Annotated in this window: 42 protein-coding genes; 22 read left to right on the forward strand and 20 right to left on the reverse strand. The window is 71.8% G+C overall.

Annotated features, from left to right (window positions below; translation table 11 throughout):
• Positions 1-417 precede the first annotated feature (417 nt).
• Positions 418-1,182, forward strand: coding sequence for an ErmE/ErmH/ErmO/ErmR family 23S rRNA (adenine(2058)-N(6))-methyltransferase (erm, locus tag E1289_RS13780; RefSeq protein ID WP_131979978.1), 765 nt, complete (start codon positions 418-420; stop codon positions 1,180-1,182).
• Between the two features lie 93 nt (positions 1,183-1,275).
• Here erm and pcrA read toward each other — a convergent pair whose 3' ends face one another.
• Positions 1,276-3,579, reverse strand: a complete 2,304-nt coding sequence (gene pcrA / locus E1289_RS13785; protein WP_165970458.1) for a DNA helicase PcrA — start codon at positions 3,577-3,579, stop codon at positions 1,276-1,278.
• Positions 3,580-3,821: 242 nt separating this feature from the next.
• Between pcrA and E1289_RS38190 the strand changes: the two genes are divergently transcribed.
• Positions 3,822-5,327 carry a hypothetical protein gene (locus E1289_RS38190; RefSeq protein ID WP_165970459.1) on the forward strand — a complete coding sequence of 502 codons (1,506 nt, stop codon included), beginning with the start codon at positions 3,822-3,824 and terminating at the stop codon, positions 5,325-5,327.
• 42 nt (positions 5,328-5,369) lie between these two features.
• Positions 5,370-5,675, forward strand: coding sequence for a protealysin inhibitor emfourin (locus E1289_RS13795; RefSeq protein ID WP_131979980.1), 306 nt, complete (start codon positions 5,370-5,372; stop codon positions 5,673-5,675).
• Between the two features lie 23 nt (positions 5,676-5,698).
• On the opposite strand, the gene E1289_RS13800 is transcribed toward E1289_RS13795, so the two are convergent.
• The 3 genes from E1289_RS13800 to dhaK are packed head-to-tail and all read right to left on the reverse strand — an operon-like array spanning position 5,699 to position 7,739.
• Positions 5,699-6,085: a phosphoenolpyruvate--protein phosphotransferase gene (locus E1289_RS13800; protein ID WP_131979982.1), complete on the reverse strand. Its 387-nt coding sequence runs from the start codon at positions 6,083-6,085 to the stop codon at positions 5,699-5,701.
• 5 nt (positions 6,086-6,090) lie between these two features.
• Positions 6,091-6,747, reverse strand: coding sequence for a dihydroxyacetone kinase subunit DhaL (gene dhaL / locus E1289_RS13805; protein WP_243712814.1), 657 nt, complete (start codon positions 6,745-6,747; stop codon positions 6,091-6,093).
• Positions 6,744-7,739, reverse strand: a complete 996-nt coding sequence (gene dhaK / locus E1289_RS13810; RefSeq protein WP_131979984.1) for a dihydroxyacetone kinase subunit DhaK — start codon at positions 7,737-7,739, stop codon at positions 6,744-6,746. The genes dhaL and dhaK overlap by 4 nt, the downstream gene beginning before the upstream one ends.
• A gap of 110 nt (positions 7,740-7,849) precedes the next feature.
• Between dhaK and E1289_RS13815 the strand changes: the two genes are divergently transcribed.
• The 3 genes from E1289_RS13815 (at position 7,850) to E1289_RS13825 (ending at position 10,158) form a co-directional block, all read left to right on the forward strand.
• Positions 7,850-8,806: a nucleoside hydrolase gene (locus tag E1289_RS13815; protein WP_279487339.1), complete on the forward strand. Its 957-nt coding sequence runs from the start codon at positions 7,850-7,852 to the stop codon at positions 8,804-8,806.
• A gap of 121 nt (positions 8,807-8,927) precedes the next feature.
• Positions 8,928-9,608: a PIG-L deacetylase family protein gene (locus E1289_RS13820; RefSeq protein WP_207928953.1), complete on the forward strand. Its 681-nt coding sequence runs from the start codon at positions 8,928-8,930 to the stop codon at positions 9,606-9,608.
• Between the two features lie 94 nt (positions 9,609-9,702).
• The gene (locus tag E1289_RS13825) at positions 9,703-10,158 is read left to right on the forward strand and encodes an SRPBCC family protein (protein ID WP_131979986.1); all 456 of its coding nucleotides are present in this window, start codon (positions 9,703-9,705) and stop codon (positions 10,156-10,158) included.
• A 152-nt stretch (positions 10,159-10,310) separates the two neighbouring features.
• On the opposite strand, the gene E1289_RS13830 is transcribed toward E1289_RS13825, so the two are convergent.
• The 3 genes from E1289_RS13830 to E1289_RS13840 form a co-directional block, all read right to left on the reverse strand.
• Positions 10,311-10,988: a DUF4190 domain-containing protein gene (locus E1289_RS13830; RefSeq protein WP_165970460.1), complete on the reverse strand. Its 678-nt coding sequence runs from the start codon at positions 10,986-10,988 to the stop codon at positions 10,311-10,313.
• A gap of 159 nt (positions 10,989-11,147) precedes the next feature.
• Positions 11,148-11,777 carry a response regulator transcription factor gene (locus tag E1289_RS13835; protein WP_207928954.1) on the reverse strand — a complete coding sequence of 210 codons (630 nt, stop codon included), beginning with the start codon at positions 11,775-11,777 and terminating at the stop codon, positions 11,148-11,150.
• 8 nt (positions 11,778-11,785) lie between these two features.
• The gene (locus tag E1289_RS13840; RefSeq protein WP_131980052.1) at positions 11,786-12,964 is read right to left on the reverse strand and encodes an ATP-binding protein; all 1,179 of its coding nucleotides are present in this window, start codon (positions 12,962-12,964) and stop codon (positions 11,786-11,788) included.
• A 241-nt stretch (positions 12,965-13,205) separates the two neighbouring features.
• Here E1289_RS13840 and E1289_RS13845 point away from each other — a divergent pair, with 241 nt between their 5' ends.
• From E1289_RS13845 to E1289_RS13855, 3 genes are all read left to right on the forward strand, one after another.
• Positions 13,206-14,576 (forward strand): PspC domain-containing protein, encoded by a 1,371-nt coding sequence (locus E1289_RS13845; protein ID WP_131979990.1) that lies wholly within the window; start codon positions 13,206-13,208, stop codon positions 14,574-14,576.
• On the forward strand, positions 14,569-14,838 hold the full coding sequence (locus E1289_RS13850; protein WP_131979992.1) for a hypothetical protein: 270 nt from the start codon (positions 14,569-14,571) through the stop codon (positions 14,836-14,838). The genes E1289_RS13845 and E1289_RS13850 overlap by 8 nt, the downstream gene beginning before the upstream one ends.
• 72 nt (positions 14,839-14,910) lie before the next feature.
• Complete coding sequence (locus E1289_RS13855; protein ID WP_131979994.1) at positions 14,911-15,609, forward strand: TetR/AcrR family transcriptional regulator; 699 nt, start codon at positions 14,911-14,913, stop codon at positions 15,607-15,609.
• Here the strand turns inward: E1289_RS13855 and E1289_RS13860 are convergent.
• Positions 15,591-16,046, reverse strand: a complete 456-nt coding sequence (locus E1289_RS13860) for a cysteine dioxygenase (protein ID WP_165970461.1) — start codon at positions 16,044-16,046, stop codon at positions 15,591-15,593. The genes E1289_RS13855 and E1289_RS13860 overlap by 19 nt on opposite strands.
• A gap of 243 nt (positions 16,047-16,289) precedes the next feature.
• Between E1289_RS13860 and E1289_RS13865 the strand changes: the two genes are divergently transcribed.
• From E1289_RS13865 to E1289_RS13895, 7 genes are all read left to right on the forward strand, one after another.
• Positions 16,290-17,849, forward strand: a complete 1,560-nt coding sequence (locus E1289_RS13865; RefSeq protein WP_207928952.1) for an alkaline phosphatase D family protein — start codon at positions 16,290-16,292, stop codon at positions 17,847-17,849.
• A 21-nt stretch (positions 17,850-17,870) separates the two neighbouring features.
• The gene (locus E1289_RS13870; protein WP_131979998.1) at positions 17,871-18,215 is read left to right on the forward strand and encodes a hypothetical protein; all 345 of its coding nucleotides are present in this window, start codon (positions 17,871-17,873) and stop codon (positions 18,213-18,215) included.
• Positions 18,216-18,626: 411 nt separating this feature from the next.
• Entirely contained in the window at positions 18,627-19,118 is a 492-nt protein-coding gene (locus tag E1289_RS13875; RefSeq protein WP_131980000.1) for a (2Fe-2S)-binding protein, read from the forward strand.
• Positions 19,115-21,538 carry a xanthine dehydrogenase family protein molybdopterin-binding subunit gene (locus E1289_RS13880; protein WP_131980002.1) on the forward strand — a complete coding sequence of 808 codons (2,424 nt, stop codon included), beginning with the start codon at positions 19,115-19,117 and terminating at the stop codon, positions 21,536-21,538. The genes E1289_RS13875 and E1289_RS13880 overlap by 4 nt, the downstream gene beginning before the upstream one ends.
• A complete protein-coding gene (locus E1289_RS13885; protein WP_131980004.1) occupies positions 21,535-22,392 on the forward strand; it encodes a xanthine dehydrogenase family protein subunit M in 858 nt (285 codons plus the stop codon). Before E1289_RS13880 ends, E1289_RS13885 begins: the two co-directional genes overlap by 4 nt.
• A gap of 193 nt (positions 22,393-22,585) precedes the next feature.
• On the forward strand, positions 22,586-23,410 hold the full coding sequence (locus tag E1289_RS13890) for an SRPBCC family protein (RefSeq protein WP_243712815.1): 825 nt from the start codon (positions 22,586-22,588) through the stop codon (positions 23,408-23,410).
• 91 nt (positions 23,411-23,501) lie between these two features.
• On the forward strand, positions 23,502-24,203 hold the full coding sequence (locus E1289_RS13895; protein WP_131980008.1) for a class I SAM-dependent methyltransferase: 702 nt from the start codon (positions 23,502-23,504) through the stop codon (positions 24,201-24,203).
• 21 nt (positions 24,204-24,224) lie between these two features.
• Here the strand turns inward: E1289_RS13895 and E1289_RS13900 are convergent, their stop codons facing one another.
• The 3 genes from E1289_RS13900 to E1289_RS13910 all read right to left on the reverse strand — a co-directional run bounded on the left by E1289_RS13900 (position 24,225) and on the right by E1289_RS13910 (position 32,345).
• Positions 24,225-27,809, reverse strand: a complete 3,585-nt coding sequence (locus E1289_RS13900) for a bifunctional glycosyltransferase family 2 protein/CDP-glycerol:glycerophosphate glycerophosphotransferase (RefSeq protein ID WP_131980010.1) — start codon at positions 27,807-27,809, stop codon at positions 24,225-24,227.
• 21 nt (positions 27,810-27,830) lie between these two features.
• Positions 27,831-31,274: a bifunctional glycosyltransferase family 2 protein/CDP-glycerol:glycerophosphate glycerophosphotransferase gene (locus tag E1289_RS13905; protein ID WP_131980012.1), complete on the reverse strand. Its 3,444-nt coding sequence runs from the start codon at positions 31,272-31,274 to the stop codon at positions 27,831-27,833.
• Positions 31,275-31,418: 144 nt separating this feature from the next.
• On the reverse strand, positions 31,419-32,345 hold the full coding sequence (locus E1289_RS13910) for a hydrogen peroxide-inducible genes activator (protein WP_131980014.1): 927 nt from the start codon (positions 32,343-32,345) through the stop codon (positions 31,419-31,421).
• Between the two features lie 396 nt (positions 32,346-32,741).
• Here E1289_RS13910 and E1289_RS13915 point away from each other — a divergent pair, with 396 nt between their 5' ends.
• Positions 32,742-33,296 (forward strand): peroxiredoxin, encoded by a 555-nt coding sequence (locus tag E1289_RS13915; protein ID WP_131980016.1) that lies wholly within the window; start codon positions 32,742-32,744, stop codon positions 33,294-33,296.
• Between the two features lie 3 nt (positions 33,297-33,299).
• The gene (locus E1289_RS13920) at positions 33,300-33,842 is read left to right on the forward strand and encodes a carboxymuconolactone decarboxylase family protein (protein WP_131980018.1); all 543 of its coding nucleotides are present in this window, start codon (positions 33,300-33,302) and stop codon (positions 33,840-33,842) included.
• A gap of 84 nt (positions 33,843-33,926) precedes the next feature.
• On the opposite strand, the gene guaA is transcribed toward E1289_RS13920, so the two are convergent.
• The gene (gene guaA / locus E1289_RS13925; RefSeq protein WP_131980056.1) at positions 33,927-35,534 is read right to left on the reverse strand and encodes a glutamine-hydrolyzing GMP synthase; all 1,608 of its coding nucleotides are present in this window, start codon (positions 35,532-35,534) and stop codon (positions 33,927-33,929) included.
• 216 nt (positions 35,535-35,750) lie between these two features.
• Here guaA and E1289_RS13930 point away from each other — a divergent pair, with 216 nt between their 5' ends.
• The gene (locus E1289_RS13930; RefSeq protein ID WP_243712816.1) at positions 35,751-36,722 is read left to right on the forward strand and encodes a zinc metalloprotease; all 972 of its coding nucleotides are present in this window, start codon (positions 35,751-35,753) and stop codon (positions 36,720-36,722) included.
• On the opposite strand, the gene E1289_RS13935 is transcribed toward E1289_RS13930, so the two are convergent.
• Together E1289_RS13935 and E1289_RS13940 are read right to left on the reverse strand one after the other, a co-directional pair.
• The gene (locus tag E1289_RS13935; RefSeq protein WP_165970462.1) at positions 36,710-37,441 is read right to left on the reverse strand and encodes a DNA alkylation repair protein; all 732 of its coding nucleotides are present in this window, start codon (positions 37,439-37,441) and stop codon (positions 36,710-36,712) included. The genes E1289_RS13930 and E1289_RS13935 overlap by 13 nt on opposite strands.
• A gap of 83 nt (positions 37,442-37,524) precedes the next feature.
• Positions 37,525-38,586, reverse strand: coding sequence for a DUF2867 domain-containing protein (locus tag E1289_RS13940; protein WP_131980024.1), 1,062 nt, complete (start codon positions 38,584-38,586; stop codon positions 37,525-37,527).
• A 102-nt stretch (positions 38,587-38,688) separates the two neighbouring features.
• On the opposite strand from E1289_RS13940, the gene E1289_RS13945 reads away from it, so the two are divergent.
• Positions 38,689-39,249 carry a TetR/AcrR family transcriptional regulator gene (locus tag E1289_RS13945; protein ID WP_131980026.1) on the forward strand — a complete coding sequence of 187 codons (561 nt, stop codon included), beginning with the start codon at positions 38,689-38,691 and terminating at the stop codon, positions 39,247-39,249.
• Positions 39,250-39,322: 73 nt separating this feature from the next.
• On the opposite strand, the gene E1289_RS13950 is transcribed toward E1289_RS13945, so the two are convergent.
• Positions 39,323-41,074, reverse strand: coding sequence for a GMC family oxidoreductase (locus E1289_RS13950; RefSeq protein ID WP_131980028.1), 1,752 nt, complete (start codon positions 41,072-41,074; stop codon positions 39,323-39,325).
• A 9-nt stretch (positions 41,075-41,083) separates the two neighbouring features.
• Positions 41,084-42,664: a succinic semialdehyde dehydrogenase gene (locus E1289_RS13955; protein WP_131980030.1), complete on the reverse strand. Its 1,581-nt coding sequence runs from the start codon at positions 42,662-42,664 to the stop codon at positions 41,084-41,086.
• Between the two features lie 273 nt (positions 42,665-42,937).
• On the opposite strand from E1289_RS13955, the gene E1289_RS13960 reads away from it, so the two are divergent.
• Positions 42,938-43,555 (forward strand): TetR/AcrR family transcriptional regulator, encoded by a 618-nt coding sequence (locus E1289_RS13960; RefSeq protein WP_131980032.1) that lies wholly within the window; start codon positions 42,938-42,940, stop codon positions 43,553-43,555.
• A 6-nt stretch (positions 43,556-43,561) separates the two neighbouring features.
• Here E1289_RS13960 and E1289_RS13965 read toward each other — a convergent pair whose 3' ends face one another.
• From E1289_RS13965 to guaB, 4 genes are all read right to left on the reverse strand, one after another.
• Positions 43,562-44,695: a serine hydrolase domain-containing protein gene (locus E1289_RS13965; RefSeq protein WP_131980034.1), complete on the reverse strand. Its 1,134-nt coding sequence runs from the start codon at positions 44,693-44,695 to the stop codon at positions 43,562-43,564.
• A gap of 121 nt (positions 44,696-44,816) precedes the next feature.
• Positions 44,817-46,550, reverse strand: coding sequence for a glycerol-3-phosphate dehydrogenase (glpD, locus tag E1289_RS13970; RefSeq protein WP_131980036.1), 1,734 nt, complete (start codon positions 46,548-46,550; stop codon positions 44,817-44,819).
• A 152-nt stretch (positions 46,551-46,702) separates the two neighbouring features.
• Complete coding sequence (locus E1289_RS13975; RefSeq protein ID WP_131980058.1) at positions 46,703-47,818, reverse strand: GuaB3 family IMP dehydrogenase-related protein; 1,116 nt, start codon at positions 47,816-47,818, stop codon at positions 46,703-46,705.
• A 171-nt stretch (positions 47,819-47,989) separates the two neighbouring features.
• Positions 47,990-49,486: an IMP dehydrogenase gene (guaB, locus tag E1289_RS13980; RefSeq protein WP_131980038.1), complete on the reverse strand. Its 1,497-nt coding sequence runs from the start codon at positions 49,484-49,486 to the stop codon at positions 47,990-47,992.
• Positions 49,487-49,717: 231 nt separating this feature from the next.
• Between guaB and E1289_RS13985 the strand changes: the two genes are divergently transcribed.
• The gene (locus E1289_RS13985; RefSeq protein WP_131980040.1) at positions 49,718-50,107 is read left to right on the forward strand and encodes a DUF5319 domain-containing protein; all 390 of its coding nucleotides are present in this window, start codon (positions 49,718-49,720) and stop codon (positions 50,105-50,107) included.
• Positions 50,108-50,275 lie beyond the last annotated feature (168 nt).

The following is a 50,275-nucleotide window of genomic DNA, read 5'->3' on the forward strand; positions in this document are numbered from 1 at the left end:
GCCCTGGAACCGCCCGCCCCGAAAACCCGTTGCGGCGCCGACGAGGCCCGGCCTACGCTTCGTCGCGTCGATCGGTCCCGTCGTCTGGAGGCGCCCATGTGTGCGGTTGCGGCCTCCGGCTGCGCGGCGGTGACCCGCACCGGCCGTACCGGCCACCCGCACCCCGCGTCGTTCGCGGTGCGCCTGCGGCGTGGCCACGGTGCCCCGGCCGGTCGCCGCTGATCCGCGTACCGACGCACGCGCGCTGATTCCTACGCACGCGCTGATTCCTACGCTCACGCGCTGACGCGCCTTCTCCTTCGTGTCCCGGCCGGGGCCCGAGCCGAGTCCGAACGTTCCGTTCGGGCAGGCGACGGCCCTCCTCCGCATGCGACGCGGGACGCCGCCTGCCCGTCCCAGGGAAAGGGACGCAGGCCCGTGGCCCGCACTCCGATCGACCGCGCCCGGCGCGAACTGTCACAGAACTACCTGTCCGCCCGCGCAGCCCGCCGTTTCGCCGCGCACACCGGCGGCCGCCTCGTCTGGGAGGTCGGCGCCGGCCGCGGAGCCGTCACCGCGGCGCTGGCTCCGCGCTGCCGCGAACTCGTCGCCTACGAACTCGACCCCCGCAACGCCGCCGCGCTCCGCGCCCGCTTCCGCGAGGCCGGCAACGTGCGCGTGGTCGCCGGGGACTTCCTCGCGGCGCGGCCGCCCGCCGAGCCGTTCGCGGTGGCGGGGAACGTGCCGTTCGCCCGCACCGCCGACATCGTCGAATGGTGCCTGGCCGCACCGTCGCTGACCACCGCCACACTGATCACCCAGTGGGAGTACGCGCGCAGGCGGACCGGCGACTACGGCCGCTGGACCCTGCGCACGATCCGCACGTGGCCGACGGTCGAGTGGCGGCTGCTCGGCCGGGTGCCGCGGGCGGAGTTCCGGCCCGTCCCGCGGGTGGACGGCGGAGTGCTGCGGCTGGCCCGCCGTCCCGTCCCGCTGCTGCCCGACGACCTCCTCGGCGACTACGCGGCCATGGTCGACGCGGGCTTCGGCGGAAGGGGCGGCAGCCTCCACGCGTCACTGCGCCCGTACACGACGCGGCGCCGCCTCGACGCCGCCTTCCGCGAAGCCGCCCTCGAACGCACGGCCCTGGTCGGCGAGGTCACCCCCGAGCAGTGGCTGGCCCTGGCCCGCGTCCTGCTCTAGACACCGGTCCGGCGGTCACCGCCAGCGCTTTGTTCTCGCCACCGCCGTGCGTGCGCGGCGGGCCGGATCCCCCGGCCCGCCGCGCGGCGCAGGTCAGAGCTTCTCGATGGTGGCGTAGCGGAGGACCAGGGTGCGCACGCCGTACTCGCCGCCGAAGTCGACGCTGGCCTTCTCGCCCCGGTCGTAGACGGAGACGACCGTGCCGAGGCCGAACGCGTCGTGGGTGACCTTGTCGCCCGGGGACAGGGCCGGGACGGGACGGTTGCCCGTGGTGCGGACGCCCGGCCGTGCGGCCATCTGCGACATCGCGGACCCGGACGCCGAGGACGCCTCGCGTTCCCACTCGATGAGGGACTTCGGCACCTCGCCCAGGAAGCGGGACGGCGGATTGACCTGCGGGGCGCCCCACGAGCTGCGCATCGTGGCGCGCGAGAGGTAGAGGCGCTGCCGGGCGCGGGTGATGCCGACGTAGGCGAGGCGGCGTTCCTCTTCGAGTTCCTTCGGGTTGCTCATGGCGCGCAGGTGCGGGAAGACGCCATCCTCCATGCCGGTGAGGAACACGACGGGGAATTCGAGGCCCTTGGCGGTGTGCAGGGTCATGAGGGTGACGACGCCGTCGTCGGTCTCCTCGGGCTGCTCGCCGGGCGGGACGGGGGCGCCCTTGGCGCCGCCGGGGATGGAGTCGGCGTCGGCGACCAGGGCCACCTGTTCGAGGAACTCGGGGAGGCGGCCCTCGGCGGGCTCGCCGTCGAGCCGCTCCTCGAACTCGCGGGCGACGGCTTCGAGCTCGTACAGGTTCTCGACGCGGGTCTCGTCCTGCGGGTCCTTGGACGCCTGGAGCTCGGCGAGGTAGCCGCTGGCCTTGAGGACCTCGGCTACCAGGTCGGCGGGGGTGAGCGTCTCGGCGGCGGCGCGCAGCTCGTCCAGCAGGACGACGAAGTCGCGGACGGCCTTGATCGAGCGGGTCGCCATGCCGGGGACGTCCTCGGGCACCCGGAGCGCCTGCCAGAACGAGATGCGCTCCCGGGACGCGTACGCCTCGACGCACGCCTCGGCGCGGTCGCCGATGCCGCGCTTCGGCACGTTCAGGATGCGGCGCAGGGAGACGGTGTCCTCGGGGTTGGCGAGGCAGCGCAGGTAGGCGAGCAGGTCGCGGATCTCCTTGCGCTCGTAGAAGCGGACGCCGCCGACGACCTTGTAGGGCAGGCCGACGCGGATGAACACCTCTTCGAAGACGCGCGACTGGGCGTTGGTGCGGTAGAAGACGGCGACGTCGCCGGGGCGGGCCGCGTCCTCGTCGGCCAGCCGGTCGACCTCGCGGGCGACGAACGCGGCCTCGTCGTGCTCGTTGTCGGCCACATAACCGGTGATCTTGTGGCCCTCGCCCTGGTCGGACCAGAGCTTCTTCGGCTTGCGGTCGGCGTTGCGCTCGATGACCGCGTTGGCCGCCGACAGGATCGTCTGCGTGGAGCGGTAGTTCTGCTCCAGCAGGATCGTGGTGGCGTCCGGGTAGTCGCGCTCGAACTCCAGGATGTTGCGGATCGTCGCGCCGCGGAACGCGTAGATCGACTGGTCGGCGTCCCCGACCACGCACAGCTCGGCCGCGCCGAGCCCCTCGACGTGTTCCTCCTGGGGGGACGACCCCCCAGACCCCCGGGGAACCGCGATGGGAGCGGTCAGCTCCCGAACCAGCTCGTACTGCGCGTGGTTGGTGTCCTGGTACTCGTCCACGAGGACGTGCCGGAACCGGCGCCGGTAGTGCTCGGCCGCCTCCGGGAACACCTGCAGCAGGTTGACCGTCATCATGATCAGGTCGTCGAAGTCCATGGCGCCGGCCTGCTGGAGCCGCGCCTGGTACATCTCGTACGCCTCGGCGAGCGTCTGCTCCATGTGGGTGGACGCACGGTCCTTGAACGTCTCGTAGTCGATCAGCTCGTTCTTCAGGTTGGACACCTGGGCGCTGAACGACTTCGGCGGGTAGCGCTTGGGGTCGAGGTCGAGCTCGCGGCACACGAGCGCCATGAGCCGGTTCGCGTCGGCCTGGTCGTAGATCGAGAAGCTCGTGGGGAAGCCGAGCCGCTTGGCCTCGCGGCGCAGGATCCGGACGCACGCGGAGTGGAACGTCATCACCCACATGGCGCGCGAGCGGGGCCCGACGAGCGCGTCGACGCGCTCCTTCATCTCGGCGGCGGCCTTGTTGGTGAACGTGATCGCCAGGATCTGGCCGGGGTGCACGCCGCGCTCGCCCAGCAGGTGGGCGACGCGGTGGGTGAGGACCCGGGTCTTGCCCGATCCGGCGCCCGCGACGATCAGCAGGGGGCCGCCGGAGTGCACGACGGCGGCGCGCTGCTGCTCGTTGAGGCCGTCGAGCAGGGGGTGAGCTTCGGTCTTCGACATCACGTGCGAGTCTACGGCGCCGCGGCGACGTTTTCGGCGCTTCCCGCCCGGCCCGCCGTGCGGTGGCGGGCGGGCGGCGGGCGGCAGCATGTGGACAGATGGCATCCCTTTTGGACTCCCCGGGTTGACTGGATCTCCTGACCGGCGGAGCGTTTGCACTGGAAGGACGGGCTCTCCCCGCGTGCCCGGTAACAGGAGCGCAGGGTCAGCAGGACCCGCGCCTGTCAGGGGAGGTGGCGTCGATGACGATCCACCGGCAAGAGATCCGATCGCAGCGGGAGACCGGGACGCAGGTCCCCGCGCAGTGGCCGGGGCGGGGGCCCCAGGCCGCGCCACCGCCCGCGCAGCCCGCGGCCCGCCCGGCGCCGGCACCGAGCCCGGTTCCGGTTCCGCTGCCGCCGAGGACCGGGCACCGCGTCCTCGTGTACAAGCAGGACCCGTCGGTCACCGAGCTGGGCGCCCGGCTCGCCTTCATCCCGACCGTGGTGCTGAACGGCCCGGCGGACGCGCGGGTGCGGATCGAGCTTCCGGGCGTCACACCGGTCGCGCGCAACGTCAGCGGCGACTTCGTGTTCGACACCGGAACCCCGGAGTTCGACTGCGCGCACACGTTCGCGGTCGTCCGGCAGGCGATGGCGATGTTCGAGCGGCACAACGGCGGCGAGCCGATCCCGTTCGCGTGGAACGCCGGCGGCAACACCGACCCCATCTCGGTGTTCCCGCACGCCGCGACGGGAGCGAACGCGTTCTACAGCAGGACGGCCCAGGCCCTGAAGTTCCTGTTCTTCACCCCGGAAGGCGCACCGTCCTCCAGCCCCCACTCACCACCATTCAATGGTGCTCCGCTCGACGCACCGGTCGTGCACACCTGCCGGTCGTTCGACATCGTCGCGCACGAGACGGGGCACGCGCTGCTGGACGGGCTGAAGCCCGGCTGGCTGTCGGCGGGCAACCCGCCGCAGACCGGCGGCCTGCACGAGTCGTTCGGCGACCTGACGGCGATCTTCCTGGCGCTGTCCCAGCCCGACCAGGCGGACGCGCTCGTGGCGCTCACCAAGGGGAACCTGCACGACAGGTCGTTCCTGGCGGACCTCGCCGAGGAGTTCGGCAAGGCGCTCGGGATGCCCGCCGGGCTGCGCAACGCCGACAACGACCTGAAGCTGAGCGAGGTCGGCAACGAGGTCCACGCGATCTCGCAGGTGTTCACCGGCGCGGTCTACGACGTGCTGGCGGACGTCTTCACGTTCGAGATGACCCGGCAGCTGCGCACCAAGGACCCGGCGCTCGTGCTGATCGAGGTCGCGTCCGCGCTGTGCGGGCTGGTGTTCGAGGCGATCGTCGCGTCCCCGGCCAGGGGCGCGCGGTACGTGGACGTCGCGAACGAGATGCTGCGGATCTCCGCGGACCGCGGGGAACCGGCGATCTACCGGACGTTCATCCGGAACCGGTTCGCGGTCCGCGAGATCACGACGGCCGTGACGGCGCTGGACGACCTGATGAGCGGGCAGATGCGGATGACGGACGCCGGCTACACCGGGGACGGCCGGGACGTCACCGAGGTCGGGCCGTTCGACGAGCGGTCGGCGAGCCTGCGGGCCGAGCAGGACAGGTCGCGCTGCTGCGGCACGTTGCAGATGCCCGAGTACGAGCTCGTCGCCCCCGAGAAGCTGGCCGAGCGGGGCACGCTGGAGGATGATGACATCCTCCGGGAGGACCTCGAAGCGCTGCGCCGCGCCTTCAGCAAGTAGTCCCGGCACGGGAACGGGTGCGCGGCGGGAGAGGCGGACGCCATGCGGGTGAAGGTCGAGAGCACCGGCGGGTTCACCGGCCGGGAGGACGTCGTCGCGCTCTACGACACCGCCGCGCTCCCGTCCGGGACGGCCGGCCGCATCCGGGACGCCGTGGCGGCGCTCGACACGGCGCAGGCACGCGGTGACCAGGGGGAGGTCGGCGCCGACCTCCCCGCCTACCGGATCACCGTCTCCGAGGATTCCGGGGTCCGCGAGGAAACGCGCGTCTACGAGGTGCGCGGCGATCCGACCGCGGACGGGTCGCCCGCCCTCCGCACGCTCCTCGCGGGCCCCGACGCGACCTGAGCCGCCGCCCCGGGCGCGGCGGGCTACCGGGTCTTGCGGTGGTCGTAGGCGGACTCGGCCGCGGCGTGGACGGCGGCAAGGTCGGCGCCGGTCGCGGCCATGGACGCCGCGGCGACCGCGCCCTCGACCAGCGGAGCGTCCGCGAGAAGTATGCCGCCACCGGCGGCGTCCTCGATGACCATCTTGGCGGTGAGGACGGAGCTGCCCAGGTCGGCGAGCAGCAGCACGCCGTCGCCGTCGTCCGCCGCGTCGACCGCGCCCTCGACGAGGTCGACGCTCGTCCCGAGCCCGCCTTCGAGGTCCCCTCCGGCGGGTTCCACGACGGCCTTGCCGACCCCCATCGCCCGCGCGACCTCGACGACGCCCTCCGCGAGCGTCCGGCTGTGCGAGATCACCACGATCCCGACCATGCGCCTCACCCTCCCTGTGCCACGACGTCCGCAAGAGCCCGCAGGACGAGCGCGGTGGACGCCGCCCCCGGGTCCAGGTGCCCGACGCTGCGCGGCCCCAGGTAGCTGGCCCGCCCCTTGCGCGCCTGCATCGGGACGGTCGCCTCCGCGCCCCTGTCCGCCGCGTCGGCCGCGGCGCGCACGCAGGCGGCCGGCTCGGCGCCGTCCGCGAGCGCCGCCTCGTACGCCGCGACGGCGGGGGCGAGCGCGTCGACCATCGTCTTGTCGCCCTCGGCGGCTTTCCCGAGTTCCTGGACGCCCTCCAGCGCGGCGCGGAGCGCGGCCCCGAGCGCGGCGGCGTCCACCCCGGCGGTGTCGCCGAGCGCCTTGCCCGCGCGGCGCAGCGCCGTCCCGTAGAGGGGGCCGGACGCGCCGCCGGTCTTGGACACGATCGCGCGCCCGGCGGTGATCAGCACCTTCCCGGGCGGGGCGTCCCCGGGGAGCGTCCCGCCGGAGAGGGCGCCGGTGGCGGCGCGGAAGCCGCGGTCCATGTTGTGGCCGTGGTCGCCGTCGCCGATGGCCGCGTCCAGCCGGGTGAGCCGGTCGGCGTCGGCGGCGACGAGTTCCGCGGCGCGCCGGATCCAGGACGCGAAATCGGCCGTGTCCAGTTTCCCCGCGTTCACCGGCCCCACCGCAGTCCCGGGGTCTCGACGGGGGCGTCCCACAGCCGCGTCAGCTCGGGCGTCACCCGGCAGACGCTGATCATGCAGCCGGCCATCTCCAGGCTCGTGACGTACGGGCCGACGAGGGGCCGGACGACGGTCGCGCCGTGCCCGTCCAGCCACCGCGCGACCTCCGCGTACGCGAGGTACTGCTCGATCAGCGGGGTGCCGCCCATGCCGTTCACCAGCACCAGCACCTCCGACCCGGACAGCGGCATGTCGGCGTCGATGGCGCGCAGCGACGCGTCCACGATCTCCGCCGCGGTGCCGGTCCTGACGCGCTCGCGGCCGGGCTCGCCGTGGATGCCGATGCCGAGCTCCATCTCGTCCTCGCCCAGCTCGAACGTCGGTGTCCCGGCCGCGGGGACCGTGCACGACGACAGCGCGACCCCGAACGACCGGCTGCGCTCGTTCACCTCGCGCGCCACCGCGGCGACCGCGTCGGCAGGAGCGCCCTCCTCGGCGAGCGCCCCGGCGATCTTCTCGGCGAACAGCGTGGCGCCGGTGCCGCGCCGCCCGGCCGTGAACGTGCTGTCCTCGACGGCGACGTCGTCGTCGATGACGACGGAGGTGACCTCGATGTCCTCGTCCTCGGCCAGCTCGGCGGCCAGCTGGAAGTTCATGACGTCGCCGGTGTAGTTCTTCACAATGTGGACGACGCCGGCGCCGCCGTCGACCGCCATCGTCGCGGCGATGATCTGGTCGGGCACCGGGGAGGTGAACACCTCGCCGCAGCAGGCCGCGTCGAGCATCCCGTGGCCGACGAACCCGGCGTGCAGCGGCTCGTGGCCGGAACCGCCGCCCGACACCAGGGCGACCTTCCCGGCGCGGGGCGCGTCCGCCCGCACGACCGTCCCGTTCTCCGGGTCGACCCGCAGCGAGGGATGCGCGGCGGCCATGCCGCGCAGCGCGTCGGAGACCACGTCCGCCGGGGCGTTGATGAGTTTGCGCATGTCTCAGCTCTACCCCGGTGCGGCGCCGCGTCCCAGACCCAATCGCCGGGCGCCGCGGCGGCCCGATATCGGAGTGCCTCCGCGCCCCCCGCGGCGCTAGGTTGCGACCCGTGAACCGAACGCGAACGATCTTCTACGACTGCGACACCGGCATCGACGACGCGATGACACTGCTGTATCTGGCGTCCCGCATCCGGGCCGGTGCGGTGGACCTGGCCGGGGTCGGCACCGTCCACGGCAACGTCGATCCGCTGACCGGCGCGCTGAACACGCTGCGCGTGCTGGAGCTGGCGGGGATCCAGGAGGGCGTGCCGGTCGCGGTCGGCGCCGCCCGGCCGGTGGCGCAGGATGTCCACTACGCGGCCGACTGGCACGGGACGGACGGCCTGGGCGACACGCACCTGCCCGAACCGGCGGGACGGCCGGTCGCCGAGCCCGCCGCCGCGCTGCTGGTCCGGCTGGCCCGCGCGATGCCGGGTGAGCTGACCGTGCTCGCGACGGGGCCGCTGACCAACCTCGGCGCGGCGCTGCTGCTCGACCCGGAGCTGCCCTCGCTGGTCCGGGAGGTCGTCGTCATGGGCGGCGCGTTCGACCACCCGGGCAACATCACCACGCACGCCGAGGCGAACATCTGGCACGACCCCGAGGCCGCCGACCTGGTGTTCGCGGCGGACTGGCCGGTCCTGCTCGTGCCGCTGGACGCGACGCACCCGACCGCCGTCCACGGCGACTGGCTCGACCGGCTCGCGGCGCACGACACGGCGGCGGCCCGTTTCGCCGTCCGGGTCCTGTCGTTCTACGTCGACGCGTACACGCCGGTGCTGCGGAACCGGGGCGCGGTCATCCACGACGCGCTCGCCGCGATGCTCATGCTGGAGCCGGAGCTCGGCGAGTACGCCCAGCGGGCCGTGCGGGTGGAGCTGCGGGGCAAGCTGACGCGCGGCACGACGGTGTGGGACGCCCGGTCGCTGCCCGCCGCGGACACCCGCCGCCCGGTCCGCGTCGCCGTCGGCGGCGACGTCCCGGCCTTCCACGAACGGCTGCTGTCGGCCCTCACATCGCTGTGACCGGTGGACCCCGGGCGGGTTCCCGGGCTCCCGGAGTGCCGGTGTGTCCTCCGCAGACTTTATTGTTGAAACTGTGATCAACACCTTGGACGACGGTTCGCTGCAGCGGATCCTGGTCGTGATGGCGCATCCGGACGACGTCGACTTCGGCGCCGCCGGGACGGTGGCGGGCTGGACCGACCGCGGGATCGAGGTCGGCTACCTCATGGTCACCGACGGCGACGCCGGCGGGTTCGACGACGGCATCACCCGCCAGGAGATGGCCGCGCTGCGCCGCGCGGAGCAGCTCGCCGCGGCCAAGTGCGTCGGCGTGAGCGACGTCCGGTGGCTCGGCCGCCCCGACGGGCGGGTCGAGGCGACGCTGGACCTGCGCCGCGACATCGCCCGCGTGATCAGGCAGGTGCGGCCGGACCGGGTGCTGATGCCGAGCCCCGAGCGCAACTACGAGCGGATCTACCCGAGCCACCCCGACCACCGCGCGGTCGGCGCGGCCGCGCTCGACGCCGTCTACCCCGACGCGCGCAACCCGTACGCGTTCCCGGAGCTGCTCGCCGACGAGGGGCTCGACGCCTGGACGGTGCGCGAGGTGTGGCTCAGCGGCGGCCCGGCCGTGAACCACTACGTCGACATCACCGACCGGTTCGACCGGAAGCTGACCGCGCTGCGGGCCCACGCCAGCCAGACCGCGCACATGGACGACCTGCCGGGGATGCTGCGCGGCTGGCTGTCGGCCAACGCAGCGGCGGCGGGCCTGCCCGAGGGCGCGCTCGCCGAGGCGTTCCAGGTCGTCGACACCGCCTGACCCGTTATCGTCACTTTCCAAAATCAATCCCTCACAAGCCGTAATCGGCGCGTGATCGGGCATGATGCCCCGTGCGACGGACTCGGGGGGTGTCATGCCGCAGGAGATCGAAGCGACCGCCACGTCCAGGGCCACGGCCGAAGTGATCTTCAAGCATCTGGCCGTGGCCGAGGCATGGGGCGAGTGGGGCGGGCTCTGGACCCGCGGGAAGCGGGAGTCGGCGGGCGACGACCGTCCGAACGGGATCGGCGCCGTCCGGCGCGTCCCGCCCTGGCGTGAGGAAGTCGTCGCCTGGGACCCGCCCAAGCACTACGGCTACATCGTGCTGACGGGACCGCCGCCGCGCCGCCTCCGGGTGGACGTCACGCTGGAACCGCACCACTCGGGCACCCTGATCCGCTGGCACGGCACGTTCGACGCCTTCCCGGGCACGGGGCGGGTCATGCGGGCGCTACTGCACCGCAGGTTCGGCTCGTACGCGCGGCGGGCGGCGCGGCACGCCGAACGCTGCGAGCCCGGCTGCCCGGCCCGCCTCCCCGGCGCGATCTGAACTCGGGGACGGTGCAGTCGGGCGACGGAGCTCGTCCATTGAATGGCGGTGGGCGGGGGCTGGCGGACGGTGGGCCGAGCGGAGCTCGTCCATTGAATGGCGGTGGGTGGGGGCTGGCGGACGGTGGGCCGACCGTCCGACGGGCCGGACCATCAGGGGCTGATCGGCCGGGTCAGCTTGGTGCCCTCGTCGGCGGCGACGGCGAGGCAGACCACGTTGCGGTCGCCCTGCCGCCATGAGTCGGCCGTGGGGTAGTAGGAGAGCACGTCGAGCGAACCGGCCGCCGGGTCGCGGCGAAGCCTGCTCAGCATCCGCTCCTTGCAGCCGTCCGAGACGAGCACGAACATCTGCCGCTCGTCCGGCTTGACGGAGCCGGACATCTGGAAGGCGGCCATCACCTCACCGTCATGCGGTCCGTCACACGGGACGATCTCGACGCGCTTGACCATGGCCTGTTCCCCGTGCGCGGTGTTGGGGACGCCCTTGTCGTCGTTGATGCAGTCGCCGACTTTGATCTTCTTGACGTCCACCCCCTCCGCCTCGGTCCGGGACATGCCGTTCGAGCCACTGGCGTTGTCCGATGAGAGAACGGAGGTACCTTCCAGGACGAGACCGGCCGCGATGAACACCATCCACAGGCATGACATGACGATGCCGCCGATCGCGAAGCCACGGCCCTTCTCGCCGGTTCGCGCGATCTGGCGGAGGGCGACGATTCCGAGGATCACGCCGAGGAGCCCGCCGAAGATCCCGAACATCAAGGCGACCTTGGACAGCGTGTTGCTGAACTGGCCTTGGGCCGGGAGCCCGTAACCGGGACCTGCCGGCATCTGCGGACCGTGACCGGGCATCGGCGGCCGGCCGTGGCCGGGGCCGCCTCCTGTGGGTGGGGGCGGGGGCGGATGAGAGACCCGCGGGTAGGCGCCCGGCTGTCCGGGCGCGGGGGGAGGATGAGTCATACAGAGACAGCGCGCGGACGGACCCGCGCGTCACACGAGGCGGCGGGCGGCGGCCCAGCGGGACAGCTCGTGCCGATTGGACAGCTGCAGTTTCCGCAGGACGCTGCTGACGTGCGTCTCGACCGTCTTGACGGAGATGAACAGCTCCTTGGCGATCTCCTTGTAGGCGTAGCCGCGGGCGATGAGCCGCAGCACCTCCCGCTCCCGCTGGGTGATCTGGTCCAGCTCGGGATCGACGCTGGGCGCGTCGGTGGCGGCGAACGCGTCCAGTACGAAGCCGGCGAGGCGCGGCGAGAACACGGCGTCGCCCTCGGCCACCCGGCCGATCGCGTCGGTCAGCTCCGGGCCCGAAATCGTCTTGGTGACGTAGCCGCGCGCCCCGCCCCGGACGACGCCGATCACGTCCTCCGCCGCGTCCGACACCGACAGCGCGAGGAACTTCGACGGGACGGCGCCGTGCAGCCGCCGCAGCACCTCGATCCCCCCGCCGCCGGGGAGGTGCACGTCCAGCAGCACCACGTCCGGCCGGGTCGCGCGGATCACCGAGACCGCCTCGTCGACGTCGCCGGCCTCCCCGACGATCTCGACCCCGCCGCCGAGCTCGGCCTTGACCCCGGTCCGGAACATCTGGTGGTCGTCGACCAGCACGACCCTCTTCAACGGCTCGCTCAAGATTTCCTTATCTCCAATCGCACCTCGGTCCCCTCGCCCGGCTCGGTACGGACGGTGGCCTTGCCGCCGTTGCGCTCCATACGTCCGATGATGGACTCCCGGACGCCCATCCTGTCCTCCGGGACCTGGTCGAGGTCGAATCCCTTGCCGCGGTCGCGGACGAAGATGGCCACCTCGTCGCCCTCCACCTCGGCGTAGACCGACACGGCCGGGGCCCCGGCGTACTTGGCGGCGTTCACCATGGCCTCCCGCGCGGCCTGCAGCGCCGCGCGGAGCCCCTCGTCCAGCGACGTGTCCCCCACGCAGACGGTCTCGATCGGCACGCCGTGGTCGTCCTCGACCTCGCCCGCCGTCTCCCGGATCGCGGCGGCGAACGTCTGGTCGGGGTCGTCGCGCGGCTGGTAGAGCCACGTCCGCAGCGTCCGCTCCTGGGACCTCGCGAGCCGCTGCACCTCGCGGGCGTCGGCCGCGTTCCGCTGGATGAGGGTCAGCGTGTGCAGCACCGAGTCGTGGATGTGCGCGGCCAGCTCGGCGCGCTCCTGGGACCGGATCCGCTCGTGCCGCTCGACGTCCAGGTCCTGCCAGAGCCGCACCACCCACGGCGTCACGATCACCGCGACACCGCTGAGGATGATCAGCATCGCGATGATGACGGACCCCGCCTGCGCGGCCTCGACGTTCTGCACCAGGACGCCGCCGACGCCGCCGACGACCAGCAGCAGGCCGAGCAGGCTGCGCAGCCACCGCTCCCGCAGCGGCAGCGTCCAGCGCTGCCGCTGGTCGCGGTCGGCCTGCTGCCACAGGATCGCGGCGCCGATGCCGCCGATGGCGAACGGCCACAACGCCCACTGGACGATCCCCGCCGCACCCCACGGCAGCGCCGCCAGGCCCACGGTGACCGCCACGTAGGCCAGCAGCTGGCCCCAGTCGCGGCCGCGTCTGCGGCCGGCCGCCCGTTCGTCCTTGCCGGGTGCGGGCACCAGGATCCAGAACGCGGCGTACGCGGCGATCCCCAGCCCGCTCGCCATCGTCAGCAGCACGAACGCCATCCGGACGACCAGGACGTCCACGCCGAGGTGCCCGGCCAGGCCGCGGCACACGCCGGCGATGAGCCTGCCCTCGGCGGCCCGCCCGAGCCGCGGCGCCGCCGGTGTCGCGCCCGCGCCCCCCTCCAGGCGCCCGGACGGCGCGGACGGCGGCGCGCCCGGCTGCCCGGGCGCCGCGTCGGGCGTCCCGGCCGTCTGTTCGCTCACCGCCGTCCCTTCCGAGGTTCCGTCACGCTCGACGATCGTCACTCTGTCGATCGTCACACGTCAGGGCGTGGATCGCATCAGGGCCCGACCCGAGGTTCACCTCAGGGTCGGATCAGGGGCGTCCCCGATACCGTGCGCGGGCGCGGCAGGCCACGATGGTGGCATGAGCGAGGATCGGGACCTCAGGAACGGCGGCGACGCCGAGCACGGCGGGAGCGTCAGGACCGGCGGGGGCTACACCCGGCTGGCGCGCGACGGCGACCGCCGCGTGCTCGCCGGCGTGTGCACCGGCCTCGGCCGCTACACCGGCATCGACCCCGTCGTGTTCCGCGTGGGGCTCGCGGTCCTGGTCCTCGCGCACGGGCAGGGCATCTTCCTCTACATCGCGGCGGCGCTGCTGATGCCCGCGACCCCGGGGGAGTCGTCGCTCGCCGAGCAGTTCTTCAAGCGCTGGTTCGACGCCGCGGCCGTGCTGACCGTCCTCGGCGCGCTGCTGGGCGCGGGCGTCGCGTTCAGCATCGTCGGCGGCGCCCCCACCGACGCGATCGCCGTCATGGTGGTGGTCGGGCTGGTGCTCCTCGTCGCGCACTCGCGGGGGGTGGACCTGGTGGCCGCCGCGCGGGCGGTCCCGGAGCGGCTCTCCGGGCACCGGCCGGAACCGTCCGCCGAGTGGACCCGCTCCGAGGACGTCACCGTCGGCGGCGTCTCCCTGTACAAGGACACCGGGGAGTACGAGGACACCGGGCACGAGCGGGAGGACGGACCGTCCTGGACGGGCGCCGGCCGCCTCCCCGAAGGCATGATCGACCTCGCCGCGTACGGCGCCGCGCACGCGGCCGCCCGGGACGCGGCGCTGCACGCCGACGACACCGGGCCGGCGGCGAAGCCGCCCGGGAAGGCGCCCGCGAAGCGGGACGGCTGCGGGCGCTCCCCCGCGGCGACGATCACGCTGCTGGCCGCCATGGCGGTCGGCGCGGCGATGATCCCGGTCGCGCAGCCGTACGCCGCCCCGGACTCCTGGCTGATCGTCATGGCCCCCGCGCTCGCGGTCATCGGGTGCGGGCTCGTCCTCGGCGGCTGGTTCCGCACGCGCGGGCTCGCCACCGCGGGGACCGTGCTGACGCTCGCCATGCTGACCACGGCGGCCGCGGGCGAGCTGCCGCGCAACGCCGAGTACGGCGAGGTGGAGTGGCGCCCCGTGGACGCCGCGCAGACCGGCCAGGAGTACAAGGTCGGCGTCGGGCAGGGAACGCTCGACCTGACGTCCCTGCCGGTCGCCGCCGGGCAGCGCGTCACGATCACCGCCGAGGTCATGCTCGGCGGGCTGGAGGTCAGGGTGCCGGCCGCCGCGCGCGTCATGGTGGACGCCAGGATCACGCTCGGCGACCTGCGCGTCGGCAGCAAGACGACCAGCGGCCCGAACGTCCGGAGCACGGAGGTCATGGAGCCCGAGGCGAGACCGGGCGAGAACCCGCCGGTGATCGTCCTGCGGATCCGCGGGAAGGTCGGCGACGTGGACGTGCGCCGTGGCTGAGCGGCGCGGAACGGAGAACGGCATGACCGGGACGGGCACGGCCGGGACGCAGGCCACCGGGCGGCGGCGGCACGGGTTCGACCCGGCGGGTCCCCTCACCGGGCTGTTCTTCCTGGCCCTCGCGGGCCTGTTCCTGGCGGAGGGCCTGTCCGGCGAGCGGGTGCTGGCGCCCGCGGTCCTGGCGCCGGTGGTGCTGATCGGGCTCGGCCTGGTCGGGATCGTCCGCGTCCTGACCCGCTCGCGCCGCCGCCACCTGCGCTGACCCTGCCGTCCCGGCCCGCCGCGACCGGGAAGTAACCTGATCTCGAGGGCCAGGGGAGCAGAGCGAGGTCAGATGTCAGGTCAGCCCGGCACGCCCGAGACGAGCGGCACCGACGTGCTGCCCGGCTCCCGTTCCGCGCTGGACCCGGGCCGCGCCATCAAGCCCGGCCGGCACGGCCTGTCGCCCGAGACCGTCGCGGGCATCCAGCGCGAGCGGCTCATCGACGCGTTCGTCCAGGTCGTGTCGGAGCGCGGGTTCGCGCACACCACGATCAGCCGGGTGACCGAGGCCGCGGGCGTCACGAAGAAGACCTTCTACGCGCACTTCACGGACCTCGACGACTGCTTCCTCGCCGCCTACCGGCGCGGCATGGACATCCTGCTCACCCGCATGACGGAGGTCTACGAGGCCGCGCCGACCTGGCCGGACGGCATCCACGCCGCGCTGCGCACCATGCTCGCCGACCTCGCCCGCGAGCCGCGGTTCGCGCGGGCCTCCCTCGTCGAGGTGAACGCGGCGGGCCCGCGGGTGCGGCAGGCGCGCATCGACAACCTCACCCGGTTACGCGCGTTCTTCGCCGCGCCGTCCCTGCCGCCCGTCCCGGTCGCGGTGGTCGACGCGATCGTGGGCGGCATCTACAGCGCGATACACGTGCAGACGGAGACGGGCGAGACGGACGAGCTGCCGTCGCTGCTGCCGTCCCTCACCTACTTCGTGCTGCTGCCCCTGGTCGGCCGCGAGGCCGCGTCGCCCTACCTGTCGGAGACCTGACCCGGCGCGGCCCACGCGGGCCCCGGTCCCCCGGCGTGCAGGCTGACCGCGAACGCCGGGCCGGGGTTGGTCAGCGCGTTCGGCGACCCGCCGTGCGCCGGCGTGCCGTGCACCCGGACGCGGTTGGCGCGCAGCGGCCGCTCGGTCACCCCGGACTCGGCGATCACCACCTCCGTCAACTCCCCCGCGACCAGCGTGCTGACCCGCCCGCGGACGGGCCCGCCGTGGCCGGGCGGCCAGGTCGTGAGCCACACCAGGCCGTCGAGCCGGACGTGGACCGGCCGCTCGGCGTCGAATCCGACGAGCCGCCACCACTCGCCGGGGCGTCCGGCGAGTTCCCGGACGAGGGCGGCGAGCCGCCCCACCGTGGGCGGGTGCGCGGTGATCGCGCGGCCGTGCGGATCTTCCTGGCCGCGCATGGTGAGATCGGGAACCACGAAAAGGTCCTTCGGTATGTGTGTCGGCCGGCAGGGAACGAGGTTCAGCGACGACACGAAGGACACAGCGCGCTGGCCACGCGGCCGAGGGCCACGGGGCTGTCGAGGAGGACTCGCGCTGGCATGCGTACAAGCAGACACTCGGTAACCAACGCTTGTCAAGCCGAACACCGGGAGTCCACCCGGAATCCGCCCGGCCCGGCGAGCATGCGCTCGGAATCGGATCAAGGAACGGAGTTCCAGATGGATCGTCGACGCGTGCTGCGCGGTGGCCTGCTCACCGGCGGCGGGGCCGCGCTCACCCTCCTCACCGGCGGCGGGACCGCCCTCGCCGAGCCCGGGAGGGGCACACCGGCGCTGCTCGGCCGGAACCGCCCGCGGCTGACCCACGGTGTCCAGAGCGGCGACGTGACCGCCCGCGAGGCCGTGGTCTGGGCCCGCTCCGACCGTCCCGCCCGCATGCTCGTGGAGGTGAGCCGCCGTCCCGACTTCCGGCACGCGCAGACCCTCCGCGGTCCCGTCCTGACCCCGGACACCGACCTGACCGGCAGGACGTTCCTGCACGGCCTGCCGTCCGGTGCGGAGGTGCACTACCGCGTCCGGCTGGCGGACCTCGACCACCGGAACGTCTCGGAGCCGGTCGCGGGCCGGCTCCGCACCGCACCCGGCCCCCGCGACCGCGGGGACGTCCGGTTCGTCTGGTCGGGCGACCTCGCGGGCCAGGGCTGGGGCATCAACCCCGACCTCGGCGGCTACCGCATCTTCAACGCGATGGGCGCCGTCGATCCCGACTTCTTCCTGTGCAGCGGCGACTTCGTCTACTCCGACGGCCCCCTCAGGGAGACGGTAGAGCTCCCGGACGGGCGCACCTGGCGCAACATGGTGACGCCCGAAAAGGCGGCCGTCGCGCAGACCCTTCCCGAGTTCCGTGGCCAGTTCCGCTACAACCTTGAGGACGCCGCCCTCCGGGCGTTCAACTCGCGCGTCCCGCTGCTCTACCAGTGGGACGACCACGAGGTCGTCAACAACTGGTACCCGGGCGAGATCCTCGACCTGCCGCAGTACACCGAGAAGCGCGTGGACGTCCTGGCCGCCCGCGCCCGCCGGGCGATGTTCGAGTACACCCCGGTCAGGACGGCCCGCTCCGGGCGTCTCTACCGGCGGATCCCGTACGGGCCGCTCCTGGACGTCTTCATCCTCGACATGCGGTCCTACAAGAACCCGAACGACGCCAACGGCTCGCCCACGCAGACGCACGGCCTGCTGGGCGCGGAGCAGTCGGCCTGGCTGAAGCGCGAGCTGCGCCGCTCGAAGGCCGTCTGGAAGGTCATCGCGGCGGACCTGCCCATCGGCCTGATCGTCCCCGACGGCACCGCCCAGGAAGGCACCGCCCAGGGCGACGGCGGAGTGCCGCTGGGCCGCGAGCGCGAGATCGCCGATCTGCTCTCCCACGCCAGGCGGCACCGCGTCCGGAACATGGTCTGGCTCACGGCCGACGTCCACTACACGGCCGCCCACTACTACGACCCCTCGAAGGCGGCCTTCTCCGACTTCGACCCCTTCTGGGAGTTCGTCTCGGGCCCCCTCAACGCGGGTGGCTTCGGCCCCAACGCGCTCGACGGCACGTTCGGTCCGCAGCTCAAGTTCGTCAAGGCGCCGCCCCGCGCGAACACCTCTCCGGCCGAGGGATACCAGTTCTTCGGCGATGTCGGGATCGACGCGCGCACCGCGACCCTGACCGTCCACCTGCGGGACATCGACGGCAGGGCCCTCCACACGCAGGCGCTCACGCCCCGACGCTGAGCGCATGGCACCATCGTCGGCGTGAAACGCGCATACGCCGGGATCGGGATCGCCGTCTCGGTCGGGCTCTGCCTGGTCCTGCCCGGTTGCTCGGACGGTGAAGAGGACCGCCGGGCCGACTGCGCGAAGATCTCGTCGGCCCTCTCGGCCACGGCGGACCCGAGCGCGGAGCAGGTTCTGGACGCTCTGCGCAGGGTCCGCCCCGGCCTGGAGGACGACGACCTCGCCGAGCACGTCGACGACGTCATCGCCTACGGCGCCAAGGACCTCGCCTCCGACCGCAAGGAGAAGATGTCGGACGAGGAGGCCCTCCGCTTCGCCGAGGCCGCCGAGCGGATCCGCGACGCCTGCGGCCTCAGCGGCTGAGGATCAGGTACGCGATCCAGGTGAGGACGAGGGTCACGGCCAGCGAGCCCAGGCACCCCAGCCGGGACGAGAAGATGAACATACGCCGCACCTACCCCGGAATTTCCGGTTCTCGCCTGCTCGATGCCGGTCCGTGACGGGCAGGCGGTACAGCGGTCCGCGGGGGCCGCCGACGACGGCATCGTCTGACCCGGAACCTGCCCGGTGCTGCATCGCGTGCGTATGCGGCCATCGTTCGCTCAGACGGTGGTAAATAACCGACGCCGGGGGCTAGTACGCAATTCAACCGCGGCATAGGTTCGTATGGTCGCCTTCCACGGAGGTGGGCCCCGATGACGTGGCCAGACCAGCGCGCCCCACCCGGAGATGTCTCTTCGTGAGTCCACCCCGAGACGTCCCTGGGAGAAACGCATGCCACGTATCCGTGTCGAGGTCGATGGCGCGACGTACGAAGACGAGGTCGAACCGCGCCTCCTTCTGGTCCACTACCTGCGCGAACGGCTGGGGAAGGTCGGCACCCCGGTCGGATGCGACACCAGCAACTGCGGAGCCTGCACCGTCCTGATGGACGGCATGAGCGTGAAGAGCTGCGCCGTCCTCGCCGTCCAGGCGGACGGCAGCGACGTGACGACCGTCGAGGGCCTCGGCGTCGACGGCACGACGCATCCGATGCAGCGGGCCTTCCACGAGGAGCACGCGCTCCAGTGCGGCTACTGCACACCCGGCATGATCATGGCGTCTCTCGACCTGCTGCGCGAGAACGCCGACCCGTCCGAGGAAGAGGTCAGGGACGGGCTTGAGGGGAACCTGTGCCGGTGCACGGGCTACCAGAACATCGTCAAGGCCGTCCGGCGCGCTGCCAGTGAGATGCGCGACCCCGCAGAGCAGGAGGTGACGCCGTGACCGTACAGGAGGGCGACGCCAAGACCACGCAGGAGGTCGGCTCCCCGCGTAAGCGGTCGGAGGACGCCCGGCTCATCACCGGCCGCACCCGGTGGACCGACAACATGACGCCCGCGGGGACGCTGCACATGGCGTTCGTGCGCAGCCCCCACGCGCACGCGAGGATCACCCGCGTCGACACGTCGCAGGCGAAGGACCGTCCCGGGGTGGTCGCCGTGTTCAGCGGTGCGGACCTCGCCGAGGAGCAGGGGTCCCTGCCCTGCGCCTGGGTCGTCACCGAGGACATGAAGCACCCCGAGCACCCGCCGATGGCGGTGAACGAGGTCCGGTACGTCGGTGAGCCCGTGGCGTGCGTCGTGGCCCGCGACAAGTACGCGGCCGTCGACGCGCTGGAGGAGATCGACATCGACTACGAGCCGCTGCCGGCCGTGGTCGACATGGACGCCGCCCTGGCCGACGGCGCCGATCTCGTCCACGAAGACCTGGGCACGAACAAGTCCTACACGTGGGTGTTCGAGAACGGGGATCTGGACGCCGCGATGAGGGACGCCCCCGTCGTCATCGAACGCGAATACGTCAATCAGCGGCTCATCCCCACGGCGATGGAGCCGCGCTCGGTTCTGTGCGTCCCCGAGGACGAGGGCTTCACCCTGTACTCGGCCACGCAGATCCCGCACATCCTGCGGCTGATGCTTGCCACGGTCACCGCGATCCCCGAGCACCACATCCGGGTCGTCGCACCGGACGTGGGCGGCGGCTTCGGCTCCAAGCTGCAGGTCTACGGGGAGGAGGTCCTCGCGCTGCTGATCGCCCGCAGGCTCGGCCGTCCGGTCAAGTGGACGGAGTCGCGCAGCGAGGGCAACATGACCGTCCACCACGGGCGGGACCAGATCCAGCGGCTCACGCTCGCCGCGGAGCGCGACGGGCGGATCCGCGGCCTGAAGGTGAACCTCCTGGCCGACATGGGCGCGTACCTGATGCTCGTCACGCCGGGCATCCCGCTGCTGGGCGCGTTCATGTTCAACGGCATCTACAAGATGGACGCCCTGTCGTTCACGTGCACGGGGGTCTTCACGACGAAGACGCCCACGGACGCGTACCGGGGCGCGGGCCGGCCGGAGGCCACCTTCGCCATCGAGCGGCTGATGGACGAGCTGGCCGCCGAACTTGGCATCGACCCCATCGAGGTCCGGCGCCGCAACTGGATCGCGCACGAGGAGTTCCCGTACGACACGATCGCGGGTCTCACCTACGACACGGGCAACTACGAGGCGGCGACGGACAAGGCGCTGGAGCTGTTCGAGTACGACAAGCTGCGCGCCGAGCAGGCCGACCGCCGTGAGCGGCAGGATCCGGTGCAACTGGGCATCGGCGTCTCGACGTTCACCGAGATGTGCGGTCTGGCTCCGTCGCGCGTTCTGGGCTCACTGTCCTATGGCGCGGGCGGCTGGGAGCACGCCTCCGTGCGCGTTCTGCCGTCCGGCAAGATCGAGGTCGTCACCGGGACGTCCCCGCACGGCCAGGGCCACGCGACGGCCTGGGCGCAGATCACCGCCGACCGGCTCGGGGTGCCGTTCGAGGACGTGAAGGTCCTGCACGGCGACACGGCGATCTCACCCAAGGGCATGGACACGTACGGTTCGCGTTCCCTCGCCGTCGGCGGGATCGCCCTGTACTCGGCCTGCGAGAAGGTCGTCGACAAGGCCCGCAAGGTCGCGGCGCACCTGCTGGAGGCGTCCGAGCAGGACCTCGACTTCAGCGGCGGGCGGTTCAGCGTCCGCGGCGTGCAGGAAGAGGGCAAGACGCTGCAGGAGGTCGCGCTGGCCGCGTTCGCGGCGCACGACCTGCCGGACGGGATCGAACCCTCTCTGGACTCCGACGCCACGTTCGACCCGGAGAACTTCTCCTTCCCCCACGGCACGCACCTGTGCGCGACCGAGGTCGACACAGAGACCGGGATGGTGAAGATCCGCAAGTACGTGGCCGTGGACGACGTCGGCACTGTCGTGAACCCGCTCATCGTGGAGGGGCAGGTGCACGGCGGCCTGGCGCAGGGCATCGCGCAGGCCCTCTACGAGGAGGCCGTGTACGACACGGAGGGCAACCTGACCACGACCACGATGGCCGACTACCTCATCCCGTCGGCCGCGGACCTGCCCACGTTCACGACCGACCGCACGGAGACGCCCGCGACGTCCAACCCGCTGGGCGTGAAGGGCGTCGGCGAGGCCGGCACCATCGCCTCGACGCCCGCGGTCGTCAACGCGATCGTGGACGCGCTGCGCCCCCACGGCGTGGACGACGTGCAGATGCCGTGCACGCCCGAACGCGTCTGGCGCGCACTGCGCGGAGAATCGAAACCGCGGGCCGCCGAACCCGGCGCCGGCGGCGGACTCGGCTCGGCCGGAGGTGACCAGTGATCCCCGCGACGTTCGACTACACGCGGCCCGCCTCGGTGGACGACGCCGTCCGGGCGCTGTCCGACGCGGGCGAGGACGCCAAGGTCCTCGCCGGCGGGCAGAGCCTGATGCCGCTGCTGCGGATGCGGCTCGCCTACCCCGACGCGCTCATCGACGTCGGCCGGATCGGCGCGCTCCGCGAGATCCGGGACGAGGGCGACGCGCTCGTCATCGGCGCGATGGCCACGCACCACGAGGTGATCCGCGACCCGCTGGTGCGCGAGCACCTCCCGCTGATCGCGTCGGCGACCGAGACCGTCGCCGACCCGGCCGTCCGGCACCGGGGCACGTTCGGCGGGTCGATGGCGCACGCCGACCCGGCGGGCGACCTCCCGGCCGTCGCGCTGGCGCTGGACGCGGTGTTCCTCGTCCGGTCCGTGCGCGGTGAGCGGGAGATCCCGGCCGCGGACTTCTTCGTCGACTGGATGACGTCCGCGATGGAGCCGGACGAGCTGCTCGTGGGCGTGCGGGTGCCGAAGCTGGGGTTCGGCTGGGGCGTGCACTACGAGAAGTTCCACCGGACGGCCCAGGCGTGGGCGATCGTGGGCGTCGCCTGCGCCGTCCGCCGCGACGGCGACGGGGTCGAGGAGGCCCGCGTCGCGCTCACCAACATGGGCCCGAAGCCCGTCAGGGCGAGCGCGGTGGAGACCGCCGTCAGCGGGCGGCCCGCGACGGAGGACGTGTTCCGCACCGCGGCGGCGCAGGCCGCCGCGGACACCGAGCCGCCCACCGACCTGCACGGGTCGTCGGAGTACCGCGCCCACCTGGCGACGGTGCTGACCGCCCGCGCGCTGAGCGCGGCGACCGGCGCCTGACGCGGGCCGGTCGAGGGCCGTGCGGCCGGATCCCCGGGTGCGGGGACCCGGCCGCATGGACCCCCCGCCCGCCGGGTAGCGGGCGGGTAGCATCGCAGGTCCCGGGCCGGGACCGGCGGGGCCCCTCTGGCGACGGAACGGGCGTCCGCCGTAAGGTCGCGGGCAAGGTCTCCGGACGATAAGGACATTGATCATGGAACTCGACCACGATTTCACCGTCCCCGTACCGGTGGATCAGGCATGGTCGGTGCTGCTCGATGTGGAGCGCGTCGCCGCGTGCATGCCCGGCGCGACCCTCGACTCGATCGAGGGCGAGGAGTTCAAGGGCCGGATGAAGGTGAAGGTCGGCGCGATGACCATCACCTACCGCGGCTCCGCGCACATCGTGTCGGCCGACGAGTCGTCCCGCACGGTGACGATGGAGGCGTCCGCGAAGGAGGCCCGCGGCTCGGGGACGGCGGCGGCGACCGTCCAGGCGAAGCTGGTCGACGAGGGCGACACGACCCGCGTGACCGTGCACACCAAGCTGAACGTGACGGGGCGTCCGGCGCAGTTCGGGCGCAACATCCTGTCCGAGGTCGGCTCCAAGATCATTTCCCGGTTCGCCAAGGCGCTGGAGGAGGAGCTGGAGTCGTCCGGCGAGCAGCCGTCCGGCGCGGCCCAGGCGGAAGGCGCGGGCCAGGCGGAGAGCGCGGGCCAGGCGGCGGAGCCCGAAACCGGCGGCGGTTCCGTCACGGAGATCACCCCGGAGAGCGCCGCCGCGCCCGCGGCAGCCGAGGCGTCCGGCGAGGCCGCCGACGCGCCGGAGGCCCCGGCCGAGCCGCAGGCCGCCGCGGCGCCCGCGGCGAAGCGGGAGCGGCCGCTGCGGGTCGCGCGGGAGGACGACGCGATCGACCTGCTGGAGGTCGCCGGGCCGTCGGTCGCCAAGCGGGCCGTCCCGGCGGTCGGCGGGCTCGTCGGGCTGCTGGTGGCGTTCCGGCTGCTCGCCCGGCGCCGCCGCAGGCGCAAGAAGCGCTGACGTCGGGGCCGGGTCAAACGCCGGTCAACGATCCGCCGCCGGACGGCGGCGTCGGTGGAACGCCGCGCCGCCCATGCCGTCGGCTTGTCCCGTGGACACCATCGAGCTTCAGCGGATCGCGCGCATCGAGAACGACAACTGGTGGTACCGCGAGCGCCGCGAGATCCTGTCCGCGGAACTGCTGCGGTTCAGCGTGCCGGGTACGGCCGTCGACATCGGGGCTGCCGCCGGTACGGGTTCGCGGGTCCTCGCCGAGCACGGCTGGCAGGCCACCGCGATCGACCTTAGCCCGGACGCCGTCGCGCTGGCGCGCGCGCACGGCGTGGAGGCGTACGTGGGTGACGCGCGCTATCTGCCGCTCCCGCCGTGCGAGTACGACCTCGCGCTTGCCCTGGACGTGCTGGAGCACATCGAGGAGGACGCTCAGGCCGCGGCGGAGATCACGCGGGTGCTGAAGCCGGGCGGGACCGCCCTGGTGTCCGTACCGTGCGACATGGCCCTGTGGTCGGCGCACGACGTGGCCCTCGGGCGGGTCCGCCGGTACACCCGCCAGGCGCTCGCGGAACTCGTCGAGGGCGCCGGGCTGGTGCTGGAGCGGGTGTGGACCCGGGGGCTCCTGCTCCGGCCGTTCCTGCGCCGCCTCAGACACCGGACGGCGCGCCGCGAGGACCTGGCGCCGCTGCATCCCCTCGCCAACGAGGCGCTGCGCCTCACCGCCGCGCTGGAACGCCGCCTTCCGCCGAGCTCGTGGCCGGGCACCTGGCTGTTCGCCCGCGCCCGCCGCCCCGGCTGACCCCGCACCCGGGCTCCGGGGTCACCTCGTCCCGAAGATGTGGTCCACGACCCGGGCGGACGCCTGCCCGTCGTCGTACGGGCAGTACTTCACGAAGAAGCGGTCGTAGGGGTCGGCGTAGCGGTCCTCGCTGCCGGGCGCCTGCTCGACCGCTTCGGCGACCTCGGCCGAGGTCGTGACCACCGGGCCGGGTGCCTCGGCCTCCAGGTCGACGTAGAAGCCGCGCACATGGTCGCGGTAGCGCTCCAGGTCGTAGGTGTAGAGGACGATCGGCCTGCCCAGGATCGCGTAGTCGAACATCGCGGACGAGTAGTCGGTGACGAGCACGTCCGCCGCCATGTAGAGATCGGCGATGTCCGGGTACCGGGACACGTCGATGACGAAGTCGTCCACCGCCACGTCGTCCCGATCGGTGATGAAGGGGTGCGCCCGCAGGAGCAGGACGTGGTCGTCGCCCAGGGCCTGGCGCATGGTCTCCAGGTTCAGCTCCAGGGAGAAGCCGTGGCTGCCCAGCGCGTGGTGCCGGTCGTCCCGCCAGGTGGGCGCGTAGAGGACGACCTTCTTGCCGTCGGGGATACCCAGGCCCTTGCGGATATGGGTTCCGAAGCTCTCCCATTCGGGCGTGCTCAGGATGTCGTTGCGCGGATATCCCGTCTCCAGGACCTCGCCCTCGTACCGGAAGGCGCGCCGCATGGTCTGGGTGGCGAACGGGCTCGGGGACAGCAGCAGATCCCACCGCGACACCTCCCGTTCCATCTGGTCGAGCCGCTCGGTGTGCCGGTAGGGCATGTCCCTCAGGTCGTGGGCGAGGCGCTTCAGCGGCGTGCCATGCCAGGTCTGGACGTAGGTCTGGCCGTCGCGCTTGGTGTACCACGGCGGCATCCCCGAGTTGGTGACCACGTAACGGGCGCGCGCGAGGATGCGGTAGTGCTCGCGGCTTCCCGCCTGGACGGTGCGGGCCTTCCCGTCCACCGCGAACTGGCCGTCGCGGGACACCCACACGCACTCCAGGTCCGGGTTGCGCCGGGTGAGTTCCTCGTAGACGGCCCTTGGGTTGCAGCTGTACTGGGTGCCCTGGTGGCTGTCGAACACGGCCACGTCCGCGAGGGGGCTGCGCAGGTACACGGGGTAGTCGCACTGCTGGAGGAGCCGTTGCGCGTGACCGCCGCGCTCGTCGTCGTCCAGGGCGGGACGGCTGTGCAGCACCAGCGCGTCGGTCTGGTGGACGCCGACCTCGAAAACGTGCGTCGCGACCTGCCGCCGTCCGGGAAGCTCTGGGATCGCCTCACGTTCGGCCACGACGGCCACCTCGCCGGCACGCGTGCCCGCGAGGAGCTCCCAGGTTCCGCTGCGCAACGGCAGGTCCGTCCCGAACAGGGCCATCGTCGCCGGGGTGAACGCGGCGGTGAAGCGGTGGCCGTCCCAGGTGACGGGGACGCGGTGCCGGTCGCCCGACCGGTGGCGCCGCAGGACGAGGTGACCGGGCCGCTCCTCGGGGTCGGCGAAGTCGCCGGACAGGGTGAGGAGCCCGTGGTCGTCCCACTCCGCCGCGGTCACCACCGGCCTGGCGGAGCGCTCCACACCGCGCAGGTTGCCGAACGCCGTGCGGGTGAGGGCGATCTCCCGGCCGCGGCCCGATGGCGACGGGAGGGCGTACCGGGCCGGCAGGACGTTGCTCGCGACGGTGAGCCTCAGCGGGCCGCCTTCGCCGGTCAGCCTGATGTCCCAGTCGACGGCGTCCAGGACGTGCGCGCAGTAGGACGCTCCGTGCTCGTCGTAGGCAGAAACCAGGTCCTTCAGCGGCAGCGTCCCCTTGAAGTCGAACCCGGTGCCCTCCGCCATGCGCAGCGCGGCCGACTGCCGCAGGGTCACCTCACCGCGGACCTCCGCGTTGCCGTGCCTGTGCGTCGCGACCATGGCCGCGCCCGCGCCCAGGGCCCTCCTCGTCCAGCCGGTCAGCTCCAGCCGGTCGCCGACGCACCGCATGCCGGTGAGGACGGCCTTGGCGCGCTTGACGTGGACGACGAACACCTCGTCGTCGCCCGCCGCGGGCTGGACCGCCACGTGCTCGTCCACCTGGCGCGCCGCCGTCCACCGCACGGCCGGTTCCATCGCCGTCAGCCGCTGCACTGCCTTGCGCCCGGCCGTCGACACCTCCGCGTACAGCTCGTAGGTGGCCGTCCGCCACTCGTCGCCGTCCAGCAGGAACTCCGGCTCCACCCGCACGGAGAACCCGCTCCAGTCGTAGGACACCGACGACTGGTCGGACTGGGCGGTGGCCTCCGTGCAGAGGATCCGTTCCACCGGCAGCCGGATCTCCTTGCCGGTCCTGACGTCACGCATCCAGGCACGAATACGGGAATCCGTCACCGCGGACACTTCGAGCCGGTCGAAGTAGGCGTGCCCTTCAACGATGAGCGTGTCGACGTCCCACTCCACGCGGTCGACTTCCGCCCACAGGAGCATCTCGTCGGTGACGTCGTACATCTCCTCCGGTATGGCGCGTTCCACATCGTCGAAGTAGGGGTAGCGGGCGTACCAGCGCTGCCGGATCCGGCCGCGCCGCACGAGCGGGACGTCCCACAACCCCTCCTCCTCTTCGAAGCGGAGGACCTCCAGGAGTTCCGTCAGCATCCGCTCGCCCAGCAGGTGGGTCTGCAGCCGCCTGATCGACGCCAGCCGGTCCGCCGCGGATTCGTCGGCGACGGCGACGACCTCGGCTCCCAGCTCGACCAGGCGCTCCCGCTCCTCCCAGGAGGCCCCGGGCAGGGCGAGTACCAGCGCGCGGACGTCGAGGTCCAGCGCGTACATGTCGTGGACGCCCAGAAGCTCCGGCGCAGTGTCCTCGACGAACTTCCGGACCATCGCGTGGGTGGCCATCCGTTCGGTGATGTCCGCCGGGTCGTGACGAACCCGCGCCGCCGTTCCCGGACGCTCACGCCAGAAGTAGACGGTCGTGTCGAGCACGTCCACGGAGGAGGCCAGTACGTGGGTCTGCGTGGCCGTGAGCAGCATGGCCGTGGGAGCGTCGAGGGTCGTCGGCACCTTGAAGCCGTACGCGTCCCAGAAAGCGCGCCGGAACACCTTGTTGCACACCATCCTGTCCTGCAGGAGGGCAGGGTGACGGGTCGCGTCCGTCGCCTTCAGCGTCATCGCGTAGGGCACGGTGTGCAGGGGCGACTGCCGCACCTGGGTCCCGTCCAGGCACATGACGTTCCCGCCGGCGAGGTCGGCCCCGGTCGACTCCAGCGAACCGACCATCAGCTCGTAGGCGTACGGAGGCAGGGCGCCCTTGCTGTCGACGAAGGCGAGGTACCGGCCGTTCGCCTGCTGGACGCCGGTGTCCCCGGCCGGCATCCCGCCGGACGGCTGGAGCAGCGTGAAGCGGTCGTCGCGTTCGGCGAACTCCTTGGCGACGACCGGTCCGCCGTCGCTCGACCCGTCGTCCACCATGAGCACCTCCATGCCGCGCATGGTCTGGCGGGCGAGGGACTCCAGGCAGCCGGCGAGGTCCCCCTCGGCGTTGCGGAAGGGGACGACGACGCTGAGCTGGGGTGAGCGTGTCTCGGCTGAGCTTGTCTTCGGTGAGCTTGTCTGGGGTGACACGAGCGGCTCCGTGATGGGGTGTCAGTGGTCGGGCTGGAGGACCCGGTCGAGCACACGGGAGGCGGCGTGGCCGTCGTCGTGCGGGCAGTACCGGGCGGCGAAGGCGGCGCGCGCGTCCCGGAAGCCCGCGTCGAGCGCGGCGGGCTCGCGCAGGGCCTCGACGACCTCGCGCGCGGTGCTCAGCAGCGGCCCGGGGGCCTCCGCGTCGAAGTCGAAATAGAAGCCGCGCACGTGGTCGCGGTAGCGCTCCAGGTCGTAGGTGAAGAACACCATCGGGCGGCCGGTGACGGCGAAGTCGAACATGGACGACGAGTAGTCCGTGACCAGCACGTCGCTGATGAGGAACAGTTCGGAGATGTCGGGGTAGAACGACACGTCCATCACGCAGTCGCCCGGCCAGAGCTTCGGGCGGTCCGTGACGAGGTAGTGGGTGCGCAGCAGCAGGACGTGGTCGTGCCCCAGCGCCGTCCTGAACCCGTCGATGTCGAACTCCAGGCGGAACGAGCGCCTGCCGGCCGCGTGGCCGGAGTCGTCCCGCCACGTCGGCGCGTACAGCACGACCCGCTTGCCCTCCGGGATGCCGAGCCGCCGGCGCACCGCCGCCGCCATCTCCTCCCGGTGCGGGCTGTTCAGGATGTCGTTGCGCGGATAACCGCTCTCGAAAACGGGCCCGTCATAGCGGAACGCACGCCGGAACAGCGGGACGGAGAACGCGTTCTGGGCGAGGAGCAGGTCCCAGTGGGCGACGTCGTAGTCCATCCAGTCGCGCCCCTGGGGACGCTTGTACGGCATCTCCTTGACGTCGTATCCGAGCTTCTTCAGCGGCGTGCCATGCCAGCACTGCACATAGATCTGGTCGTCGCGCTTGGCGAACCACTCCTTCTGCGACCAGTTGCCGAAGATGTAGCGCGCGCGGGCCAGCGCCTCGTAGTACTCCCGCGTACCTGCCAGGACGGTCCGTGCGCCCGACGGCCTGCCGAACTGGCCGTTCTGGGTGATCCACACGCACTCCAGGTCGGTTTCGCGCCGCCGGAGCTCGTCGTAGATGCCCCGCGGGTTGCACGAGTACTGGCGTCCCCTGTAGGCGTCGAACACCGCCAGGTCACGCACGGGCAGATTCAGATGGCGGCGGTAGTGCCCGGACCGTATGCGGGTCTGCGCGTAGGCTCCGCGCTCGTCCTCGTCCAGGGCCGTCTCGATGCGCAGTTGCAACTGGTCGGTCTTGTGGGCGACGACCGTGATCCTGTGCAGACCCGCCTCGAACGGCTCCGGCAGTTCGCGAAGGGTGTGGCGCCTGATGACGACCGGTAGTTCCTGTCCGGCGATGGCCACGAGGACGTCCCAGCGACCGGATATGAGGGGACGGGCCAGGCCGAGCACCGGCATACGTGCCGGGGAGAACGACGCCGTGAACCGGTCCCCCTCCCAGTGCAGCTTGACCGCGTGCTCCTCGCATGACCGTCGCCGCCTGAGCATCACCGCATCGGGCCGTCCGGCCGTTTCTGTGCACGTCCCCGCCAGGTGGAGGGCGCCGTCGGGCGTCCAGGACACCTCGTCCACGGCCAGCCCCCGGCCGCGGACGACGAGACGGAGCGTGCTGCGCCGCGTCCTGGCGAGTTCCACCTCCCCACCCGGAATGGGGAACGCGGTGCCCGCCGGGTCCTCGTCCAGGTACGGCTTGACCTCGCCCGGCAGGGTGACGTCCCAGTCGCCGGGGCGCCGGGCCAGCCCGCCGACCGGCAGCCTGGCCCGGAACGCGCCGTTCCCGGCCGGTTCGATCCGCCCGGCGACCGTGCCGCGCCCCGTCCGCGGCACGGCGGCGACGCTCGGCTCGTCGCCGAGCGGGGTGCGGCTCCAGCCGTCCAGGCACAGCTCGCCGCGCTCCAGATGGCCGCCGACGACGGCCGCGGGCGTCCGCCGCACCTGCACCACGAACCGGTGCCTGGCCGCCACGCCCTGGACGAGCACGCCGGGCGCGCACTCCCGGTCGTCCGGCCACTGGCGGCCGGTCAGCCGCGGGTTCCCGAACGTGGACCGGCGCCGCAGCCCCCGGTTGACGATCTCGACGCACGGCACCCAGTCGATGTCCCGCCAGCGCCCGAGCACCTTCAGCGACGCCGGGTCGATCTCCGCGACGAACCCGGACCAGTCGTAGGAGACCGCCGACTGCCGCGACCGCGCGGTCACGTCCGGCCTGCGGACCCGCGTCACCGGCAGCCGCAGGAGCCCGCACCGGTTCGCCGCCACCAGCCACACCCGGATGCGCGAACAGTCCTCGGTCGAGGAGTCCAGGTGCTGGATGTAGGCGTGCCCCTCAAGGCGGAGCCGCCCGTCCACCCAGGAGGCCCGGTCGATCGCGGCCACCGGCGTCAGCTCGTCGGTCACGTCGTACACGTGCAGCGGGACGGCCCGCTCCTCGTCCTCGAAGAACGGGAACTCCGCGTACCAGCGGGGCCGCATGCCCCGCCGCACCCTCGGCGCGTCCACCGGTTTCCGGAGGTGGGCGTAGCGCATCACCTCCAGCAGTTCGGGCAGCATGCGGCGGCAAAGGAGGTGCACCTGGAGGCGCGTCATGGCGGGAAGCCGCTTCAGCACCCGCTGGCTGATGTGCCGCGCCAGGTCCGCGCCCATCGTGACGAGTTCCTCGCGATGCGCCTCCTGCGTCCTCGGCAGTGCCTCGAACAGGGTGTGGAGCTCGATCTCCACCAGGGCGTGCTCGTCGTAGGCGTGCAGGAGGTTGGGCGCGTAGTCGGCCAGGGCGTCACGCAGTACACGCGCGGACGCCAGACGCTGGGTGATGTTGTCCCAGTCGTAGCGGTCCTGGGTGATGGAGCCCGGCCGCTTGCGCCAGTAGTAGACCGTGTCCTTCAGGACGTCCACGGAGCGGGCCAGCGCATGTGCGCGCACGGTGACGGGTGGGTCCTCGTAGAAGCCCGTGGGGAACTCCAGGCCCGCCCGCTCCCAGAAGTCACGCCGGTACACCTTGTTCCACGGCGTCCTGTCGCGCATGAGCACCGGCTTGGACGACACATGCGTCTTGGCACTGGACTCGGTGAACACACCGTCGTGCAGAGGCGACTGCCATTTGCGGTCGTCGTCCATCCGCATGACGTTCCCGGCCGCGATGTCGGACCCAGTCCGCTCCAGGGAGCCGACCAGCCGCGCGTAGGCTTCGCGGTCGACCACGTCGTCGGCGTCGGCGAACGTCAGGTACTCCCCCCGCGCCTGCAGCACCCCCGCGTTGCGCGCCGAGCCGGGGCCCTCGTTGTCCCGCGTCACCAGCCGGAACCGCGGGTCCCGGGCGCACATCTCCTTGGCGATCACGGCGCCGTTGTCGGTGGACCCGTCGTCCACCATGACCACCTCAAGGTCGCGCAGCGTCTGACCGGCCAGCGACTCCAGGCACTCCCGCAAGAACTCCTCGGTGTTGCAGAACGGCACGACGACGCTGAGTTTCGGGGACATGGGGCCTCCTCCTCGCCCCACCGAGCATGATGACGTAGCGCCACCGCAAGAACACGCATCGCGATTGCAAGGCCGTCCGCTGACCCAGACTTGACCTCGCGTGGGTACGCGTTTACGGTCCGCTGACCGTCCGTCCGGGCGGCCCTAGGCGGGACGCACGCCCGGCACGACCCCCGACTCGGCGACCGCCTCACGGACGCTCGCGGCCAGCACCTCGAACTCGTGCGCGCGCGGTGACGTCGACCGGAACCCGAGCCCGATCCTGCGGAACGGCGCGGGGGCCGCGAACCGGTGCACGCGCAGGTCCGGCGCCCGGCGCGTCTCCACCTCCAGCGCTGTCTCCGGCACGAGCGTCACCCCCAGGCCGCCCGACACGAGCTGGACGAGCGTCGCGAGGCTCGTCGCATAGGTGGCGGCGGCGCGCGCCCCCACGTCACGGCAGACGTCCAGCGCCTGATCCCGCAGGCAGTGCCCCTCGTTCAGCAGGATCACGTCCAGGTCGCGCAACGCCTCCCGCGAGACCTGGCCTTCGACCTGGAACCCCGCGGGCGCGACGAGCGCGAAGTCCTCGTCGTACAGGACGAGCTCTGTCACGCCGGCCGTGGCCACGGGCAGCGCCAGCAGCACCACGTCCAGCCGCCCGGCCAGCAGCTCCGCGACGATGTGCCCGGTCTTCTCCTCGCGCACCGAAAGCTCCAGGGCCGGGAACTCCTTGGCGAGCCTTGGCAGCACGACAGGCAGCAGATAGGGCGCGACGGTGGGGATCACCCCCACCCGGAGCGGCCCCACGAGCGGCCCCTGGACGGCCCTGACGTCCTCCACGAGCCGGTCGAGCTCCGCCAGGATGACCTCCGCCCGCCGCGCGACGCGCTCCCCCGCGGGCGTCAGCAGCACCCTCCGCGTCGTCCGCTCGACCAGCCGCGTTCCCAGGCCGTCCTCCAGCGCGGCCACCGCCCCGGAGAGCGCGGGCTGGCTCATCCGCAGCGCGGCGGCCGCATCCCGGAAATGCAGATGCTCCGCAAGCGCCGAGAACGCCCGCAACTGCGCCACCGTCGGTCTACTGATCGCCATCCCGGCCGGAATATTACCGACCGGCAATCACACACAGTGACAAAACGCAGGTCATGGCGGGGTGGGATTCCCCACAACCCCGCGCGCGCCGGACAGGAGGGGGAGCGTGGCCTACATTTGCCCAATACGGAGGGTGATGCCTGATTTGGGCGAGTCGATGTGATTTACATCTATCGGACGGCGGGTCGCGAACATCGAGATTCCCCATCGTCGCTGGTCAGCGAGGTTTCCGGCAGGTCGATAAGAGTTGCCTATCAATCGATTGCGATATATCGATTTCTCTTCTCAACGCCGCTGCGGCACGCTGAGTGACATCGGCCGCCGGGGCGGAAGACGCCCGCGGCCCTCCCATGCCTCCCGTCCCGGAGGCGACATTCTCGTGACGAAGGAGCATGCGTGCTTACTGTCGGTGACCGGTTCCCCGAGTACGAGCTCACCGCCTGCGTCTCGCTGGACCCGGACAACGCGTTCGAGACGATCGACCACAAGTCCTATGAGGGCAAGTGGCGCGTGGTGTTCTTCTGGCCCAAGGACTTCACTTTCGTCTGTCCCACCGAGATCGCCGAGTTCGGCCGCCTCAACGAGGACTTCGCCGACCGCGACGCCCAGGTGCTGGGCGCGTCCGTCGACAACGAGTTCGTCCACTTCGCCTGGCGCAAGGACCACCCGGACCTTCGCGAGATCCCGTTCCCGATGATGGCGGACCTCAACCGCGAGCTGTCGTCCGCGCTCGGCATCCTCACCCAGGACGGCGTGGCGCAGCGTGCGACGTTCATCGTCGACCCCAACAACGAGATCCAGTTCGCCATGGTGACCGCCGGTTCCGTCGGCCGGAACGTCAAGGAGGTCCTGCGGGTCCTGGACGCCCTCCAGAGCGACGAGCTGTGCCCCTGCAACTGGAACAAGGGCGAGGAGACCCTCGACGCCACCAAGCTGCTGGCCGGGGTGTGACCCATGAGCGTTGACGCCCTGAAGAGCGCGCTTCCGCCCTACGCCAAGGACACCAAGCTCAACCTGGGCTCGCTGACGTCCACCTCGCAGCTCACCGACCAGCAGCTCTGGGGGGCGGTGCTGGCCTGCGCCTTCACCACGCGCAGCGCCACCGTCATCCGCGAGCTGGCCGAGGAGGCCGCCGACCACCTGTCCGCCGAGGCGTTCGAGGCGGCCAAGGGCGCCGCGTCGATCATGGCGATGAACAACGTGTACTACCGCGCCACCCACCTGATCGGGGACGACACGTACGCCACGCTGCCCGCCAAGCTCCGGATGTCCATCATCGGGAAGCCCGGCGTGGACAAGGTCGACTTCGAGCTGTGGTGCCTCGCCGTGTCGGCGATCAACGGCTGCGGGCGGTGCCTGGAGTCCCACGAGAAGGTCGTCCGGGAGGCCGGCCTGTCCCGCGAGCCGGTGCAGGAGGCCCTGCGGATCGCGGCGGTCGTCAACGCGACGGCCGCGACGCTGGAGGCCGAGGCCGCCCTGGCCCCCGCCACCGTCTGACGGCTCCGCGGCACACGTGAGGCCCGGGTGCGGTGCGCACCCGGGCCTCACGTTGTCACAGGCGGGGTCGTGACCGGGCCGGGGTCACTCCCATTCGATGGTGCCGGGGGGCTTGGACGTGATGTCCACGGTGACCCGGTTGATCTCGCGGACCTCGTTCGTGATGCGCGTGGAGATCCGCTGCAGCACCTCGTAGGGAAGCCGTGCCCAGTCGGCGGTCATGGCGTCCTCGCTGGTGACGGGACGGAGCACGATGGGGTGGCCGTAGGTGCGTCCGTCACCCTGGACGCCCACGGACCGGACGTCTGCCAACAGGACCACGGGGAACTGCCAGATGTCGCGGTCGAGCCCGGCGTTCGTCAGCTCTTCGCGGGCGATGGCGTCGGCGTCGCGGAGGATGTCCAAGCGGTCGCGGGTGACGGCGCCGATGATGCGGATGCCGAGGCCGGGGCCGGGGAACGGCTGGCGCCAGACGATCTCGGACGGCAGGCCGAGCTGTTCGCCAAGGGCGCGGACCTCGTCCTTGAACAGGCTCCGCAGCGGCTCGATCAGCTTGAACTGGAGGTCGTCGGGGAGGCCGCCGACGTTGTGGTGTGACTTGATGTTGGCCGCGCCCGTGCCGCCGCCCGACTCGACGACGTCCGGGTAGAGGGTGCCCTGGACGAGGAACTCGACGGGTTCGTCCGCCTCCGGCGAGCCCTCCTGGGGGGCCGCCCCGGAGGTGCCCGCGACGATCTCGCGGGCCGCCTCCTCGAACACCCGGATGAACTCCCGTCCGATGATCTTGCGCTTCTCCTCGGGGTCGGTGACGCCGTCGAGGGCGGCGAGGAAACGGTCCTGGGCCTCCACGACGTGCAGGTTCACGCCGGTGACGGCGACGAAGTCCTTCTCGACCTGCTCCGGCTCGCCCTTGCGCAGCAGACCGTGGTCGACGAACACGCAGGTCAGCTGGTCGCCGATGGCGCGCTGGACCAGGGCGGCGGCGACGGCCGAGTCCACGCCGCCGGACAGCGCGCAGATCGCCCGCCTGTGCCCCACCTGCTCCCGGACGGCCGCGATCGACTCGTCCGCGATGTTCACCATCGTCCAGTTCGGACGGCAACCGGCGCCCTCGTACAGGAAGCGCCGCAGAAGCTCCATCCCCTGCTCGGTGTGCATGACCTCCGGGTGGAACTGGACGCCGAAGAAGGCGCGCTCAAGGTCCTCCATGCCCGCGACCGGGGTCACGTCCGTGGAGGCCGTGACGGTGAAGCCCGACGGGGCGCGGCTGACGTAGTCGCGGTGCGACATCCACACCGCCTGCTCATGCGGCAGGCCCGCGAACAGCATGCCGGGCGAGGAGACAGTCACGGTGGTGCCGCCGTACTCGGCGACATCGGAGTTCTCGACCGTCCCGCCCAGGGCCTGGGCCATCACCTGGTGGCCGTAGCAGATGCCGAGCGTGGGCACCCCCAGGTCGAACAGCCCTTCCGGTGCTATCGGTGCACCCTCCGCGTACACCGACGCAGGGCCGCCCGACAGGATGATCGCTTTCGGTCGCCTGGCGAGCATCTCCCTGGCCGGCATGGTGGACGGCACGATCTCGCTGTACACATGGCACTCGCGGACACGCCTCGCTATGAGCTGCGCGTACTGCGCGCCGAAGTCGACGACGAGAACGGTGTCAAAGGACTGGTCTGCGGCCACCAACAAAGCCTTTCGCACGGCCGGAAGGGTCTCTCCAGTCTACGGGGAGCCGTGACCTGCACCGCTGCGCACCCCCACCCCCTGTCACGTTGAGCAATTGACCGATAACGGTCAGCATCCATTTACCCGGACCACACCCCGCCACGACGTCACTCTGATACCCCTTGATGACGCCTTGTGTTCACTCGGCTCCCGTCCGCAAGCGTCCTCCCTAGGAGTGCCGTGAAGTTGCTCGCAGCCACTGCCCTGATCGCCGCGTTCGTCCCGGCCCTCGCCGCACCGCCGTCGCCCGTGCCGGCGTCCGGCGCGTCCCCGGAGACCGTACGCCTGGACGACTGCGCCCACGCGCACGAGCACGCCGACGCGCGGCTGCGGCGACCGGGAGGGCACGGAGGGGACCGCAACGAGCTGACGCCCGCGGAGGCCGCCACCGTCGAGCAGCGCCTCAACCGGATACTGCGCTCGCTGGGCTTGGGCCCGGCCGATGTGCCGGAGGGCCGGTCGCCCGGCGCGAACCTCCGTGCCGCGCAGCAGATCAGCATTCCGGTCCACTTCCATGTGCTGCACGACGGCGCCAAGGGCAACGTGTCCGACGCGATGGTCGAGCGCCAGATCAAGACGTTGAACGACTCCTACGGCGGGCAGAACGGCGGCGCGAACACGCGGGTCTCCTTCAGCCTCAGCGACGTGACCCGCACGGACAACGCCGCCTGGTTCAACGAACCCGAACGCTACGAGGCGACGTACAAGCCGAAGCTGCGCAAGGGCGATAAGGCCACGCTTAACCTCTACAGCGGCAACATCGGCGGGGACCTGCTCGGCTGGTCGACGTTCCCCTGGAAGTACAAGGCCGAGCCCACGATGGACGGTGTCACGATCCACTACGGCAGCATGCCGGGCGGCCACATCGACAACTACAACAAGGGATTCAGCGCCACGCACGAGGTCGGCCACTGGCTCGGGCTCTACCACACGTTCCAGGACGGCTGCCTCGGCGAAGGCGACCGGGTCGCCGACACCCCGGCCGAGCGTGACCCCACGAACGGCTGCCCGGCCGGCAAGGACACCTGCCCCTCCCCAGGCGCCGACCCGGTGCACAACTACATGGACTACAGCTACGACACGTGCATGACGTCCTTCACCGCCGGCCAGGGCGCCCGCATGCACAAGGTGTGGACGGCCTACCGCCGCTGAGCCGCAAGGAGCCGTCCGGCGTCCTCTTCCGGAAGGTGCCGGACGGCCTCCCGGATCGTCACACCCGAGATCGCACCGACGCGGGCTTCCACCCATCCCGTCACCCAGCCCGCGTCCTTCTTCGACAACTCCCGCAGCACCCACCCAAGGGCCTTGCGGATGAAGAACTCCCGTTCACCAAGCAACGCGTCCCCGAACCGGCCGATCCTCTCCAGGTCGGGTTCCCCGGCCCGCACTCCCGCAAGGAGGGCCAGCATCGCGGTGCGCCGTATCCACATGGAGGAGTCGCCGACCCACGCGTCCAGCACGGCCCCCAACTCCGGGTACCGGATGACCATCTTGCCGACGACCTTCTCCGCGAGGTTGTCCACATAGACCCAGCTGGCCGAGTCCCGGACGAACCGTTCGGCGACGGCCAGATCACCGGGCTCCAGCAACGCCACCCGCTTGACGAGCACTTCGATGGCCGCCACCCGAGCCTCGTGGACGGCACGTCCGCCCTCCGTGACGTTCCAGAGAACGTCGGCGAGGCAGAGCAGCTCATCCCGCGCGGGCTCGGTCTTCACCGCCGAAACGGCGATCTTCCGCAACGCCGGCACAGGCACCCCGATATGCGCGAAAGCGCTCTTCAGATAGCGCCGCTCATTCTCGGCCCGCACCGGATCGGCCAGCGCCCGCAGCTCCGCCAGAATCCGCGCGGCCTCGCCCTCCACATCCACCCGGAACACGCTACGCCGCCCCGCCCGAGCCGAATCCAACGCCCCTCGGCACGGGCCGGAGCATCACCGGCCTCCGGACGTCCTCATCGGTTGCCCGCTTGGAGCCGCGCGGCGGTTTCGCGCAGCAGGTCCGCCGCCGCCCGACGGTGAAAGCGCGAGGCCAAAGACCATACGATCTTGCCGAGCGTCCGGTCGTAGCGGCCGAGGGTGACGAGCGTGATCGTGCTTTCCTCGACCCGGACGACGAGATCGAAGGTCAGCATCCAGGACCGCGCTCGGAGCCGGATCCAGTGTTCGCCGCGCTCGGCCACGCGCCAGCCCGCCACCGTCTCCGTCCACGGGCGCGGCGCGAGGCGGAGGCCGAGGAGCCGGCGCCAGATCCGTTGCCCGCCGGCGCCTGCGACGCTTTCGAGCATCGTGCGCGCACAGTGCTCGGGCGTCGCCGTCACGTCGGTGGCGAGGGTGAAGATGTCGGCGTAGTCGGCGTCGAGCCGGCCCCTCATCGACTCCGGGATCCGGTGGAGGCCGACGGCGCTCGCCACCTGGCCGGCAGCCGGGCCACGGCCGCTGGTGGCCCGCTGCCACCAGCGCTCGTAGTCGCGCATCAACGCCGGATAGACGAACAGGTAGCGAAACGGCTTGATCGCGGCCATGTACAGCCGCCCGAACAGGCCGTTCGGCTTGACCAGCACCGCCATCTGGCCTCGATGGCCGCCGTTGCCGTCCTCGACCCAGCTCAGGTGCAGCACCGCGTGGACGGTGGCGTTGGCCAGCTCCGCCGCGAGTTCGTCGTCGAGCTTGTACAGCGGCGAGAACGGTAGTCCGCCGAGCTCGGGGGAGGCCGCCTCGCGCAGGTCGTCGGGCAGGCGATCGCGCAAGGTCGGCACGCGCGCCCGCAGCCCGGCGTCCTCCCGGTCCCAGCCGAGGATCTCACCGAGCTTCCATCTGACCGCCCAGAGCAGCCGGGGTATCCCCGTGGCGTCCTCGCCGGGACGGCCAGACGTGGCGAGCTCCGAGGCCAGCAGCTCGAAATCGCCGGGGCCGCCGGGTGTCGGCAGCGCCCACACGTCTTCGAGCTCGAAGTCGTACGCGATCTCGTGGATGCGCCAGGGCCGTGCGGTGTGCTCGGTGAGGGCGACTTTCATAGCGGTCTCCAAGGTGGGGCGCCGATCCCGGCCACGTTATATACGGCAGCGTATATTACGCGCCGTGTAGGGTCTACTCCGCCCTGATCGAGGAGATGCAGCATGCCCCCGCCCACCCGCACACCGCGCGAGCGCTGGGTCGCCGCGGGCCTGGAAGCGCTCGCGGAAGGCGGGCCCGAAAGCGTGCGCGTAGAGGCGCTGGCGGCCAGGCTCGGTGTCACCAAGGGCGGGTTCTACGGCCACTTCCCCAATCGCGCCGCCCTCCTCACCGAGATGCTCGACCAGTGGGAACGCCGCACCACCGCGGACGTGATCGCCCAGGTCGAGGCGGAAGGCGGGGATGCGACGGCCAAGATGCAACGGGCCGGCCTGCGCACGTTCTCCAGCGAGCTGCTCCCGATCGACCTCGCGATCCGCTCGTGGGCGCGCCACGACCCGGACGTCGCGGCCCGGCTGAAGCGCGTCGACAACGCCCGGATGGGCTACCTCCGGGACCTGTTCGCGACCTATGTCGACGACCCCGACGAGATCGACGCGCGCAGCACCCTTGCCTTCACCCTCGCCATCGGCCGTCACTTCATGGCCGCCGACCATGGGGGACGGACCGAGCACGAGGCCGTGAGCCTCGCCAGCGAGTACATCCTCCGGCCACCGCGCCCCTAGGCCACGGCGAAGGGCACGACCGGCGGTTCTCGGCCACCGGGTCCGGCGGTTCGCGCCGGCCCAGGTGCTCCGATCAGGTGATGTCGACGATGGGGAGCCGGAGTGCGGCGGGGGCGTCGTCGGGGACGGCCGGCTTCCGCGGCGGTACAGGCGCCACGCGGCGGTACCGGTCGCCCAGGGCGGGGCGCGGGTCGTCCTCGGAGCGGTTCGGCCAGAACGACATCGCCCGCTCGGCCTGGGCGGTGATGGTCAGGGACGGGTTGACGCCCAGGTTGGCGGACACCGCGGAGCCGTCCACGACGTGCAGCCCAGGGTGCCCGTAGACGCGGTGGTAGGCGTCGATGACGCCGGTCTCGGGCGAGTCGCCGATGGCGCAGCCACCGAGGAAGTGCGCGGTCAGCGGGATGTCGAACAGGTCGCCCCAGGCGCCGCCGGGCATCCCGCCGATCTCCTCGGCGATCAGCCGCGTCGCCTCGTGGCCCTCGGGGATCCACGTCGGGTTGGGCTCGCCGTGCCCGGCCGCCGCGCGGACGTCCCAGCCGAACGGGCCCTTCTTCGGGCGCAGCGTGATCGAGTTGTCGCGGGTCTGCATGACCAGCGCGATCACCGTCCGCTCGGACCAGTGCCGCAGGTCGAACAGCTGCACCAGGTCACGGGGGCGGCGGACGACCTCACGCGCGAACTTCAGGATGCGCGGCGTGTGCTTGTCCCCCGGGCGGTCGCCGTCCACCAGGAGGGTCTGCAGCAGGGCGAGGAGGTTGGAGCCGCGGCCGTAGCGGACGGGTTCGATGTGCGTGTCCGGAGCCGGATGGAACGAGGACGTGATCGCGACGCCCTGGGAGAAGTCGGGGCCGGGCCGCCCGTTGCGGCGGCCGCCGCCGAGGATCGCCTCGGAGTTGGTGCGGGTCAGCGCCCCGAGCCGGTCGGACAGGCGCGGAAGCACGCCGGTCGACTTCAGCTTGTGCAGCAGCTTCTGCGTGCCGTACGTGCCCGCGGCGAAGACGACCTGCCCGGTGGTGAACGTCTTGCGGTTGCGGCCGAACGAACCGGTCCGGACGATCTCGACCTCGTATCCCCCGCCAGCCAGGGGCCTGACCGCGGTGACGCGGCTGAGCGGCATCACCCGGGCGCCCGCCTTCTCGGCCAGGTAGAGGTAGTTCTCCGTGAGCATGTTCTTCGCGCCGTGGCGGCAGCCCACCATGCACTCGCCGCACTCCATGCAGCCGCGGCGGCGCGGTCCCGTCCCGCCGAAGTACGGGTCGGCGCTCTCGATCCCGGCCCCGCGGCCGAAGTAGACGCCCACGGGGGTCTTGACGAAGGTGTCGCCGGCGCCCATCCGGTCGGCGACCTTCCTCATGACCGCGTCGGCGGGGGTCGTCGTGGTGTTCTGGACGACGCCCAGCATGCGTTTGGCCTGCTCGTAGTACGGCGCGAGCTCGTCCTGCCAGTCGGTGATGTGCGCCCACTGCCGGTCCTTGAAGAACGGCTCCGGCGGGACGTAGAGGGTGTTGGCGTAGTTCAGCGAACCGCCGCCGACGCCCGCGCCCGCCAGCACCATCACCCGGCTGGCCTTGGCGCCCCGGATGAGGTGCATCCGCTGGATGCCGGTGAGGCCGAGCGCCGGCGCCCACAGGTACCGCGCGATGCGCCAGTTCGTCTTGGGCAGTTCCGGATACCTGGACCCGGGCGCACCGGACGGGTTCGTGTCGAAACGGCGTCCCGCCTCGATCACCCCGACCCGGTAGCCCTTCTCGGTCAGCCGCAGCGCCGACACGCTGCCGCCGAACCCGGACCCGACGACGAGCACGTCGAAGTCATGCTTCACGGGCGTTCCCTACTTGATCCGGAGCTTCTTCATCACCTTGATGCCGTTCACCATGAACGCGGCGAACCGGTCGTAGCCGAGGGAGCCCGGAGGTTCGAGGTCCATGAAGTGCTGGCTCGCGACGGTCTGCACCTCGGTGAACTTCAGCAGGCCCTCGGCGCCGTGGCGGCGCCCCACCCCGGACTGCTTCATCCCGCCCATCGGGGAGTCGTACGACGCGTACGCCGCGCCGTAGCCGTCGTTGATGTTCACGGTCCCCGCCTGGATGCGGGCGGCGAGACGGCGGCCCTTCGCCGGGCTCTTCGTCCACACCGACGCGTTCAGGCCGTACTGGGTGTCGTTGGCGCGGGCGACGACCTCGTCCTCGTCCCGGTACCGGTAGATCGCCACGACCGGGCCGAACGTCTCGCTGGCGCACAGGTCCATGTCGCCGCTGACGTCCGCGAGGATCGTCGGCTCGTAGAACAGCGGGCCGACATCCGGCCGGGCCTTGCCGCCGGCGAGGACGGTCGCGCCCTCCTTGACGGCCTGCTCGACGTGCCGGGTCACCGCCTCCAGCTGCCGCGGGTACGTCAGCGACCCCATCTCGGCCTCGAAGTCGAGCCCGGTGCCGAGCTTCATGTCCTTGGCGGCCTCGACGAACCGGGGGACGAACCGGTCGTAGACGTCCTCGTGCACGTACATCCGCTCGATCGAGATGCACAGCTGCCCGGCGTTGGTGAAGCACGCGCGGAGGGCGCCCCGGACGGTGCGCTCGACGTCCGCGTCCGGCATGACGATCATCGGGTTCTTGCCGCCGAGCTCCAGCGAGTACGCCACCAGCCGCGGCGCGACCCGCTCCGCGATGGCCTTGCCGCCGCGCGTCGACCCGGTGAAGGAGACGTAGTCGGCCTCGTCCAGCAGCGGGTCACCGATCTCGGCCGGATCACCCACCACGATCTGCCACACGTCCCGCGGCAGGCCGAGTTCGACCAGCAGGTCCAGCACCCACAGGCTCGACAGGCACGTCTGGGTGTCCGGCTTGTGGATCACCGCGTTGCCCGCCATCAGCGCGGGCGCGATGTCGCTGGCGCCGAGCGCGAACGGGTAGTTCCACGGCGCGATCAGCGCGACGACGCCCTTCGGGTGCCGCAGCTCCTGGACGCGGGTGACCCCCGGCATCATGCCCTGCCTGCGCCGCGGCTTCAGCAGCCCCGGGGCCCGCCGGGCGTAGTACAGCGAGCACAGCGCCACGTCGAGGAACTCCTCCAGCGCGTGGCGGCGGGCCTTGCCGGTCTCCAGCTGGATGACGTCGAGGATCTCGTCGCGCCGGTCGACCAGGGCGTCCGCGAGCCGCAGGAACGGCTTGACCCGCTCCCGCACGGGCAGCCGCGCCCAGGCCCGCTGCGCCTCCCGCGCCCGCCGGTGCGCCTCGCGGACGTCGCCGGCACCGGAGATCGGGACGGTCGCGAGGGGCTCACCGGTGAACGGGCCGGGGATCGTGGCGGTATCGGCGCCGCCCGAGACGACGTGCGAAACCAGCCGGTCGATCAGTGTCTGGGGGAGCTCGTGCTTTGCCGCGCCCTTGGCAGGGACCGTCGGGGATGCCATGCCCGCAGGGTATGACCCCCCGGCCACTTTTGGCTACCCACAGGTAACGAACGGCTCCGGGCGGTTTGTGACACTCGTCCCACCTTCTCGTCCACCACCGCCCAACGGACCGTTCCAACCAGCACGGACTTGCGCAACTCGATGAATGACCATGTCCGGCCGGTGTATCTCGGAGAGAAGGGGAGAATCTCGGCGCGCGACCCCGCCGCCCGGGCGTCGGCTGCCGCGCGCCCGGCCACGGGAAGCCGTCCGGCACACGGGAGGGAACACCATATGACGGACACCTGCGGCGAGCGCACACGCCGACCGTCCGGCGGCGGCACCCGGGCACGCCCGGGCCGCCGCGAGCAGACCCGCTCCGCGCTGCTCACCGCCGCCGAGCGGCTCTGGGCCGAACGCGGCATCCACGGCGCCTCACTGGACGACATCGCGGCGGCCGCGGGCCTCACCAAGGGCGCCGTCTACTCCAACTTCGCGGGCAAGACCGACCTGTTACTGGCCCTGATGGAGCGCTTCACCGCCGACCGCAACACCGACGTCTGCGAGGAGCTCCGCGCCGCCGAGGAGGACACCGACCACACCGGCCGCTCCTCCCCCCGCCACGACACCGACGACCGCCCCCGCCGCCTGGCCCTGCTCCTGGTCGAGTTCTGGCTCTACGGCATGCGCGACTACGCCGCCGGCTGGCGCATAGCCGACTGGTACGCCGAACGCCGCGCCGACATGGCAAGCGCCCTGGAGCCCACCGAGGACCTGACCGCCGACGACCGAGCCACCCTGGCCCTCGCCTTGGACGTCGGCCTGGCCCTGCAACACCTCCTGGACCCGGCCCGAGTCCCAGCCGACCTCTACAAGACCGGCAAGACCCTGATCCTCCACAACTTCCCCTAACACGGGTTAGGCGCCGCACAGGGCTGTGGGAAGGGCTTCCGCCATGGCGTCGTCCAGGGCCGGTCCGCCGCCCGGGTTGAGGTTGACCATGACGGTGGCCTGCCTGCCGTCCATGGTGGCACCCGTGCGGACGCTGAAGCCGAGCATGTCACCGTCGTGCCCCCAGAACCCGTCACCGCAGTTGGGGGAATCCTTGGCGGGAAGCCACTCCAGCCCCAGGCCGTACCTGGACCCTGATGCCCTTCCCGTGAGGCGGCCGTCCAGCATCTCCCGCACTTGAGCCGGCTTCAGCAGGCGTCCGCGCAGCAGCGCCGCCAGGAAGCGGTTGAGGTCGGAGGCGCTGGAGATCATGCCGCCCGCGGCTCCGCCGACGGTCGGGTTGAGGCGCGTGATGTCCACCAGCTCGGACCCGGGCCGGACGTATCCCCGGGGATGCGGTCCGGGGATGCCGGGTGCGTCGCCCGGCACGAAGGTGTCGTGCAGCCCGAGCGGGACGATCACGCGCCGATGGATCTCCCCGCGGTAGGAGCGTCCGGTCACGCTCTCGATGATCATTCCGGCGAGCAGGTAGTTGGTGTTGGAGTAGCCCCATCCCGCGCCCGGGTCGAACTCCCGGGGGTGCGGCAGGGCGATGTCCACCAGTTCCCGCGCCTCCCAATGCCGGAGCGGATCGTTCAGGACCTCCAACGGGGACAGGTGGTCCAGGACGTCCGGCAGCCCGCTGGTGTGCTGGAGCAGCTGGCGGACGGTGATCTCCCGCCCGTCGTTGTCGGCGCCGCGCACCACCCCGGGCAGGTACCGCTCCACCGGAGCGTCCAGCTCGATCCGCCCTTCACCGACGAGCTGGAGCACCACCGTGGCGGTGAACGGCTTGGTCACGCTGCCGATCCGGAAGCGGCTGCGGGGATGCACCGGTGCGCCCGTCCGGATGTCGGCGACGCCACCGGTGGCCACGAGACGGCCGTCCCGGTCGTTGACCTCCGCGAGCGCCCCGGGAGCCCCGTCCGGCCCGGCGAGCCGCTCCACCACCGGCCGCAGCCGGTCGTGGCCGGCCGCCTCCGCCGGGGTGGCCGCAGCCGCCACCGTCAAGGCCAGACCCACCATCGCCGCACGCCGGAACATCGTGTTTCTTGTGATCATGAACGGCCACGATAGGTTTCGGCGGACCGACCGCACATCCATCCCGTGAGCCATCCAAGCCATCACTCCCAGAGGGGAAGCGAAGCGTGAAGCGAAGGCTCTCGAGACGCCAAGGGAACTGCTATGCAGTCGGCACGATGTCGGGGGCGCCTCGGCGGTGGGCGTCGGCTTCCTGGTCGCCGTCCTGGGATTGGGAGGCGCGTTCGGCTTCTACGCGCTTGCGGTAGTACTCGATCTCGCGGTCGCGTTGCTTCTTGGACCAGCCGAGGACGGGGGCGAGGAGGTCGGCGGCCTCCTGCGCGGCGCCGACGCCGCGGTCCCAGGTCTCGATGGAGACGCGGGTGCGGCGGGCGAGGACGTCGTTGAGGTGGCGGGCGCCCTCGTGGGTGGCGGCGTAGACGATCTCGGCGCGGAGGTAGTCGTCGGCGCCGGTGAGGGGCTTGGCCAGGTCGGGCTTGTCGGAGATCAGTTCGAGGAGGTCGTCCACGAGGGTGCCGTAGCGGCGCAGGAGGTGCTCGATGCGGGCCACGTGGAGGCCGGAGCGGGAGGCGAGCCGGTGGCGGGCGTTCCACATGGCCTGGAAGCCGTCGCCGCCGACGAGGGGGATGCGGTCGGTGCACGATTCGGGGATCTTGCCGTCGAGGCCGTGGGCGACGGCGTCGATGGCGTCCTTGGCCATGACGCGGTAGGTGGTGTACTTCCCGCCCGCGACGAGGACGAGCCCGGGGACGGGGTGGGCGACGACGTGCTCGCGGGACAGCTTCGAGGTCTCTTCGGTCTCGCCCGTGAGGAGGGGGCGCAGGCCCGCGTAGACGCCCTCCACGTCGTCGTGGGTGAGGGGGGTGGTGAGGACTCTGTTGACCTGGTCCAGGACGTACTCGATGTCGGCCTGGGATGCGGCGGGGTGGGCCTTGTCCAGGTCCCAGGCGGTGTCGGTGGTGCCGATGATCCAGTGCCGGCCCCACGGGATGACGAAGAGGACGGACTTCTCGGTGCGCAGGAGGATGCCCGTCGCGGAGTGGATGCGGTCCTTGGGGACGACGAGGTGGATGCCCTTGGAGGACTTCACATGGATCTGCCCGCGGCCGCCGACGAGTTCCTGGATGTCGTCCGTCCAGACTCCGGTGGCGTTGACGACCTGCTTGGCGCGGACCTCGCTGGCCGTGTTGCCCTCCAGGTCGCGGATGCGCAGGCCGGTGACGCGCTCGCCTTCGCGCAGGAAGCCGATGCACTGGGTGCGGGACGCGATCTGCGCGCCGTACTCGGCGGCGGTCCGCAACGCCGTCATCACGAAGCGGGCGTCGTCGACCTGCGCGTCCCACAGCTGGATGGCTCCGGTGAAGGAGTCCTTGCGCAGGGACGGGGCGAGCCGCAGCGCGCCGCGCCGGGTGAGGTGCCGGTGGTGCGGGACGCCGCGGGTGCTGCCCATCTGGAACGCGAGCGCGTCGTAGAGCGCAACGCCGGCGCCGATGTACGCGCGTTCCCACACGCGGTGGGTGGTCGGCAGCAGGAAGGGGACGGGCCGCACGAGATGCGGGGCGATCTGCTGCAGCAGGAGCCCGCGCTCGGTCAGCGCCTCCCGGACGAGGTCGAAGTTGTACTGCTCCAGGTAGCGCAGCCCGCCGTGGATCAGCTTGGACGAGCGCGACGACGTGCCGGACGCGAAGTCGCGCGCCTCCACCACCGCCACCGACAGGCCCCGGGTGGCCGCGTCGAGCGCGGCGCCCGCACCGACGATGCCGCCTCCGACGACGACGACGTCGAACTCCTCGCGGGCCATCCGGTCCAGCGCCGCGGCCCGTTCCGCCGGACCCAGCCGGGAGCTGCCCAGACCCGTCACAGGTGATCCCGTCATCGCGTTTCCCCCCACAGCGGTTGTATTGTCCGAGCTTTCCTACCCAAGAGTAGGGATGCGTCCACCCCGCGAACGACCGATTCCGCAAGGGTTAGCGCGCGGTGACGGATCTCATCCCGGGCTCGCGGAAGCCCCGCGGGGCACGGGACCACTCAGTCGGTGGAGTGGCGGGGAGCCACCACCACCTGTACCCGCTGGAATTCCTTCAACTCCGTGTAGCCGGACGTGGCCATCGCGCGGCGCAGGGCCCCGATCAGGTTCATCGACCCGTCCGCGACATGGGACGGGCCGTAAAGGATCTGCTCCATCGTCCCGATCGTCCCGAGCCCGATGCGAGTGCCGCGGGGGACGTCGCCGTGGTGGGCCTCGCTGCCCCAGTGGTAGCCGCGGCCCGGCGCCTCGGTGGAGCGCGCGAACGGCGAGCCGACCATGACGGCGTCGGAGCCGCACGCGAACGCCTTGGCGATGTCGCCGCTGTTGACCATGCCGCCGTCCGCGATCACGTGGACGTAGCGTCCGCCGGACTCGTCCAGGTAGTCGCGGCGGGCGGCGGCCACGTCCGCGACGGCGGTCGCCATCGGCACCGCGACGCCGAGGACGGTCCGCGTCGTGTGCCCGGAGCCGCCACCGAACCCGACCAGCACGCCCGCCGCGCCGGTCCGCATCAGGTGCAGCGCGGCGGTGTAGGTGGAGCAGCCGCCGACGATGACGGGGACGTCCAGGTCGTAGATGAACTGCTTGAGGTTCAGCGGCTCGGCGCGCCCCGAGACGTGCTCGGCGGACACGGTGGTGCCGCGGATGACGAACAGGTCGACGCCCGCGTCGATGACGGCCTTGTGGAACTGCGCGGTGCGCTGCGGCGACAGCCGCGCCGCCACGGTGACGCCCGCCTCGCGGACCTCCCGGATCCGGCGGCCGATCAGCTCCTCCTTGATCGGCGCGGTGTAGATCTCCTGGAGCCGCTGCGTGGCGCGCACCCCGTCCAGCGCGGCGATCTCAGCGAGCAGCGACTCGGGGTTCTCGTAGCGCGTCCACAGCCCTTCGAGGTCGAGGACGGCGAGGCCGCCGAGCCGGCCCACGGCGATCGCGGTCGCCGGGCTGACCACGCTGTCCATCGGCGCGACGAGCAGCGGCATCTCGAAGCGGTAGGCGTCGATCTGCCAGGCGACGCTGACCTCCTCGGGATCGCGCGTCCGGCGGGACGGCACGATGCCGATGTCGTCGAAGGCGTACGCCCGGCGGCCGCTCTTGCCACGGCCGATCTCCACCTCAGCAGCCACTGCGCCCTTCCTCTGCGTCGCCCGGCTCTCACCCGTCGGTGAGCCCGGGCCACCGTGCTCGAAGTCCCCGCCCACTGCGAGAACAAGCCCAGAAGAGCTTACGTCAGGCCCGTACGGCCCCGGCACGCGCCAAGCCGCGCCAGCGCGCCGGGGGGTGGGTCAGCGGCCCTGGTAGTTGGGGGCTTCCACGGTCATCTGGATGTCGTGGGGGTGGCTTTCGCGGAGGCCGGCGGGGCTGATGCGCATGAGGCGGCCGCGTTCCTGGAGTTCGGGGATCGTGCGCGTGCCCGCGTACCACATGGACTGGTGGAGGCCGCCGACGAGCTGGTGCGCGACGTTGGCGAGCGGGCCGCGGTAGGGGACCTGGCCCTCGACGCCTTCGGGGATCAGCTTCTCCTCGCTGTTGATCTCGGCCTGGGCGTAGCGGTCCTTGGAGTAGGAGACGCCGCGCTCGCGGTTGCGCATCGCGCCGAGCGACCCCATGCCGCGGTACGACTTGTACTGCTTGCCGTGGACGAAGATCAGCTCGCCGGGGGACTCCTCAACACCGGCGAGCAGGCTGCCCAGCATGACCGTGTCGGCGCCCGCGACCAGGGCCTTGGCGATGTCGCCCGAGTACTGGACGCCGCCGTCACCGATGACCGGGACGCCGGCCTCCTTCGCGGCGCGGGCCGCCTCGGAGATCGCGGTGATCTGCGGGACGCCGACCCCGGCGACGACGCGGGTGGTGCAGATCGAGCCGGGCCCGACGCCGACCTTGACCGCGTCGGCGCCCGCCTCCGCCAGGAGTTTCGCGCCCGCGTGGGTGGCGACGTTGCCGCCGACGACCTCGACCGGGGCGTTGTTCTTGATCACGGCGATCGTGTCGGCGACGCCCTTGGAATGGCCGTGCGCGGTGTCCACGATGATCACGTCGGTGCCGGCCTCGATGAGGGCCCTGGCGCGGCGGATCGCGTCCTCGCCGACGCCGACGGCCGCGGCGACGAGCAGCCGCCCGTCGGCGTCCTTGGTGGAGTGGGGGTACTGCTCGCTCTTCGTGAAGTCCTTGGTGGTGATCAGGCCCTTGAGGCGGCCGTCGGCGTCCACGAGCGGGAGCTTCTCGACCTTGTTGCCCGCCAGCAGCCGGAACGCCTCGTCGCGGGTCACGTCCACCGGGGCCGTGATCAGCGGCATCGGCGTCATGACCTCGCGGACCGGACGGGACAGGTCGGTCTCGAAGCGCATGTCCCGGTTCGTCACGATGCCGACCAGCACGCCCCGCACGTCGGTGACCGGCACGCCGGAGATCCGGTAGTGCGAGCACAGGTCCTCGACGTCGGCGAGCGTCGCGTCCGGGAGGCAGGTCACCGGGTTGGTGATCATCCCGGCCTCGGAGCGCTTGACCCGGTCGGCCTCCTCGGCCTGCTCCTCGATCGACATGTTGCGGTGCAGGACGCCGATGCCGCCCTGCCGCGCCATGGCGACCGCCGTGCGGGCCTCGGTCACCGTGTCCATCGCCGCCGAGACGAGGGGGATCCGCAGCGAGATGCGGCGGGTCAGCCGGGAGGTGGTGTCGGCCTCGCCGGGCTGCATGTCGGAGTAGCCCGGGAGCAGCAGCACGTCGTCGAAGGTCAGGCCCTGCGGAAGGATCTTGTCTGGCTCGGCGGCAGGGTTCATGACTACCTTTCCCGTAGTGATGGAGCATCGGGCCAGGTCACAGCGACCCTGTTTCCATGGTAGGGCGTGGGTCCGCGCCGGGACCGGATGTTGCGTACGCCGGTCACGTGGTCTTCGTGACATCCCCTAACAACCGGGACAGGCCGCACATTCCAACTTTGCGTGTTCGTTCGCGCACGGAGGAAGACCGGGGGTGCACCTCCCCGGCCGTCACGCAGTAGCGTGGTAGCCGTGCACGACGACGCTCCGCTCGACCCGTTCGCCGGAGACCCGGAGGACCCGGCGGCGGCACTCGGCGACCCCGGAGACGAGACCGCTCCGCTCAGCGTGACGGAGCGCGAGGACGTGCTGGCCGACCTCGCCGACCTGGAGGTCTTCCGCGCCCTGCTGGAACCGCTCGGGGTGCGGGGGCTCACCGTCGACTGCGGCGACTGCGGCAAGCTCCACTACATCGACTGGGAGCTTCTGCACGGCAACCTGCGCCACCTCCTGGACGAGGGCCTCCCCCGCGTCCACGAGCCCGCCCTGGCGCCCGACCCCGTCGACTACGTGAGCTGGGAGTACGCCCGCGGCTACATCGACGGCGTCATCGACAGCGAAGAGGGTCACGACGAGAACTGACCCGCCGCTTCCCGGCTGACGAGAAGCCCGGCGCAGCCGGCCACCACCGCGGACGGAAAGTCAGTCGCGGGGGCGGTCGTGCGGGTCGTGGGTACCGGTTCGCTTCCTGGGGTGTCGGTGCTTGTGCAGGTCTCGGCGGTCCGGGGTGGGGGTTTCGGTTTCGGGGGC

This window comes from Actinomadura sp. 6K520 (genome assembly GCF_004349245.1).
In the GTDB taxonomy this organism is placed as follows: domain Bacteria; phylum Actinomycetota; class Actinomycetes; order Streptosporangiales; family Streptosporangiaceae; genus Spirillospora.

Coding starts and splice junctions, on each gene's coding strand:
- pcrA (WP_165970458.1), bottom strand. CDS start 3,579: ATGTCGAAGACCGAAGCTCACCCCCTGCTCGACGGCCTCAACGAGCAG.
- E1289_RS38190 (WP_165970459.1), top strand. CDS start 3,822: ATGACGATCCACCGGCAAGAGATCCGATCGCAGCGGGAGACCGGGACG.
- E1289_RS13795 (WP_131979980.1), top strand. CDS start 5,370: ATGCGGGTGAAGGTCGAGAGCACCGGCGGGTTCACCGGCCGGGAGGAC.
- E1289_RS13800 (WP_131979982.1), bottom strand. CDS start 6,085: ATGGTCGGGATCGTGGTGATCTCGCACAGCCGGACGCTCGCGGAGGGC.
- dhaK (WP_131979984.1), bottom strand. CDS start 7,739: ATGCGCAAACTCATCAACGCCCCGGCGGACGTGGTCTCCGACGCGCTG.
- E1289_RS13820 (WP_207928953.1), top strand. CDS start 8,928: ATGGCGCATCCGGACGACGTCGACTTCGGCGCCGCCGGGACGGTGGCG.
- E1289_RS13825 (WP_131979986.1), top strand. CDS start 9,703: ATGCCGCAGGAGATCGAAGCGACCGCCACGTCCAGGGCCACGGCCGAA.
- E1289_RS13830 (WP_165970460.1), bottom strand. CDS start 10,988: ATGCCGGCAGGTCCCGGTTACGGGCTCCCGGCCCAAGGCCAGTTCAGC.
- E1289_RS13845 (WP_131979990.1), top strand. CDS start 13,206: ATGAGCGAGGATCGGGACCTCAGGAACGGCGGCGACGCCGAGCACGGC.
- E1289_RS13855 (WP_131979994.1), top strand. CDS start 14,911: ATGTCAGGTCAGCCCGGCACGCCCGAGACGAGCGGCACCGACGTGCTG.
- E1289_RS13865 (WP_207928952.1), top strand. CDS start 16,290: ATGGATCGTCGACGCGTGCTGCGCGGTGGCCTGCTCACCGGCGGCGGG.
- E1289_RS13875 (WP_131980000.1), top strand. CDS start 18,627: ATGCCACGTATCCGTGTCGAGGTCGATGGCGCGACGTACGAAGACGAG.
- E1289_RS13890 (WP_243712815.1), top strand. CDS start 22,586: ATGGAACTCGACCACGATTTCACCGTCCCCGTACCGGTGGATCAGGCA.
- E1289_RS13905 (WP_131980012.1), bottom strand. CDS start 31,274: ATGTCCCCGAAACTCAGCGTCGTCGTGCCGTTCTGCAACACCGAGGAG.
- E1289_RS13910 (WP_131980014.1), bottom strand. CDS start 32,345: ATGGCGATCAGTAGACCGACGGTGGCGCAGTTGCGGGCGTTCTCGGCG.
- E1289_RS13920 (WP_131980018.1), top strand. CDS start 33,300: ATGAGCGTTGACGCCCTGAAGAGCGCGCTTCCGCCCTACGCCAAGGAC.
- E1289_RS13940 (WP_131980024.1), bottom strand. CDS start 38,586: ATGAAAGTCGCCCTCACCGAGCACACCGCACGGCCCTGGCGCATCCAC.
- E1289_RS13945 (WP_131980026.1), top strand. CDS start 38,689: ATGCCCCCGCCCACCCGCACACCGCGCGAGCGCTGGGTCGCCGCGGGC.
- E1289_RS13955 (WP_131980030.1), bottom strand. CDS start 42,664: ATGGCATCCCCGACGGTCCCTGCCAAGGGCGCGGCAAAGCACGAGCTC.
- E1289_RS13960 (WP_131980032.1), top strand. CDS start 42,938: ATGACGGACACCTGCGGCGAGCGCACACGCCGACCGTCCGGCGGCGGC.
- E1289_RS13965 (WP_131980034.1), bottom strand. CDS start 44,695: ATGATCACAAGAAACACGATGTTCCGGCGTGCGGCGATGGTGGGTCTG.
- glpD (WP_131980036.1), bottom strand. CDS start 46,550: ATGACGGGATCACCTGTGACGGGTCTGGGCAGCTCCCGGCTGGGTCCG.
- guaB (WP_131980038.1), bottom strand. CDS start 49,486: ATGAACCCTGCCGCCGAGCCAGACAAGATCCTTCCGCAGGGCCTGACC.